We start from the raw sequence: 57,671 nt of genomic DNA, 5'->3' as shown, positions 1-57,671 counted from the left end.
CCGAGAGACCCAGCAGAGCGAGTCGGCCGACGCCGCCCTCGGCCGTCTCCGGCGCCTGAGCCGCAACTTCCAGTACGTGCACACCGAGTGCGGACTCACCCGCACCGCGCTCAACGGCCTGGCAGGCGACCTGGCCGAGCCCCAGCGCCTGTTGCGGCTGGCCCTCGAGGAGGCCGCCGCCCTGAGGTTCACCGTCCACGAGGACGGCTCCGTCGCCTACCCCGCCGCGCCCGTCCGGACTGCGCTCGGCGACCAGGAGGCCCCTGGCGGCAGGGTCCGCGGCCGCCTCCTCCGGGAACGCTCGCCCTTCGACGACTCCCCACCGTTCGGCCTGCTCAACCCGCACGCCGAGAAAGCCCAGGACCTCGCGGACCGCATCGGCCGGGCGGTCCTCGCGGCCGCCTCCATCGACGCCCGGTACGCCCGGACCCTGGAGGCCCTGCGCGCGGCCAAGGGCCTGGACGTCACGGAGGCCACCCTTCAGGACATCGCCCGGGACACCGCCGCCGTCCGCGACGCCGCCGGTCACCACCTCGCGGCCGCCGTCCCCGCGGACGGCAGCCCCGCCGAACGCAAGGCATGGTGGGACGGCCTCAGCGAGGAACAGCGCCGCGAGTACCTGGACGTCGCGCCGGACCTGATCGGCAACCTGGACGGCATCCCCGCAGTCGTGCGGGACGAGGCCAACCGGCGCTACCTGCCCGTGCTCATCGACGAGTTGGAGCGGCGGGGCGGTGCCGGCGCGGAGACGAAGCTGGAGGCGCTCCGTATGATCCAGGACAGGCTGGACCAAGCGAGCGACCCACCCATGTTCCTCCTCGGCATCGGCGCGGAGGGCAACGGCCGCGCGATCGTGGCGTACGGAAACCCCGACACGTCGAAGCACGTGTCCGCGTACGTGCCCGGCCTCGGCACGAACCTGGACGCCGTGTTCGTCGAAGAGACGATGGTGCGGGCCCAGGACACGGCGAAGGGGGCGCGGTCCGTGGACCCGTCCAGCGCCGCGATCGTCTGGCTCGGCTACGACGCGCCCCAGCACGGTGACGTGATGCTCAGGGGGGACGCGGAGCGAGGAGCCCCCGCGTACAACCGGTTCATGGCCGGACTGTCCGCGACCAACGACCACGCGGACCCGCACCTGACCGCCATCGGCCACTCCTACGGATCGCTCACCGTGGGCACGGCCGCCCGGCAGTCCGGCGGCATCCCCGGCGTGGACGACGTGATCCTGCTGGGCAGCCCGGGGGTCGGTGTGGACCGCGCCCAGGACCTGGGCGTCGGAAAAGAGCACGTGTACGTCGGTGCCGCGGACAACGACCCGGTCACCCACCTCCCGACCAGGACGGAGTCCGCGGTCGGCCTGCAGTTCGGCGGTTCCACGGGCGTGCTGCTGGCACGGGACCTCCTCGACCGGGGGAACGACGACCTGTACTTCGGCAAGGACCCCGCGAGCGAGGCGTTCGGGGCACGGCGCTTCGAGGTGGACGACGGGCCGCGGATGGTTCGCGACGGGGGCCTGTTCGATGCCCATGGGCAGTACTTCACACCGAGCGTGGACCAGGCGTCCGCGGACAACATCGCGTTCATCGTCGGCGGGACGCCGGAAAAGATCACCACGGAGGCATATCGATGAGTCCTGTCTCGCGGACGGCGCGCATGTCGTCGTGCCTTGTCCTGGCCGGGGCTCTCCTGGCCGGGTGTGCTGGGCCGGAAGGTAGGAACGACGCACGAGGTGTAGCACGAAGCATGAACATGCAGCAGGCGGCAGAACGAGCGGACGCCATGCTGGACGCCACGTTCGAGGCGATCGTCCCCCGGGTCCACTGGGCCCACGACACCACAACCACGCACACCTGCGACGTAATTCGGCGCCGCACCGTCACCACCGTCGTCTCCGAGCAGCGGCGAGGCAGCTTCCTCGGTGTGGTGCAGCGCCATTGGGAGAAGAGCGGATACAAGATCAAGTCCGTCAGGCAGGACCAAGAGATGCCCGCCATCTACGCGGTCTCGCCGGAAGGCTTCCAGATCCGCATCCTCTTTGGTTACAAGGGACAGGCCTTCTTCCAGGTCGCCACCCCCTGCGTCACCAAATCCCCCGTCACCGACCCCACCACCCCAGCCAACGGCCCCGCCTACCCCCTCGGCCGGATCCCCGCCCCCAACATCCGCTCCGCGTTCTGGTCCGCGCCCGCGCCCCTTCCCTGAGACCATGAGTGCCATGGCTACACATGTGATCACCGGAGCCGGTTCCGGCATCGGCGCCGCCGTCGCGCGGCGTCTGCACGCGCGTGGGGACGAGCTCGTGCTGCACGCGCGGGACGCGGGGCGGGCCAAGGAGCTGGCCGCGGAGTTTCCCGGGGCCCGGACGCTCGTCGGGGACCTGGCGGATCCGGACCGGCTGTCGTGGGCGTTCTCGCACCAGAGCCTGCCCGAGCGGGTGGACACCCTGCTGCACATCGCGGGCGTCGTCGACCTCGGGCCGGTCGGCGAGCTCACCCCCAAGACCTGGCACCACCAGCTCAACGTCAACCTCGTCGCCCCCGCCGAGCTGACCCGGCACCTCCTGCCCCAACTCCGCGTCTCCAAGGGGCACGTGGTCTTCGTGAACTCGGGCGCCGGGCTCAACGCGCACGCCGAGTGGAGCGCCTACGCCGCCTCCAAGCACGGACTGAAGGCACTCGCCGACTCGCTGCGCCACGAGGAGCACGGCAACGGGGTGCGGGTCACCTCCGTCTACCCGGGCCGGACCGCGAGCCCCATGCAGGCGAAGGTGCACCAGCAGGAGGGCAAGGAGTACGACCCCGAGCGCTGGATCGACCCGGAGTCCGTGGCCACCACCATCGTCATGGCGATCGACCTGCCGCGCGACGCCGAGGTGAACGACCTGACCGTGCGCCCCGGGCGCTGAGCCGATGGCGGGGGCCGGGGGAAACGTCGTATCGGGCGGTACGCAGGGGACCGTCGTCCAGGCCGGGCACATCGAGCACCTCGTCGTCCATCAGGCCCCGCCGCCGGCCGACGAGGTCACCGTCGCCCCGCCGTTCGGGCGCAGGGGCGCGGCCCTGCGCGGGCGCGAGGAGCTGACCACGCGGCTGCTCGCCGCGTCCGGCACCCATGTGCTGTACGGGCTCGGGGGCGTCGGCAAGACCAGCCTCGCCCTGGAGGTCGCCGACGTCCTCGCCCGGGACGGCGCCCCCGTGTGGTGGGTCGCCGCCCAGGACGCCGGCCGTCTCGCGGGCGGCCTGCGCGCGGTCGCCCGCCGGGTCGGGCTCGACGCGGAGGAGCTGGCCGGCGGCCAGACAGCCGACCTGCTGTGGGAACGGCTCGCCGCCCTCCCCGGCCCCTGGCTCCTCCTCCTCGACAACGCCGACGACCTCGCCCTCCTCGACGGACCCGGTTCCCTCGCGGCCGGTACGGGCTGGGTGCGCGCCCCGGCGGGCGCCGCCGGGCTCGTCCTCGTCACCACCCGCGACGGCGACCCGGCCGCCTGGGGATCCGGGCCTGTCCTGCACCGGCTCGGCGCCCTGCCCGGCCCCGAGGGCGCCCGGGTCCTCGTCGACCGGGCCGGCCCCGACGCGGGGCCCGCGACCGACGCCGCCGCCCTCTCCGTACGCCTCGGGGGCCTGCCGCTCGCCCTCGACAGCGCCGGGCGCTACCTGGCCTCGGTCGCCGAACGCCCCGCCTTCCTGCGCACGCCGGGCGAACCCGCCACGTACTCCGCGTATCTCGACGCCCTCGGTACGGGGGACGTCACCGTCGACGGTGACGGCACCCTCGCCCGTATCTGGGCGATGTCGCTGCGGCTGCTGCGCGACCGCGGCCACGCGCACGCCGAGGAACTGCTCCGTCTCCTCGCCGGCTTCGCCGACGCCCCGGTGCCGCTGCGGGTCTTCGCCCCCGAACGGGTCGACATCCCGCCCGGCGAGCTGTGGACCTGCCTCCAGGCCCTGGACCGGCTCGGCCTCGCGGCCCTGCGGACGGACGAGGAGCCGGTGGTGTCGCTGCATCCGCTGGTGCGTGACGCGTTCCGGGGAGAGCGGGAGCGGTTGTCGGCGGCCCTGGCGGTGACGCTGGACCCGCCTCAGGCGGGCGGGCGGCTCTGGGAGCTCCTCGTTCCCCATCTCCTTCACGACCTGGACGCGGGGAGGACGGAGGACGGGTGGCGGGCCGCACTGCTCGCGGTGGACTCCCTCGAAGTCCGCGGCATGGTGCGGGCCGTGCCGTCGGCGGCGCGGTCCGTCGCCGAGGCCACGGTGCGCGCACTCGGCCCCGTGCACCCGCTGTCCTTGGCCGCACGCCTCGCGCACGGGCAGGCGCTCCTGGACGGTGGTCAGGCGGGGCAGGCTCGGGTCCTGCTGGGGGAGCTCGCCGCGGACATGGCCGAGACCCTCGGGCCGGACGCCCCGGACACCCTGGAGTGCCGGCACACCCTCGCCATGGCCCACCACCTCTGCGGTGACCTGGACGGCGCCCGCGAGGTGAACGCGCGGGTCCTGACCGCCCGGGACAGGGTCCTCGGCCCTGCCCACCCCGCGACGCTCACCACGCGGCACAACCAGGCCATGGTGCTGGTCCAGCTCGGTGACCCGGCGGGCGCCCTCGCCGAGTTCGACGCGATCCTCGCCGCCGAGACGGCCGAGATGGCCGAGATGGCCGAGACGGCAGGGACCGCCGGGATCGCCGGGACGGCCGGGACGGCCGGGAGCGCGGCTGCCCGGGGCGACGCCTTGGCGCGGACACTCGTCACGCGGGAGAACCGGGTGCATGTCCTGCGCATGCTCGGGGACACCGAGGGCGCCAGGGAGGAGCTCCAGGCGGTGCACGACGCCCGCGTCCGCCTGTTCGGCGCCGACCACCCCACGACCCTGTCCGCCCGGTACAACCTCGCCACCGTCCTGCCACCCGACCGCGCGCGTGAGGAACTCACCGCCGTCCTCGACGCCCGCACCCGCGTCCTCGGCCCCGACCACCCCGTCACCCTCGCCACCCGCGAGGCGCTGGAGCGCACGGCACGTACCCTGCCGGAGTGACCGACAACAGCGCCATCAGCCACGACAGCGAGAAGAGCACCTTCCCCTGGGGCCCCGCCACCGGCGTCGGGTCCCTGCCCGGCGGGGACGCCCGCGAGGCCGCCAAGACCGTCACCGGGTCCTTCGAGGACTTCCCCTTCCTGGCGGAGCTGCCCGCCCGGGGGCCCGGGGCGGACATGATCGGGCGGACGATCGGGATGCTCGTCGAGCTGTACGCGCACGTGGAGCCCAGCGGCTGGCGGATCAGCGACCGGCCGGGCAGGGACACCCGGCGGGCGCGGTCGTGGATGGGGGAGGACCTGGACGCCCTGGAGGAGTTCACCCAGGGGTACGAGGGGCCGCTCAAGGTGCAGGCGGTGGGGCCGTGGACGCTGGCCGCGTCCCTGGAGCTGCGCGGCGGCGAGGCGGCCCTCGGGGACGCGGGCGCCTGCCGGGACCTGGCGGCCTCCCTCGCGGAGGGGCTGCGGGCCCACCTCGCCGAGCTCCGCAGGCGCGTCCCGGGCGCCCGGCTGGTGCTCCAGCTCGACGAGCCCTCGCTGACCGCGGTGCTGCGCGGGCAGGTCCGCACCGCCAGCGGCTACCGCACCCACCGGGCGGTGGACCGGCAGGTGGTGGAGGGCGCGCTGCGCGACGTGACGGCGGTCCACGACGGGCCGGTGGTGGTGCACTCGTGCGCCCCCGACGTGCCGTTCGCGCTGCTGCGCCGGGCCGGGGTCGCGGGCGTGTCGTTCGACTTCGGGCTGCTCACCGAGCGTGACGAGGAGCCGATCGGGGAGGCGGTGGAGGCGGGGACCGTCCTCTTCGCCGGTGTGGTGCCGTCCACGGACCCGGCCTCGGGGGCATTGTCGGACCCGGGCGGTAGCGTCATGGGTGTCAGGACGCTGTGGCGCAGGCTGGGGCTGAATCCGGGGACTCTCGCCGAGTCCGTGGTGATCACCCCGACCTGTGGTCTCGCGGGTGCCTCGCCGGCGTACGCCCGCAAGGCGCTCGCCCACTGCGCCCGGGCGGCACGATCGCTCGCGGACAACCCAGAGTGACGGCAAGGTGACCGGGTTTCAGGCTACGGGAGGACGAGGAACGGTGGCAGTCGAACAGGGGGCCCCCGCCGAGGCGCGGGAGAAGCACGCCGAGCTGGCGGAGCAGGTCGAGGAGCACCGCTTCCGGTACTACGTGAAGGACCAGCCGGTCATCAGCGACGCGGAGTTCGACAGGCTCCTGAGGTCCCTGGAGGCCCTGGAGGAGGAGTATCCGGACCTGCGGACGCCGGACTCGCCGACCCAGAAGGTCGCGGGGACGTACGAGACGGACTTCGCGTCGGTCGAGCACCGGGAGCGGATGCTCTCGCTGGACAACGCCTTCGACGACGCGGAGCTGGCGGCCTGGGCCGAGCGCGTCGCCAAGGACGTCGGCACGAGCGACCACCACTTCCTGTGCGAGCTCAAGGTCGACGGCCTCGCGGTGAACCTCACGTACGAGCACGGGCGGCTCACCCGGGCGGCGACCCGCGGCGACGGCCGTACGGGCGAGGACATCACGCCGAACGTGCGGACGATCGCCGACGTCCCCGAGCGGCTGCGCGGCGAGCGCGTCCCGGCCCTGGTGGAGATCCGCGGCGAGGTCTACTTCCCGATGGAGGCCTTCGAGGGGCTCAACGCGCGGCTGGTGGAGGCGGGCGACAAGCCCTTCGCCAACCCGAGGAACGCGGCCGCCGGTTCGCTGCGCCAGAAGGACCCCAAGGTGACGGCGACCCGCCCGCTGCACATGGTGGTCCACGGCATCGGCGCCCGCGAGGGCCTCGACATCTCCCGCCTGTCGGAGGCGTACGAGCTGCTGCGCGAGTGGGGCCTGCCGACCGCCCGGCACAACAAGGTCGTCTCCGGCCTCGACGGCGTACGGGAGTTCATCGCCTACTTCGGCGAGAACCGCCACTCGGTGGAGCACGAGATCGACGGGGTCGTCGTCAAGCTGGACGAGATCCCGCTCCAGGGCCGGCTCGGCTCGACGGCGCGCGCCCCGCGCTGGGCGATCGCGTGGAAGTACGCGCCGGAGGAGGTCAACACCAAGCTGGTCGACATCAAGGTCGGTGTCGGCCGTACGGGCCGCGTCACGCCGTACGCGCAGGTGGAGCCGGTGACGGTGGCCGGTTCGGAGGTCGAGTTCGCCACCCTGCACAACCAGGAGGTGGTCAAGGCCAAGGGCGTGCTCATCGGGGACACGGTCGTGCTGCGCAAGGCCGGTGACGTGATCCCGGAGATCCTGGGGCCGGTGGCGGACCTGAGGGACGGCAGCGAGCGGGAGTTCGTGATGCCGGCCGAGTGCCCGGAGTGCGGGACGCCGCTGAAGCCGATGAAGGAGGGGGACATCGATCTGCGCTGCCCCAACGCGCAGTCGTGTCCGGCGCAGCTGCGCGAGCGGCTGTTCTTCCTGGCGGGCCGGCAGTGCCTGGACATCGAGAACTTCGGCATGGTCGCGGCGGCGGCCCTCACCCGCCCGCTGGAGCCCGCGGAGCCGCCGCTGAAGGACGAGGGCGGTCTGTTCGACCTGACGATCGAGCAGCTGCTGCCGATCAGGGCGTACGTCCTCGACCCGGACAGCGGGCTGCCCAAGCGGGACCCGAAGACGGGCGAGGAGAAGATCGTCCCGGTCTTCGCCAACCAGAAGGGCGAGCCGAAGAAGAACGCCCTGGCGATGCTGGCCAACATCGAGGCCGCCAAGACGCGTCCGCTGGCCCGGTTCATCAACGGGCTGTCGATCCGCCATGTGGGTCCGGTCGCGGCCGAGGCACTGGCCCGCGAGTTCCGGTCCCTGGAGCGGATCGAGCAGGCGACCGAGGAGGAGCTGGCGGCGGTCGACGGCGTCGGCGGGATCATCGCGGCGGCGGTGAAGCAGTGGTTCTCCGAGGAGTGGCACCGGGAGATCGTGCGCAAGTGGCGTGCGGCGGGAGTGAGCTTCGAGGACGAGGGTGCCGGTGAGGAGCGCGGGCCGCGTCCGCTGGACGGGCTGACCGTGGTCGTGACGGGAACGCTCCAGAACTACACCAGGGATGGCGCAAAAGAGTCGCTGCAAGCCCAGGGTGCGAAGGTGACCGGTTCCGTTTCAAAGAAGACCGCCTTCGTCGTTGTGGGTGACAACCCGGGCTCCAAGTACGACAAGGCCGTGCAGCTGAAGGTTCCGGTTCTGAACGAGGAAGGGTTCGCGGTGCTGCTCGAACAGGGTCCCGAAGCCGCCGCGGAGGTGGCCCTCCCGGTCGCCGAGTAACCACGGCCGGCCGTCCCGCGGGCCGCGGAAGCTCACCCGTTCGGCGCATACCAGATCGTTACGGGTGGCCGGGTCGCATTCGGGCAAGACATGGAGAGCGGTGCCCGTAGCAGCCCTCCGCGGCCTAGTGTGGTGACCGTGCGTCCGCCGCGCACGGCCGTGCGAAGGCCCTGCCGGCGCGCAGGAGCAGGACACGCGGTACGGCACGCGACCGGACGACGGCCCAGTGGCATGACGACGGCCCCGCGTTGCGACCGCACCGCCGGCTGTGAGAGGGACGGGAATGAAACCGACCGAGAGTGCCGCCCCGGTCGCACGGCCCCAGGGCCGCGCGGCGTACGTGGGCATCACCTCCGGGCTGCCCGGAGCTTTGGTGGGCATCGCCGCCGTCGTGCTCACCGCCGGACTGTACCGGGCGCTGAGCACCGGCGAGGGGCTCTTCCCGGGCGGCGCCGCCGGCTGGTCCCTCGCCGTCCTCACCGGCCTCATCGTCGGCCACCTGGTCGCGCTCGGCCGCGACCGCTGGTGGGGCGGCACCGGCTCCGGCGCCGCCCTCACCCTGGCCGTCCTGCTCCTCTACGGCTGGGTCGCCGCCTCCCTGGTGTCCCTCACCGTGGTCGTCCTCGTCGCCGCCGCCCGCCGCCACCGCTGGCGCCAGGGCCTGCTGCACGGCGCCGTGGACGTCATCGGCACCGGCGCCGCCGCCCTCGTCCTCGCCACCTTCGGGGACGTGCCGACCGTCGCCGCGCCCTGGCGACCCCTCGACTGGGGGATCGCCGACGTACCGGAAGTGGCGCTCGCCGCCGTCGCCTACCTCGTGGCGACCCGGCTGCTGTTGTGGTACGCACTCGCACCCCAGGGCGGCGCCCTGCCCACCGCGGCCCGCACCGCCCTGCTCCGGCAGGGCCTGGTCGCCGTCGCCCTGCTCGGCATCGCCCCCCTCATCTGCGTCGTCGCCGCCTCCCGGCCCCCGCTGCTGCCGCTCTTCGCCGTCCCGCTGATCGCCCTCGACTCCACCCTGTGGATCGCCCGCGCCCGCGCCGAGGAACAGCTGCGCGACCCGCTCACCGGACTGCCCAACCGCCAGTGGCTCCTGGAGCGCACCTGGACCGCCCTGGAGGAGGCCGAGGGCGAGGGCGTCCGCTCGGCCCTGGTCCTGATCGACCTCGACCGCTTCCGCTCGGTCAACGACACCCTCGGACACCTCGCCGGTGACCGGCTCCTCCTCCAGATCGCCGAACGGCTCCGCCTCGCCCTGCCGCGCGGCGCCGAGGCCGCCCGGCTCGGCGGCGACGAGTTCGCCGTCCTGCTGCCCACCGCCGACTCCACCACCAGCGCCCAGCGCGTCGCCCGCCACCTCGTCGCCGAGCTCTCCTCCCCGCTCGACCTCGACGGCCTCACCCTGGTCCTGGAGGCCAGCGCCGGCGTCGCCGTCTTCCCCGAGCACGCCCTCGACGCCGAGGGCCTGCTGCGCCGCGCCGACGTCGCCATGTACCAGGCCAAGCGCGACCGCACCGGCGTCGAGGTCTACGAGTCCAAGCGCGACTCCAACACCCCCGACCGCCTCGGCCTCCTCGGCGACCTGCGGCGCGCCCTCGACGCCGGCGAGGTCGAGCTGCACTACCAGCCCAAGGTCCGCTTCGACGGCCAGGTCGCCGGCCTGGAGGCGCTGGTCCGCTGGGTCCACCCCGAGCGCGGCAAGGTCCCGCCGGACGAGTTCATCGCCATCGCCGAGTCCTCCGGCCTGATGCCCCACCTCACCGAGTACGTCCTGGAGACCGCCCTCGCCCAGGTGGCCCGCTGGCGCGCCCAGGGCCTCGACGTGCCCGTCGCCGTCAACGTCTCCCCGCGCGACGTCCACACCCCCGGCTTCGCCGGCGCCGTCGCCGCCCGCCTCGCCCGCCACGGCGTCCCGGCCGGCGCGCTCCAGCTGGAGATAACGGAGCACGTGCTCCTGGAGGACCCGCAGCGGGCCGCCGACACCATGGCCGGGCTCACCGGACACGGCGTCAAGATGTCCCTCGACGACTTCGGCACCGGCTACTCCTCCCTGGTGCACCTGCGCCGCCTGCCGGTGAGCGAACTGAAGATCGACCGCTCCTTCGTCGCCCGCCTCGCCGTGGACAACGAGGACGCCGAGATCGTCCGCTGCACCGTCGACCTCGCCCACTCCCTCGGCCTGCTCGTCGTCGCCGAGGGCGTCGAGGACGACGAGACCTGGGAGCGGCTGCGCGACCTGGGCTGCGACGCCGTCCAGGGCTGGCTGGTCGCCGCCGCCATGCCGCCCGGCGAGGCCACCGCCTGGCTGCTGGCACGCGGCGAGCACGGCTGGCGCCGCCCGTCGGAGATCTCGGCCGCCGCGGCCGCGGCCGTCGCGGAGCCGGTGATCGTGGAGGTCGAGCGGCCTTCCGGCCAGGTCGTCCAGTAGTCCTCGCGGATCCCGGGGCGGCCGCCCCGGGGCCGACCGTTTCACGGGGAGCGGCACCGGCCCCATAGGATTGGGCCAACACCGTCAAACTCACCCCGATGAGGATCCGCATGCCTGGCATCACGCGCGAGGAGGTCGCCCACCTCGCCCGGCTGGCGCGTCTGGAGCTGAAGGACGAAGAGCTCGATCACTTCGCCGGTCAGCTCGACGACATCATCGGCGCGGTCGCCCGCGTCTCCGAGGTCGCCGACCAAGACGTACCGCCGACCTCCCACCCCCTGCCGCTGACCAATGTCATGCGCGCGGACGAGGTCCGTCCGTCGCTCACCCCCGAGCAGGCGCTCTCCGGCGCCCCGGCCCAGGAGCAGCAGCGTTTCAAGGTGCCGCAGATCCTGGGGGAGGACTAAGAACGTCATGACGGACAACAGCACCATCATCAAGCTCACCGCCGCGGAGATCGCGGCGAAGATCGCCTCCGGCGAGCTCACCGCCGTCGAGGTGACCGAGGCCCACCTCGCCCGCATCGAGGCCGTCGACGAGAAGGTCCACGCCTTCCTGCACGTCGACCGCGAGGGCGCCCTCGCCCAGGCCCGTGCCGTGGACGAGAAGCGGGCCCGCGGCGAGAAGCTGGGCCCGCTCGCCGGTGTGCCGCTCGCGCTCAAGGACATCTTCACCACCCGGGGCGTGCCCACGACGGTCGGTTCGAAGATGCTCGAGGGCTGGATCCCGCCGTACGACGCCACCCTGGTCACGAAGCTCAGGGCCGCCGACGTGGTCATCCTGGGCAAGACCAACATGGACGAGTTCGCGATGGGCTCCTCCACGGAGAACAGCGCCTACGGTCCCACCGGCAACCCCTGGGACCTGACCCGCATCCCCGGCGGCTCCGGCGGCGGCTCCTCGGCCGCCCTCGCCGCGTACGAGGCCCCGCTCGCCATCGGCACGGACACCGGCGGCTCCATCCGCCAGCCCGCCGCCGTCACCGGCACCGTCGGCGTCAAGCCGACCTACGGCGCGGTCTCCCGCTACGGCATGGTGGCCTTCTCCTCCTCCCTCGACCAGGGCGGCCCGTGTGCCCGTACGGTCCTCGACGCGGCCCTGCTGCACGAGGCCATCGCCGGCCACGACCCGCTCGACTCGACCTCCATCGACCTGCCGGTCCCGCCGGTGGTCGAGGCGGCCCGCAACGGCTCGGTCGCCGGCATGCGCGTCGGCGTGGTCAAGCAGTTCCGCGGCGAGGGCTACCAGGCCGGCGTGATGCAGCGCTTCGACGAGTCCGTCGAGCTGCTGAAGTCGCTGGGCGCCGAGATCGTCGAGGTGGACTGCCCGTCCTTCGACCTCGCCCTGTCCGCGTACTACCTGATCGCGCCGTCGGAGTGCTCCTCCAACCTGGCCCGCTTCGACGGCCTGCGCTACGGCCTGCGGGCCGGCGACGACGGCACCCGGTCCGCCGAGGACGTCACCGCGCTCACCCGCGAGGCCGGCTTCGGCCCCGAGGTCAAGCGCCGCATCATCCTCGGTACGTACGCGCTGAGCTCCGGCTACTACGACGCGTGGTTCGGCTCGGCCCAGAAGGTCCGCACCCTGATCACCCGCGAGTTCGAGAGGGCCTTCGAGCAGGTCGACGTGATCGTCTCCCCGACGACCCCGACCACCGCCTTCCCGATCGGCGAGCGCGCCGACGACCCGATGGCGATGTACCTCGCGGACCTGTGCACCATCCCGACCAACCTGGCCGGCAACGCCGCCATGTCGCTGCCCTGTGGCCTCGCGCCGGAGGACGGCCTCCCGGTCGGCCTGCAGATCATCGCCCCCGCCCTGAAGGACGACCGCCTGTACAAGGTCGGTGCCGCCGTCGAGGCCGCCTTCGTGGAAAGGTGGGGTCACCCGCTGCTCGAGGAGGCTCCGTCGCTGTGAACGCCATGGCAAAGAAGGCCAAGAACTTCAAGAAGTCGAAGACCGGCGTCTACGTCTCGCTGGCCAGCACCGCCTTCGGCGCGGTCAGCGTCGCCAAGCAGGCGAAGCTGGCCCGCAGCGACGGTGACATGCTGCGTCTGGTCGACGCCGCCGTGTCCGCCGCCGCCATCGTCACCGGCCTCGCGATCCTGTACCGCGAGCTGAAGCGCCTCGGCGACGACGACGTCCTGCTGGGCTGAGAGGGAAAGTTCCACCGTGACTGTCACTGAACTGCTGTCGTACGAGGCGGCACTCGCCGAGTACGACCCCGTCATGGGCCTGGAGGTCCATGTCGAGCTCGGCACCAAGACGAAGATGTTCTGCGGCTGCTCCACCGAGCTCGGCCAGGACGCCAACACGCAGACCTGCCCGACCTGCCTCGGCCTGCCAGGGTCGCTCCCGGTCGTCAACGCGGTCGGCGTGGAGTCCGCCATCAAGATCGGTCTCGCGCTGAACTGCGAGATCGCCGAGTGGTGCCGCTTCGCCCGGAAGAACTACTTCTATCCGGACATGCCGAAGAACTTCCAGACCTCCCAGTACGACGAGCCGATCGCCTTCGACGGCTATCTGGACGTCCAGCTGGAGGACGGCGAGGTCTTCCGCGTGGAGATCGAGCGCGCCCACATGGAGGAGGACACCGGCAAGTCCACCCACATCGGTGGCGCGACCGGCCGCATCCACGGCGCCTCGCACTCGCTGCTCGACTACAACCGGGCCGGCATCCCGCTCATCGAGATCGTCACCAAGCCGATCGTCGGCGCGGGCGAGCGCGCGCCCGAGGTCGCCAAGGCGTACGTGGCCGAGCTGCGCGAGCTGATCCGTGCCCTGGGCGTCTCCGAGGCGCGCATGGACAAGGGCCAGATGCGCTGCGACGTCAACCTGTCGCTGATGCCGAAGGGGTCCACCACCTTCGGTACGCGCTCGGAGACGAAGAACGTCAACTCGCTCCGTTCCGTGGAGCGTGCGGCGCGCTTCGAGATCCAGCGCCACGCGGCGGTCCTGGAGGCCGGCGGCACGATCGTGCAGGAGACCCGTCACTTCCACGAGGACGACGGCACGACCACCTCCGGCCGCATCAAGGACAACGCCGAGGACTACCGCTACTTCCCGGAGCCGGACCTGGTGCCGGTGGCCCCCTCCCGCGAGTGGGTCGAGGAGCTGCGGAAGGGCCTTCCGGAGCTGCCGCGGGTGCGCCGCAACCGGCTGCGCGAGGAGTGGGGCGTGTCCGAGGTGGACATGCAGGCCATCCTCAACGCGGGTGCGGTCGACCCGATCGTCGCCACGATCGAGGCGGGCGCGGACGCCGCGTCGGCCCGCAAGTGGTGGATGGGCGAGCTGGCCCGTAACGCCAACGAGCAGGGCGTCTCCCTGGAGGAGCTCTCGATCACCCCGGCGGACGTCGCCCGCGTGTCGGCCCTGGTCGCCTCCGGCGACCTGAACGACAAGCTGGCCCGTCAGGTCATCGAGGGCGTTCTCGCCGGCGAGGGCACCCCGGACGAGGTCGTCGAGAAGCGCGGTCTGAAGGTCGTCTCCGACGACGGCGCGCTCGGCGCGGCGGTCGACGAGGCCATCGCGGGCAACGCGGCCATCGCCGACAAGATCCGCGGCGGCAAGGTCGCCGCGGTCGGCGCCCTGGTCGGCGCGGTCATGAAGGCCACCCGAGGCCAGGCCGACGCGGCGAAGGTCAAGGACCTGATCCTGGAGAAGCTGGGCGTCAGCGAGGGCTGAGCCCAGGCGGTACGGCTACGAGAGCGGCCCCGCACCGGATTTCCGGTGCGGGGCCGCTCTCGTACGCTCAGGGGGCGGCTCAGTGGGCCCACTCGGGGTTCTCCCTGGGCCTCAGGCCCTGGGTGAGCCTGCGCCGCAGCCACCTGCTCATGGGCTTCTCGACCCAGCGGTGGATGCCGTAGGAGAGCAGCAGCATGGCGCCGGTCGTCACCGCGATGGTTCCCCAGGGCCCGAGTGCGGGGACGTGCCGGGTCAGACCCTTGGCCAGCGGGATGCCGAGGCTCATGTGGACGAGGTAGAAGGGGTACGTCAGGGCGCCCGCGGTGACCAGCCAGCTCCCCCTGATCCTCCGGAGCGGGCCGAGGGAGGCCAGCATCAGGACCGCGAGGAACGCGGTGACGAGCAGGGCGCACAGGGTCCAGGAGACCGTCCTGTCGGTGCCGGACGTGGCGGGGTGCCAGTTCACGCGGATCTGGAGCACGCTGAGCTGGTAGGCCCAGGCCATGCCGAGCAGGAACCACAGCATCAGGTTCTGGCCGAAGCGGCACATCAGGTAGACGACGATGCCGGTGATGAAGTAGCCGGCGTAGGTGCTGAGGACGAACTGGTCGAGCAGCTTGAACCCGGTGGAGTGGGTGACGAAGGCGGCTACCAGCCACACGGTGCAGAAGCCCACCATGCGCGCGTAGGTGGTGCCGAACTTCAGGACGACGACCATCAGCAGGTAGAAGCGGGCCTCCACGTCCAGTGTCCAGGCGACACCGTCGAGCAGTCCGACCTTGAGCGGCCCCGGGAACATCGTGAGGTTCGACAGGACCACCCGCGGGTGGACGACCGAGTGGATGTCACCGGTCTGCAGGGGGATGACCGCCATGCGGGCGACGATCAGCAGGATGACGAACCAGTAGGCCGGGAACAGCCGGGAGATCCGGGAGACCGCGAACTGGCCCGGGGTGCGGCCCCAGGCGCTCATGCAGATGACGAAGCCGCTGATGAGGAAGAACATCTCCACGCCGAGCCAGCCGTACATCGAGGCGCGGTGCACGAGGTACGAGAAGACCTTGGGGGACTCACCCCAGATGGCCGGATTCGTCGTGCCCAGGAAATGGAACGCGGCGACGAAGAGACACGCCCCGAGCCGCAGTCCGTCCACGAGCGCCAGCCGCGGCGGGCGCTTCTTGGTGGTGGCGGTGTGAGCCGGGGCGGCTGTGCCGGATCCCGTGGGTGCGGGTGCGGGTGCGGGTGCGGGTGCGGGTGCGGGTGCGGGCGCGGGCGCCGGTGCCGGTACGGCTGTGGCCGGGCCTGCGGCTTCTGGAACGGGCGGAGCCGCCGGTGCCGGCTCGGCGCCGATCGACGTCCGTGAATCGAGCGTCACCCGGACCTGCCCTTCGCTCTCGACGGGGCATCACCCGAGCCACACTATGTCTGGAATGCCATGAAATGGCGGTTTGGACTTCCGAGTCCGGGTTCTTGGACGTTCATCGCCGTGCCCCCGCCGGGTCTTCTCTCGGTCACTCCGGCTCATTACCGTCCCCGCCGTACCCCCAATGGCTCGGAAGCGAACCATTGGCCGTCGACGAGGAGGTCGGGGCGTGTCACCGGAGATTTCGCGCAGAAGGCTGCTCGCGCTCGGCGGAGGCGCCCTGGGTGCCGCCGCCACCGGATCGCTGCTGCCGCCGTCGCTTCAGGCGGCGATGGCCGCCGAGCCGCCGGCCGGCGGGATGGCCGCGGTGCGCCACGTGGTCGTCCTGATGCAGGAGAACCGTTCCTTCGATCACTACTTCGGCGCCCTGCGCGGCGTCCGCGGGTTCGGCGACCGCAACGCGATCGAACTGCCCTCCGGTGCCTCGGTGTTCGAGCAGCCCGGCCCGCTCGGCCGGACCGTGCTGCCGTTCCCCGTGCGCGGCGCCGCCGAAGCCCAGCGCAAGGACCTCCAGTACATCGGCGACCTCGACCACTCCTGGAGCGGCGGCGGCAAGGCGTGGCGCGGCGGCTGGATGGACGGCTGGGTCTCGGCCAAGACCGCCGCGACCATGGCGTACTACGACCGCCGTGACCTCCCGCTGCACTACGAACTCGCCGACACCTTCACCATCTGCGACGCCTACCACTCCTCGATCCACACCTCCACCAGCCCCAACCGCAACCACCTCTGGTCCGGCTGGACCGGCTACGAGGCGGACGGCAGCCGCGCCGTCACCAACGCCGCCTACGCGGAGGGCACCCATCCCGGCTACGGCTGGTCCACCTACGCCGAGCGGCTCGAAGCCGCAGGACGCAGCTGGAAGACGTACACCGAGTGGGAGAACTTCACCGACAACAACATCGAGTTCTTCACCAGCTTCAAGAAGATCGCCCGCAAGGCGCTCGCGAAGACCGGCGGCCACACCTTCATGGAGTCCTTCTACGCCGCCGTCCGCGAGACCGCCGACTCCGCCGAGCGGGCCAGGCTCCTCGGTCTCCTGGAGGAGGGCGTGGCCACCCTCACCGCCGCCGAGCGCTCCCTTTTCGAGCGGGGGCTGCGCCGGGTCGAGACCGGCACTCTCGCCGACGCCTTCCGCGCCGACGTCGCCGCCGGCACCCTCCCCGAGGTCTCCTACCTCGTCCCCTCCGCGGTCGACTCCGAGCACCCCGGCTCCTCCTCGCCGATCGCCTCCGCCACGCTCGTCTACGAGGTGCTCGACGCCCTCGGCTCGCACCCGGACGTCTGGCGCCACACCGTCGTCCTGATCAACTACGACGAGAACGACGGCTTCTTCGACCACGTGCCGCCGCCGGTGCCGCCCGCCGACGACACCGACGAGCGCTGGAAGGGCCTGCCCACCGGACTCGGCATCCGCGTCCCGCTGCTCGTGATCTCCCCCTGGTCCGTCGGCGGCTACGTCTGCTCCGAGACCTTCGACCACACCTCGGTGATCCGCTTCCTGGAGCGGCTGACCGGCGTCGAGGAGCCCAACATCACCCCCTGGCGCCGGACCGTCACCGGCGACCTCACCTCCGCCTTCGACTTCCACCGGACCCGCCGGCAGCCGCCCGTCGAGCAGCCCGGCCCGATCCCGCCGTTCACCGGCCGCTGGCGGCCGCAGCCCCCCGCCGTCCAGGCGATGCCCGTCCAGGAGCCCGGCACCCGTCCCGCGCGCCCCCTGCCGTACCAGCCGGACGCCTGCGCGACGGTCGAGGACGGCCAGGTCTCCGTCACACTGCGCAACACCGGACGGGCGAGCGCGCACTTCGCCCTGTATCCGTACGCCGGCGAGTTCGCCGTCCCGCAGCACCGTGACGTCAGGGGCACGGCCTCATGGAGCGTCCCCGTCGCGCGCGATCACTATCGCTTCACGATCACGGGTCCGAACGGCTTCCGGCGCGAGTTCGAGGGCCCCGCGGCCGGCGGCACCGCCCTCCTCTCGCGCATCGACCACCACGACCGCGACCTGCACCTCACCGTCCGCAACGACACGGACGCCCCGGTCGCCTTCACGGTCCGGCCGCTCGGTTACGTCGACCCCGAGGACCTCGGCGAGCGCGGCCGCTGGACCCGCACTGTGACCGTGAAGCCCGGCAGGACCCGTACCGTCGTGCACTCCGCCGCCGACGCCCACGGCTGGTACGACATCGAGGTGACCGGCCCCGCGGGCTTCCGCCGCCGCCTCATGGGCCACATCGAGAACGGGCGCCCCAGCGTGTCCGGCTGAGGCCCCGCGGCCGCGGACGGCGGGCGGCGCAGGCCATGAGCCGGTGACGCGCCGCAGGTCAGGGACAGGTTGCGCCGGGACACGGGACCGCCGGCCCGTGGCCCGACGCACCCTGTGAGGATCGCCACGAAAGGGGCAAACGATCACGTTTGGCTGCGAGAGTGGGCGGAGCACCGAACCACCCAGGGAGCACGTCCTTTGGCAGCCATCGCACGGTGGTGCATCAAGCACCGCCTCGTCGCCGTTCTGCTCTGGCTCCTCGCCCTCGGCGGAACCGCCACCGGAGCGGCGATCGCCGGAAGCGCGTACTCCAACGACTACGAGGTTCCCGGCACCGAGTCCGGCCGCGCCACCGCACTGCTCGAACGGGGCTTCCCCGGCGCCGGCGGCGACAGCGACACCATCGTCTGGCACACCGACCGGGGCAGCGTGCGCGCCGCCGCCGTCGAGGAGCGGATGACGGACATGCTCGACGAGGTCGCCGAGCTGCCCGGCATCACCTCCGTGATCTCCCCCTACGACTCCGCTCCCGGCCAGATCAGCGAGGACGGCCGCACCGCCTACGCCACCGTCACCTTCGACGCCCAGGCCGACGACATCCCCGTCGCCCGGGCCGAGGCCCTCGTCGACACCGCCAAGGCCGCCGCGGCCGACCACGTCCGGGTCGAACTCGGCGGCTCCGCCGTCGCCCTCACCGAGGCGCCCGGCGGGCACGTCGCCGAGGCCGTCGGCGTCGTCGTCGCGGCCGTCGTGCTCTTCCTCGCCTTCGGCTCCCTCGCCGCCTCCGCGCTCCCCATCGCCACCGCCCTGGTCAGCGTGGGCACCGCCTACGCCGGGATCGTGCTCCTCGGCCACGTCATGACGGTCGCCGACTTCGCCCCGATGCTCGGCCTGCTCATCGGCCTCGGCGTCGGCATCGACTACGCGCTGTTCATCGTGACCCGGCACCGCAAGGGCCTCAAACGCGGCCTGCCCGTGCCCGAGGCCGCCCGGATCGCCGTCGCCACCACCGGCCGCGCCGTCGTCTTCGCCGGCGCCACCGTCTGCATCGCCCTGCTCGGCATGCTCATCCTGCGGCTCGGTTTCCTCAACGGCGTCGCCATCGCCGCCTCCCTCACCGTCGTTCTCACCGTCGCCGCCTCCGTCACCCTGCTGCCCGCGCTGCTCTCCTTCATCGGCATGCGCGCCCTCAGCCGCCGCGAACGGCGGCAGCTCGCCGAACACGGCCCCCAGCCGGAGCTGCCGACCGGCTTCGCCGCCCGCTGGTCCGCCTTCGTCGAGCGCCACCCCAAGCTGCTCGGCGTCGTCGCCGCCGTCGTCATGGCGGTCCTCGCCCTGCCGACGTTCTCCCTGCACCTCGGCACCTCCGACCAGGGCAACGGCCCCGCCTCCGCGACCACCCGCCAGGCCTACGACCTGGTCGCCGAGGGCTTCGGCCCCGGCGTCAACGGACCGCTCACCCTCGTCGCCTCCCTCGACGGCGCCGACGACCGGCTCGCCCTCGACGAGCTGCCGGACCGGCTCGCGCACACCAAGGGCGTCGAGGCCGTCTCCCCGATCACGTACAACAGCTCCGGCGACACCGCCGTCCTCACCGTGGTCCCCGACTCCGCCCCCCAGTCCAAGGCCACCAGCGAGCTCGTCGACCGGCTCCGCGACGACGTCCTGCCGGCCGCCGCCGACGGCTCCTCCCTCCAGGTCCACGTCGGCGGCGTCACCGCCTCCTACGACGACTTCGCCGAGATCATCGTGGGCAAGCTGCCGCTCTTCGTCGGCGTCGTGATCGCACTCGGCTGCCTCCTGCTGCTGCTCGCCTTCCGCTCCCTCGGCATCCCGCTCAAGGCCGCCCTCATGAACGTCGCCGCCGTGGCCTCCGCCTTCGGCGTGGTCGTCGCGATCTTCCAGTGGGGCTGGGGGAGCGAACTGCTCGGCCTCGGCAGCGGGGGGCCGATCGAACCCTTCCTGCCCGTGATCATGGTCTCGGTGCTCTTCGGCCTCTCCATGGACTACCAGGTCTTCCTGGTCAGCCGGATGTACGAGGAGTGGCTGGAGACCGGCGACAACCGGCGGGCCGTCCGGGTCGGCCTCGCCGAGACCAGCCGGGTGATCAACTCGGCCGCGGTCATCATGATCTCCGTCTTCCTCGCCTTCGTCCTCTCCGGCGACCGCGTCATCGCGATGTTCGGCATCGCGCTGGCCGCCGCCGTCGCCCTCGACGCCTTCGTCCTGCGCACCCTCCTCGTCCCCGCCCTGATGCACATGCTGGGCGGGGCGAACTGGTGGCTGCCGCGCGCGCTCGACCGCGTACTGCCGCGGATCAGCATCGAGCCGCCCGAGTGCCGGGTCGCCGCCGACACCCGTGCGAAGATCCCCACGCGGGTGATCATCCCGCGGACCGAACAGGCGGCGAAGACAGAGGAGAACGAGGATGTTCGCGATACCGCTGGGTGACGACGGAGCCGAGCTGACCCCGCTGCTGCCCTGGCAGGCGGAGGAGTTCCTGGCCCACATCGACCGCGGCCGGGACTTCATCGGCGCCCACGTGGGCCTGCCCGACATCGTCACCGACCTGGACTCCGCCCGCCGCCACCTGGTCCGCTACGCCGAGAAGACCGCCCAGGACGCCGGCTACCTCTACGGCATCCGCGTGGACGGCCTGCTCGTCGGCGGCGTCATGTTCCGGATCTTCGACACCGAGAACGAGGTGGCCGAGGCCGGCTGCTGGATCGAGCCCGGCTACGCCGGACGGGGCCTGGTCACCCGCGCCTGCCGGGTCATCATCGACTGGGCCGTCCGGCAGCGCGGCATCCACCGCGTCGAATGGCACGTCTCCTCCGCCAACGCCCCCAGCATCGCCGTCGCCCGCCGCCTCGGCATGCGCCGGGACGGCGTCCTCAGGCAGAGCTACCTCTACCGCGGCAAGCGGGCCGACATGGAGGTCTGGTCCGTCCTGGCCCCCGACTGGCGGGCCGCCGAAACCCCCGCCTAAGGCACCCTCGTACGTCCCTAAGGCCCCCCGTACCCCGAACATGCGGCACACGCCCGATGTGGCCGTACCCCCTGGGCGACGACAGTAGAGGCATCGCAAGGAGCGATACCGACACCGGAACCGACACCGGATCCGACATCCCGGGGAGCACACGATGTTCGAGTACGAGCTGCACCGCGCCCACCACGCCGAACTGGTCCGCGAGGCCGCCGCGCAGCGGCTGGCGCGTGAGGCCGTCCGCGCCGCCAAGGCCCGCCGCGCGATCCGCCGCACGAACCGCCGCCAGGATCCCGAAGGGCGGGTGAGCGCCGACCCGGACCGCTTCGCGCGGGCCGCGTGACCCCCGTATGACCGGGGCGACGGACGCCTGTGCGATGCTCGGCGCCGTGGAGACCAGGTCAGTCAGCCCCGTGTTCGTCGGCCGAGCCGGTGAACTCGGCACCCTCACCGAGGCGCTCTCCCGCGGCGGCGCGGGAGAGCCCCAGGCCCTGCTCGTCGGCGGCGAGGCGGGCGTCGGGAAGACCCGCCTGGTCGAGGAGTTCACCCACCTCGCCCGCGCCCAGGGCGCCGTCGTCGCCGTCGGCGGCTGCGTCGAGGTCGGCGCCGACGGACTGCCCTTCGCCCCCTTCTCCACCGCGCTGCGCGCCCTCCACCGGCGCCTGCCCGCGGAACTCGCCGCCGCCGCCGACGGCCAGGAGGGCGAACTCGCCCGGCTGCTGCCCGAGTTCGGCGACGTCGGCAGCCACGATCCCGCCGCCGAGGACGGCACCGCCCGCCTCTTCGAGCTGACCGTACGGCTCCTGGAACGCCTCGCCGCCGACCGCACCGTCGTCCTCGTCCTCGAGGACCTGCACTGGGCCGACGCCTCCACCCGGCACCTGCTCGCCTACCTCTTCCGCACCCTGCACCGCGGCCGGATCGTGGTCGTCGCCACCTACCGCTCCGACGACATCCACCGCCGCCACCCGCTGCGCCCCCTCCTCGCCGAACTCGACCGGCTGCGCTCGGTCCGCCGCATCGAACTCTCCCGCTTCACCCGCGCCGAGGTGCACCGCCAGCTCACCGGCATCCTCGCCGCCGAACCTGCCCCGGCCCTGCTCGCCGAGGTCTTCGAACGCTCCGACGGCAACGCCTTCTTCGTCGAGGAACTCGTCGCCTCCCACGCGTGCGGCGCCGCCGCCGGCTCCCTCAGCGAATCCCTCCGCGACCTCCTCCTGGTCCGCGTCGAAGCACTCCCCGAGGACGCCCAGCGCGTCGTCCGGACGGTCGCCGAGGGCGGCTCCACCGTCGAGTTCGACCTGCTCGCCGCCGTCGCCCGGCTCTCGGAGGACGACCTCATCGAGGCCCTGAGGGCAGCCGTCGGCGCCAACATCCTGATCGCCGCCCCCGACGGCGACGGCTACCGCTTCCGCCACTCCCTGGTCCGCGAGGCCGTCAGCGACGACCTGCTGCCCGGCGAACGCTCCCGCCTCAACCGCCGTTACGCCGAAGCCCTGGAGCAGGCCCCCGGCCTCGTCCGCGCCGACGAACGCGCCAACCGCCTCGCCACCTACTGGTACCACTCCCGCGACGCCGCCCGCGCCCTTCCCGCCGTCCTGCGCGCCTCCGTCGAGACCCGCAAGCGCTACGCCTACGCCGAACAGCTCCGCCTCCTCGAACGCGCCCTGGAACTCTGGGACGAGGTGCCCGACGAGGTCCGCGGCGCACTGCGCCCCATGGACTACGCCGAGGCGTATCCGCCGTGCGGCTGCGACCGCGAGACCACCCCGCTGCGCTACCTCGACCTGCTCGCCGAGGCGGCCGTCGCCGCCCGGCTCTGCGGCGAACGCGAACGCGCCCTGAAGATCGGCAAGACGGCGCTGCGGCTGCTCGACACCGACGAGGAGCACGACCCGCTGCGCGCCGCCTGGTTCTGGACCGAACGCGCCCGGCTCCAGTCGAACCTGGCCCGCGGAGACGGCTGGGCCGAGATCGCCCGCGCCCAGGAACTCGTCCGCGGACTGCCGCCCTCCGCCGTCCACGCCCTGGTCCTCGCCGTCGCCGCCGGCTGGGCCATGCTCCGCAACCCCGGCCCCGACGCCCTCGCCGACGCCGAACGCGCCGTCGAATACGCCCGCCTCGTCAAGGCCGAGGCCATCGAACTCACCGCCCGGGGCACCCTCGGCTGCATCATGGTGGCCGCCGGCGACACCGAGCGCGGACTGGCCGAGCTCCACGCCGTACGCGAACGGACCACGGCCCTCGGACAGTTCCACGAGGCGGCCCGCACCCATGTGAACCTCTCCTCCTGTCTGGAAGGGCTCGGCCGTTCTCAGGAGTCCGTGGAGGTCGCCACCACCGGCATCGACATGGCCCGCTCCCACGGCCTGGTCGACAGCGCGGGCTGGATCCGCGCCAACCTCGCCGAGTCACTGATCGCCCTCGGCGCATGGGACCGCGGCCAGGAGGAAGCCGAACTGCTGCTCCGCACCGCGGCCGCCGGCACCAAGCCGGGCGGCACCGCCCTGATGCTGCTCGGCCTCCTCGCCGTCCTGCGCGGCGAACCCGCCCCGGCCGCCGCCCGCCTCGCCGAGGCCGCCGCCCGCTACGGGACCCGCGACCCGATGCCGCAGTACAGCCTGCCGATGGCGCACGTCGAGACCCTCGTCGCCAGCGCCGAGGGACGCCTCGCCGACGTACGGGCCGTCCTCGCCGCCGCGACCGCGACCGGCTTCCCGCCCGGCACCCACCGCTACGGCTGGCCGCTCGTCCTGGCCGCCGTCACCGCGGAGGCCGACGCCCGGGGCCTGCCCGCCGCCGCCGACGGCCGCCCGGCCGCCCTGGACCTGATCCGCCGCTGCGTACGGAACCTGGCCGCCCCGGCACCCGTCTGGCAGGCCCACTCCCTGCACGTCTCCGCCGAACTCGCCCGCGCCGAGGGCCGGGCCACCACCGAGCGCTGGACCGAGGTCGTCACCGCCTTCGAGGCGCTCGACCGCCCCCACGAGCTGGCCCGGGCCCGGCACCGGCTCGCCGACGCCCTCCTCGCCGAAGGCGGGCGGCGCGAGGAGGCCGCGGCGCTGCTCCGCGAGGCCCACGTCACCGCCGTCCGGCTCGGCGCCCACCCGCTGCGCGAGGACGTCGAACTCCTCGCCGCCCGCGCCCGGCTGACACCGCTCACCGCCGACCGGCCCGCGCCGCAGCCGCTCGAAGCCGAGGACGACGCCTTCGGCCTCACCCCGCGCGAACAGGACGTGCTGCGCCTGGTCGCCGAGGGCCGCACCAACCGTCAGATCGCCGAGGAGCTGTTCATCTCACCGAAGACGGCGAGCGTCCACGTCTCCAACATCCTCGCCAAGCTGGGCGTCGCCGGCCGCGGCGAGGCCGCCGCCCTGGCCCACCGCCTCCGGCTCCTCGACGCCCCCGTCTGACCCGGCAGGCGCCCCCGCGGGCACGGGTATCCGCACGGTCACCTTCCCGGAGGCCAGGTCTATCGGACCCTTGTGCGGAGCACCGTCGCCCAGGTCCTCCCGGGTCAGGGCGAGCCGCTGCCGCTCGTCGTCGGTGTGCTTGCGGCTCGGGGCGAAGAGCTCTTCCATCAGGTTGAACACGTGCGGCCTCCCTCTGGCCCTAACCGACCTCCAGCCGGAGGATCCGGTCGTCGTCCGGCCCCGGGGTGCCCCGGGTGTCGGTCTCGCTGGTCACCAGCCAGAGCCGGGAGCCACCCGCGGTCGCCAGGACCGTGCGCAGCCGTCCGTACTCACCCGAGAGGAACGCCCGGGGCTCTCCGGAACGTTCCGCTCCGGAGAGGGGGACGCGCCACAGCCGCTCGCCCCTCAGCCCGGCCATCCAGATCGCGCCGCGCGCGTAGGCGATCCCGCTGGGCGACGCCTCCGAGGTCGGCCACTGCGCCACCGGGTCGGTGAACCCGGAACGGCCCGCCCGCCCCTCGGCCTCGGGCCAGCCGTAGTTCCGCCCCGGCCGGATCAGATTCAGCTCGTCCCAGGTGTTCTGCCCGAACTCCGCCGCCCACAGGCGCCCTTCCCCGTCCCAGGCGAGCCCCTGCACATTGCGGTGCCCGTACGAGTACACGACCGAGCCCGGGAACGGGTTGCCGGGCGCCGGGCGGCCCTCCGGGGTCATCCGCAGGATCTTCCCGCCCAGCGACTCCCGGTCCTGGGCGAGCCCGGTCTCTCCCGTCTCTCCCGTCCCCGCGTACAGCATCCCGTCCGGGCCGAACGCGATCCGCCCGCCGTCGTGCACGACCCCCTTCGGGATGCCCGTCAGCACCGGCTGCGGCGCCCCGAGCCGGTCACCGGCCCCACCCCCGTACCGCATCCGCACGATCCGGTTGTCCGAGGCGGAGGTGAGGTACGCGTACACCCAGCCGTCCCGCACCGCGAGGCCCATCAGGCCCCCCTCGCCGCCCGGCACCACCCCGGGGACCTCGCCGAGCGGCGTCTTGCGCCCGTCCCGGGCCGAGACGCGCGTGATCGTCCGCTCGTCGCGCGACGAGACCAGCAGATCGCCCCCGGGCAGCTCGGTCAGGCCCCACGGCGACCTCAGGCCCTCGGTGAGCGTCCCCGCCACCCTCACCACCGGCGCCCGCGGAGGGCTCGTGGCGGAGGTCGCCGAGGGAGGTGGGCCGGTCGGCGTGGCGGTCGGCCCTCCGCCCCCGCCCCCGCCCGAGGACCCTCCGCACCCGGCGGCCAGCAGCAGCGCGGCGACAGCCCCCGCCACGCCCTTCACGACGACTCGGCCCCGACCCATGTCCCGATCCCTTCAGCGCGGCGGTTCCTGCTCTTGATACACCGCCCGGCCCGTTCGGGTTCCCATCCGCCGCGGCGGGTTTTCCGGGGAGCTCCCTTCCCCTCGGTCCCAGGGCCGCTCGCAGTCCCAGGGCCGCTCTCAGTCCCAGGAGCCCCTCGGCGCCGGCAGCGCCGCGATCTCCGCCAGGTCGGCCCCGTCGAGGGCCAGGCCGGCCGCCCGGGCGTTCTCGACGGCCCACCGCTCCCGCTTGGCGCCCGGGATCGGGATCACGTGCGGTCCGCGGGAGAGCACCCACGCCAGCGCCACCTGCGCCGGTGTGACGTCCTCGCCGTGCCGGGCGGCGACCCGGCGCAGGCCCGCCACCAGCGGCTGGTTGGCCGCCATCATCTCGGCGGTGAAACGCGGGTGCCGGGCCCGCGGGTCGTCCGCCTCGAAGCCGCCGCCCGGGGTCAGGGTCCCGGTCAGATAACCGCTGCCCAGCGGCATCGCCGCCAGGAAGCCCACGCCCCGCGCCTCGCACCAGGGCAGCAGCCGCACCAGCGCCTCCTGGGACCACACCGACAGCTCGGCCTCGACCGCGCTGACCGGGAACACCTGCTGGATCCGCTCCAGTTGGCGGATCGTTCCCTCGTAGCCCCCGTCCGGCGCGCCCCGCCGGGTCGAGCGGGCGCCCACCGCGCACAGGCCGAGCGCCCGCACCTTGCCCGCCCGCACCAGGTCGGCCATCGCGCCCCAGGTCTCCTCCACCGGCACCTCGGGGTCCGCCCGGTGCAGCTGGTAGAGGTCGATCACATCGGTCTGGAGGCGGCGCAGCGAGGCGTCGCACGCCCTGCGCACGTAACCCGGGCGGCCGTTGGCCACGACGTGCCCGTCGCCCACGAGCAGTCCGCACTTGGTCGACACGAAGGCGTCCGCCCGGCGCTCCTTGAGTACCCGCCCGAGCAGCAGCTCGTTGGTGAACGGACCGTACATGTCGGCGGTGTCGAGCAGGTTCGCCCCGGCGTCCAGGGCCGCGTGCACCGTCCGCAACGAGCGGTCGCCCCGCCGCTGGGAGCCGCTGTACGCCCAGCTCATCGGCATGCATCCGAGGCCCACCGCACCCACCCCGAGCGCCGCCGCCCCGATCGTCCTGCGCTCCACCTGCCGGTACCCCTCCCTGTGCCGTCCCCCAAAGTAACCAATGGCGCCCCGGATCCATCGCATAGCCTCCCGGTCATGACGTTCGACGACACCGCCACTGACGTGTGGCTTCCGATTCCGGCCGACGAGATCGAAGGGCTCCCCGCGCCGGGCGCGTCGGGGCTGAACTACCGCTTCTGGGACGGCGGTCCCGACTTCCCCGCCGATCCGGAGCGCTGCGCCTTCTACGTCGTGCCGTACATGAAGGGCGAGGAGGTCGCCTGCCGGCCGCTGCCCGCCATGGGCTCCGTCCGGGTCGTGCAGACGCTCTCCGCGGGCATCGACCACGTGACCCCGGGGCTCGGCGCCCTGCGCCCCGGCGTCCGGCTGTGCAACGCCCGGGGCGTGCACGAGGCCAGCACCGCCGAGCTGACCCTCGCCCTGATACTCGCCTCGCTGCGCGGCATCCCCGGCTTCGTGCGCGGCCAGGACGCGGAGGAGTGGCGGGCCGGGTTCTATCCGGCACTCGCCGACAAGTCCGTGCTGATCGTCGGGTACGGGTCGATCGGCGCCGCCATCGAGGACCGGCTCGTTCCCTTCGAGTGCGCGCGGGTCGTGCGCGTCGCGCGCTCCGCGCGTGCCACCGAGCGCGGTCCGGTGCACGCCCTGTCGGAGCTGCCCGCGCTGCTGCCCGAGGCCGACGTGGTCGTGCTCTCCGTCCCGCTGACGCCCGGGACTCGCCATCTCGCCGACGCCGGGTTCCTCGCCCGGATGAAGGACGGCGCCCTCCTGGTCAACGTGGCGCGCGGCCCCGTGGTGGACACGGCCGCGCTCCTCAAGGAGGCGGAGAGGGGCCGGATCACCGCCGCGCTCGACGTCACCGACCCCGAACCGCTGCCGGCCGGGCATCCCCTCTGGCACGCGCCCGGTGTCCTGGTGAGCCCCCACGTCGGCGGCTCCACCTCCGCCTTCATGCCGCGCGCCAAGCGTCTCCTGGCGGCGCAGCTGACCCGGTTCGCGGCGGGGGAGGAGCCCGGCAACGTCGTGCTCACCACCTGATCCGCCGGCCAGGGCGCGCGCCCCCTGAGTGCGCTGCTCACAAGCCCCCTGGTAGTCACGGAGAGTACTGCACCCCTGTCCCTGAGTGACGATCCTGGTGTATGGTCCGGGATCGGGGGACTGCGTCGGGAACGGGCGGACGCTGGGGAGCGAAGTGACGGGTCATCAGATTCCGAGGGGGGCGACGGGTGAAGCACGGCCGAGTGACCGACGATCCGACGCGGCGGTGCCGCCGCCGGCCACCCCTCCGCGCCTCGCAGCCGCCGTCCCGGACCAGCCGGTCCAGGACCCGCCCGCCCGCGCCGCCGGGCCGCCGCGGGACGACCGGGGCACCGGCCCGGCCGGACCGGGCGCACGCGTCGCCCCCGCCGGCCCGGGTGCCCGCGCCCTTCCCGCCCCCCGCGCCGGTGCCGCTGCGCACCGACCGGACGACGCCGGCCGCGGGCACACCCCGCCCGACACCCCGGACGGCGGGCAGTGCGCCCCCGGCGACCGCGGCGGCCACGCCGCACCCCGCACCGACCACCCGGGCGACGGCCCGGGGACGCACCGCGCGCACGAACACCCCCGCGAGGCCCCGGAGGCCCCGGTGAGCACGGGGGCACTCCTGCGGCGGTCGTCCGTCGCCGAGGCCGGCCCGCGCCCCGGCCCCCCGGGCGGGCCCGGCTCCGGACCCCAGGGACCCGAAGCCGGCGGAGTCCTCGCCCAGATCGGCCTCGGCCTCGTCTGCGGCGGATACGCCACCGGCGCCGCCCTCGGCTGGGGCTCCGAGCGGATCGCCCGCGTCATGGGCGACTTCGGCCTGAGCGCCGCCGCGCTCGCCGCCGCCGTCTCCTGCTTCCTCTACGCCCGCGGCCGCCACCGCAGCTTCCGGCCCGCCTGGCTCCTGTTCGCCTTCTCCTCCTTCATGGCCGCCGCGGGCAACGCCGTCTGGGGCTGGTACGAGGTCGTGCTCGACCGGGAGGTGCCCAGCCCCTCCGTCGCCGACCTCTGCTTCCTGCTCTTCGCCCCGCCCGCCATCGTCGGCCTGCTCGTCCTCGCCAAGAAGCCGGTGACCCGGGCGGGCTGGGTCTGCCTCGCCCTCGACGCCTGGCTGATCGGCGGTTCCCTGCTCACCCTGTCGTGGAGCCTGGCCCTCGCGCACACCGCCTACGTGCCGGGCGAGAGCGTCGCCAGAGCCGCGCTCTCCCTCGCGTACCCCCTGCTCGACATCGTCCTCGTCAGCATGGTGCTCGCGCTGCACTTCCGCCGCTCCCACGTCAACCGCTCGGCGATCAACACCGCCATCGCCGCACTCGCGCTCACCGTCCTGTGCGACGCGCTGTTCACCTCGCCGCTGCTGCGCGAGCACTACAGCTCCGGACAGCTCCTGGACGCGGGCTGGTTCGCCGGCTCCCTGCTGCTCGCCTACGCGCCCTGGGGCGCGCGCCGCCCCGCCGAGGCGCCGCCCGCCGCCCGGGCCGTCAGGCAGCCGCACAGCCGCCCCCTCGCCGGGTCGCTCGCCGCCCTCACTCCGTACCTCGCGGCGGCGGTCTGCACGCTCGGCATCCTGTACAACGTCGTCGAGGGACGCAGAGTGGACCGCGTCGTCGTCCTCACCGGCTGCACGGTCGTGCTCGCCCTGGTCGTCCGGCAGGGCATCATGCTGCTCGACAACATCGCCCTGACCCACGAACTGGCCCAGAAGGAGAACCACTTCCGGTCCCTCGTGCAGGGCTCCAGCGACGTCATCATGATCGCCGCGCCCTCCGGGATACTCCGCTACGTCAGCCCCGCCGCCTCCGGCGTGTACGGCCGCGAGGCGGAGGAGCTGATCGGCTCCGAGCTGGCCTCCCTGATCCACCCCGAGGACCTGGGATCCGTCGTCCACGAGGTGCGCCGCTTCCTGGCCGCCTCGCCCGCCGAGGAGCCCACCACCCGCATCGAGTGCCGCTTCCGCTCCGGCCGCGGCGACTGGCTGAACGTCGAGTCCACCGTCAACCGCCACCAGGGCGGCCTGATCTTCAACAGCCGCGACGTGACCGAACGCGTCCGCCTCCAGGCCCAGCTGCGGCACAACGCCGAGCACGACCCGCTCACCGACCTGCCCAACCGGGCCCTGTTCACCGAACGGGTCCGCACCGCGCTCAGCGGCCGCCGCTCCTCGGACCCCGGCACCGCCGTGCTCTTCATCGACCTGGACGGCTTCAAGGCCGTCAACGACCGGCTCGGGCACCAGGCCGGCGACGAGCTGCTGATCCAGGCCGCGCGACGGCTCCAGGACTCCGTGCGGGCCGGGGACACCGCGGCCCGGCTCGGCGGCGACGAGTTCGCCGCCCTCATCCTCGGGGACGGCGGCCGCGACCAGACCGACCGCGAGTGCCGCGTCCACGAGATCGCCGACCGGCTGCGGATCAGGCTCTCCCAGCCGTACCGCCTGGAGAGCGGCAGCGAGGTGCGGGTCGCCGCGTCCATCGGCGTCGCCTTCGCCGAGCCCGGCCTCAGCGCCGGAGAGCTGCTGCGCAACGCCGACCTCGCCATGTACCGGGCCAAGGCCGGCGGCAAGGACCGCGTCGAGCTCTACGCCCCGCAGATGCAGGCCGAGGTGGTCCGCCGCACCGAACTGGCCGCACGGCTGCGCAGCGCCCTGCACGACGGCGAGTTCGCCCTGCTCCACCAGCCCGTCGTCGACCTGGCCACCGGACGGATCACCGCCGTCGCCGCCCAGGCCCGCTGGCGCTCCGCCCAGGGCATCCTCTTCACCCCGGCCGAATTCCTGCGCGCCGCCGACGACAGCGAGCGCACCGCCGAGCTCGGCCGCTGGCTCCTGGAGGAGGCCGTCGAGCAGGCCGCCGAGCGCGCCGGACTCGGCCACCGCACCCCGGTCGCCATCCGGCTCTCCGCCCGCCGTCTGCTCGACCGCTCGATGCCGCTCGGCTCCGTCGAGTCGCTGCTGACCCGGCACGGCCTGCCCTCCGGCTCCCTGATCATCGAGCTCGCCGACACCGACCCCCGGGACCCCCGGGTCACCTTCGACGACCTGGAACAGCGCCTGGCCGCCCTGCGCCGGCTCGGCGTCCGGATCGCCCTGGACGGATTCGGCAGCGGACATGCGGCGATCAACGCCCTTCGGCGCCTGCCGGTCGACATACTGAAGCTGGACCGCGGACTGGTCGAGGGCATCGTGGAATCGGCCCGGCTGCGCAAGATCACCAGCGGTCTGCTGCGGATCGCCGGTGATCTCGGGATGCAGTCCGTCGCCGACGGCGTGGACATGCCCGAGCAGGTCGTCGCCCTGCGCTCCATGGGCTGCACCCATGGCCAGGGCATGGCGTTCTCCGGGCCGCTCGACGAGTACCGGCTGCGCCGCGCCCTGGTGCGGGACGAGTACCCGCTGCCCGCTCCGGTCCCGGTGAGTGTCGGAAACCGTCCCCCGATCCGCTCAAATAGTGAGACGCCCGTCCCACCCACTTGACAGTGACCGCGCGTCGGGGGGAGGGTCAGTGCCATGCGCACCCGAATTCTCGTACTTGGAAAGCGCGTCGGCTGAGGCTGGCCCACGAAGGCCCGCCTGACAACGCACCCGACGCGCTCCCCTCGCTTGCCTCCCGGCACGAGGGGTTTTTTGTTGCACCGACTCCCCGCGAAGTCGCCACAAACCTCGCGAAACGCCTCGCACAACCCTCGCAAAGAACCCTCTGCTTCGAGAAGAGAATGCTGATGACCGAGCAGGCCACCGGGCACCATCCGCAGCCGCGGACCCGTAGCGGCGCACAGCCCGCCACCACCGTCGAGCACGTGACGGGTGCGCAGTCCCTCATCCGTTCTCTCGAGGAAGTGGGGGCGGACACCGTCTTCGGCATTCCGGGCGGCGCGATCCTCCCCGCCTACGACCCGATGATGGACTCGAAGCGAGTGCGGCACATCCTGGTCCGCCACGAGCAGGGCGCGGGCCATGCCGCCACCGGCTACGCGCAGGCCACCGGCAAGGTCGGCGTCTGCATGGCCACCTCGGGCCCCGGCGCCACCAACCTGGTCACGCCGATCGCCGACGCGCACATGGACTCCGTCCCGCTGGTCGCGATCACCGGCCAGGTCGCCTCCAAGGCGATCGGCACGGACGCCTTCCAGGAGGCGGACATCTGCGGCATCACCATGCCGATCACCAAGCACAACTTCCTGGTCACCAAGGCCGAGGACATCCCGCGGACGATCGCCGAGGCCTTCCACATCGCCTCCACCGGCCGCCCCGGCCCGGTCCTGGTGGACATCGCCAAGGACGCCCTCCAGGCGAAGACCACCTTCAGCTGGCCGCCGCAGACCGACCTGCCCGGCTACCGCCCGGTCACCAAGCCGCACGCCAAGCAGATCCGCGAGGCGGCCAAGCTGATCACCGCCGCCAAGCGGCCCGTCCTGTACGTCGGCGGCGGCGTCCTCAAGGCCGGCGCCACGGCGGAGCTGAAGGTCCTGGCGGAGCTGACTGGTGCTCCGGTCACCACCACTCTGATGGCCCTGGGCGCGTTCCCCGACAGCCACCCGCTGCACGTGGGGATGCCGGGCATGCACGGTGCGGTCACCGCCGTCACCGCGCTGCAGAAGGCTGACCTGATCGTCGCCCTCGGAGCCCGCTTCGACGACCGCGTCACCGGCAAGCTGGACAGCTTCGCCCCGTACGCCAAGATCGTCCACGCCGACATCGACCCGGCGGAGATCGGCAAGAACCGTGCCGCCGACGTTCCGATCGTGGGTGACGCGCGTGAGGTGATCGCCGATCTGGTGCAGGCGGTGCAGGCCGAGCACACCGAGGGCAACACGGGCGACTACACCGCCTGGTGGAGCGACCTCAACCGCTGGCGCGAGACCTACCCGCTCGGCTACGACCTGCCGGAGGACGGCAGTCTGTCGCCGCAGCAGGTCATCCAGCGCATCGGCCAGCTCGCGCCGGAGGGCACGATCTTCGCGGCCGGTGTCGGTCAGCACCAGATGTGGGCGGCGCACTTCATCGACTACGAGCAGCCCGCGACCTGGCTGAACTCCGGCGGCGCCGGAACGATGGGCTACGCGGTCCCGGCCGCCATGGGCGCGAAGGCGGGCATGCCGGAGCGCACGGTGTGGGCGATCGACGGTGACGGCTGTTTCCAGATGACCAACCAGGAGCTGGTCACCTGTGCGCTGAACAACATCCCGATCAAGGTCGCGATCATCAACAACGGCGCGCTGGGGATGGTCCGCCAGTGGCAGACCCTGTTCTACAACCAGCGCTACTCCAACACGGTGCTGCACTCGGGTCCGGACGACGTCAATCCGCAGGCGCGGGGCACCCGGATCCCGGACTTCGTGAAGCTGTCCGAGGCCATGGGGTGTGTGGCGCTGCGCTGCGAGGACCCGGCGGACCTGGACAAGGTCATCGCCGAGGCCAACGCGATCAACGACCGCCCGGTCGTGATCGACTTCATCGTCCACGAGGACGCCCAGGTCTGGCCGATGGTCGCCGCCGGCACCTCCAACGACGAGGTCATGGCCGCCCGGGGCGTCCGCCCCGACTTCGGCGACGGCGAAGACGACTGAAGCGCAGAGCGAAGGAAGAGACCCACATCATGTCCACCAAGCACACGCTCTCCGTCCTGGTCGAGAACACGCCCGGCATCCTCGCCCGGATCGCCGCCCTGTTCTCCCGCCGCGGCTTCAACATCGACTCACTCGCCGTCGGCGTCACCGAGCACCCCGACATCTCCCGCATCACCATCGTGGTCAGTGTCGAGGACCTGCCCCTGGAGCAGGTGACCAAGCAGCTCAACAAGCTGGTCAACGTCCTGAAGATCGTCGAACTCGAGCCCAGCGCTGCGATCCAGCGCGAGCTCGTCCTGGTGAAGGTCCGCGCCGACAACGAGACCCGCTCCCAGATCGTCGAGATCGTCCAGCTGTTCCGCGCCAAGACCGTGGACGTCTCGCCGGAGGCGGTCACCATCGAGGCCACCGGTTCGAGTGACAAGCTGGAGGCGATGCTCAAGATGCTGGAGCAGTTCGGCATCAAGGAGCTCGTCCAGTCCGGCACCATCGCCATAGGGCGTGGTGCCCGGTCCATCACGGACCGGTCCCTGCGTGCCCTCGACCGCAGCGCCTGACAGACCCGGTGGTCAAGGAGGCGGCCGCCGGTCCATCCGGCGGTCCGCCTGGCGAGACCCGAAAACGTACCCGACGCACCCCGCCGTACGGTGGGACGCAACACCAGCACCTCAAGGAGATTCCCAGTGGCCGAGCTGTTCTACGACGACGACGCCGACCTTTCGATCATCCAGGGCCGTAAGGTCGCGGTGATCGGTTACGGCAGCCAGGGCCACGCCCACGCGCTGTCGCTGCGTGACTCGGGTGTCGACGTCCGCGTCGGTCTGCACGAGGGCTCCACGTCCAAGGCCAAGGCCGAGGAGCAGGGCCTGCGCGTGGTCACCCCGGCGGAGGCCGCCGCCGAGGCCGACGTCATCATGATCCTGATCCCGGACCCGATCCAGGCCGAGGTCTACGAGGAGTCCATCGCGCCGAACCTGAAGGACGGCGACGCGCTGTTCTTCGCGCACGGCTTCAACGTCCGCTTCGGCTTCATCAAGCCCCCGGCCGGCGTGGACGTCGCCCTGGTCGCCCCCAAGGGCCCGGGTCACCTGGTGCGCCGCCAGTACGAGGAGGGCCGCGGCGTCCCCGCGATCGCCGCGGTCGAGCAGGACGCCACCGGCAACGCCTTCGCGCTGGCCCTGTCCTACGCCAAGGCGATCGGCGGCACCCGTGCCGGCGTCATCAAGACCACCTTCACCGAGGAGACCGAGACCGACCTGTTCGGCGAGCAGGCCGTCCTGTGCGGTGGCGCCTCGGCGCTGGTGAAGGCGGGCTTCGAGACCCTGGTCGAGGCCGGGTACCAGCCGGAGATCGCCTACTTCGAGTGCCTGCACGAGCTGAAGCTGATCGTGGACCTCATGTACGAGGGCGGCCTGGAGAAGATGCGCTGGTCCGTCTCGGAGACGGCCGAGTGGGGCGACTACGTCACCGGCCCGCGGATCATCACCGACGCCACCAAGGCCGAGATGAAGAAGGTCCTCACCGACATCCAGGACGGCACCTTCGCCAAGAACTGGATGGACGAGTACCACGGCGGCCTGAAGAAGTACAACGAGTACAAGACCCAGGACGAGCAGCACCTCCTGGAGACCACCGGCAAGGAGCTCCGCAAGCTCATGAGCTGGGTGAACGACGAGGAGGCGTAAGCCTCTCGGCACAGGGCCGGACACGCTGTCCGGCCCTGTGCCACATCCTTGGACACCCCGTCCAACCACGGACGGGTGATCCTTCCAAGGAGGCGCAGGAAGTGCGCCGACGCAGCACTACACTGCTCAACAACATCGCGTCTGGCCCACAGCGTCGTGCGCTTTCACGCGGCAAGCCCCCTCCACCGCCTGCGGCCGTCGGGACGGCCGTCCGCACTGCCATTGTGAGGACCCACGTGAGCTCGAAACCCGTCGTACTCATCGCTGAAGAGCTGTCGCCCGCCACCGTCGACGCCCTGGGGCCGGACTTCGAGATCCGGCACTGCAACGGTGCCGACCGCGCCGAGCTGCTCCCCGCGATCGCCGATGTCGACGCCATCCTGATCCGTTCCGCCACGAAGGTCGACGCGGAGGCCATCGCCGCCGCCAAGAAGCTGCGGGTCGTCGCCCGCGCCGGTGTGGGACTCGACAACGTGGACGTCTCCGCCGCCACCAAGGCCGGCGTGATGGTCGTGAACGCCCCGACCTCCAACATCGTCACCGCCGCCGAGCTCGCGTGCGGTCTGCTCGTCGCCACCGCGCGCAACATCCCGCAGGCCAACACCGCGCTGAAGAACGGCGAGTGGAAGCGCTCGAAGTACACGGGCGTCGAGCTCAGCGAGAAGACCCTCGGCGTCGTCGGCCTCGGCCGCATCGGTGTCCTGGTCGCCCAGCGGATGTCCGCCTTCGGCATGAAGATCGTCGCGTATGACCCCTATGTGCAGCCGGCCCGCGCCGCCCAGATGGGGGTGAAGCTGCTGGCCCTGGACGAGCTCCTGGAGGTCGCCGACTTCATCACCGTCCACCTGCCCAAGACCCCGGAGACCCTCGGTCTCATCGGCGACGAGGCGCTGCGCAAGGTCAAGCCGTCCGTCCGGATCGTCAACGCCGCGCGCGGCGGGATCGTGGACGAGGCCGCGCTGTACTCGGCGATCAAGGAGGGCCGGGTCGCCGGCGCCGGCCTCGACGTGTACGCGAAGGAGCCCTGCACGGACTCCCCGCTCTTCGAGCTCGACCAGGTCGTCTGCACGCCGCACCTCGGCGCCTCCACGGACGAGGCCCAGGAGAAGGCCGGCATCGCGGTCGCCCGCTCGGTGCGCCTGGCGCTCGCCGGCGAGCTGGTCCCGGACGCGGTCAACGTCCAGGGCGGCGTCATCGCCGAGGACGTGAAGCCGGGTCTGCCGCTGGCCGAGAAGCTCGGCCGGATCTTCACCGCCCTCGCGGGCGAGGTCGCGGCGCGGCTCGACGTCGAGGTGTACGGCGAGATCACCCAGCACGACGTGAAGGTGCTCGAACTCTCCGCGCTCAAGGGCGTGTTCGAGGACGTGGTCGACGAGACCGTGTCGTACGTGAACGCGCCGCTGTTCGCGCAGGAGCGCGGTGTCGAGGTCCGGCTGACCACGAGCTCCGAGTCGCCCGACCACCGCAACATGGTGACCGTGCGCGGCACGCTCGGCAGCGGCCAGGAGGTCTCGGTCTCCGGCACGCTGGCGGGCCCGAAGCACCTGCAGAAGATCGTCGCGGTCGGCGACTACGACGTGGACCTGGCGCTCGCCGACCACATGGTGGTGCTGCGCTACGAGGACCGTCCGGGCGTCGTCGGCACGGTCGGCCGGATCCTCGGCGAGGCCGGTCTGAACATCGCGGGCATGCAGGTCTCCCGTACGGAGGAGGGCGGCGAGGCGCTCGTCGTGCTCACCGTCGACGACACCGTCCCGGCCAACGTGCTGTCGGAGATCGCGGAGGAGATCGGCGCGACCTCGGCCCGCTCGGTCAACCTGATCTGACGCCGCACCGGCGCCGTTCCGTACCCGGCCCGCTAGACGATCGTCTTACACGAGCGTCTAGCGGCCGGGTACAGTGCTGTCCATGGGACACAAGGAAGACCTCCTGGAAGGCGCCAAGCGCTGCCTCCTGGAGAAGGGGTACGCCCGCACGACCGCCCGCGACGTCGTGGCCGCCTCCGGTACCAACCTCGCCTCCATCGGCTACCACTACGGCTCTAAGGACGCCCTGCTCCAGCAGGCCTTCCTCGCGCTGACCGAGGAGTGGGGCGACCAGGCGGGGGCGGCGGGCACGGACGGCACCGCGCCCCTGCCGGCCGACCCCTACGAGCGCTTCCGCACCGTCTGGGAGCAGGTCATCGCCGCGGCCGGGCCGAGCCGCCCGGTCTGGAAGCTGCAGACCGAGGTCGTCACCCGCATCGACGACGACGAGAAGCTGCGCGAGGCCATCAAGGAACCCCAGCGCGAGGGCCGCCTCGGCATGGCCAGGAGCTTCCTCGGCATCGACCCGGAGCAGGACCCCGAGAAGGCCCGGACGGCCGGGCTGCTCTGCCAGGCCCTCGCCATCGGTGTGATGATCCAGTGGCTGGTGGACCCGGAGACGGCGCCCAGCGCGGACGACCTCACCGAGGGCCTCAAGGTGCTGACGGGGGAGCGGGACTGACTCAGCGCCAGGGGATGTTCCGCCACGGGCTGCCCGCGTGCTCCGTCAGGACGCGGTGGGCGGCCACGTTCTGCTCGTGGAAGCGGCCGTACTCCTCGCCGTCGAAACGCAGCACCCGCCCCAGCGCGTACCCCGCCGAGTACTCCTCCCAGGAGCCGTACGCCGCCCTGGCCAGCGCCCCCGCGTGCACCACGGCCTGCTCGGCCTCCGCGGGTGCGCAGAAGCGGGCCGACAGGCCCCAGCGGGCCAGGTTCACCGCCCGGCCGTAGTCGTACGCGACCGTCCGGCGCACCCGTCCGTCCGGCGGCAGCAGCTCGTCGGCCCGGAACCGGGCCTCGTAGCGCAGCACCCGGCGCACCAGCTCCTCGATGTGCCGCACCGCCGCCGGCGGGGCGCCGAGGTCCTGGGCGTGCCCGGCGGCCGTCTCGCGCCACTCGTCCGGTGACGGCGGCGCACCGCGCCGGGCCCGCAGCTCCTCGCGGACGCGGAGCACGAAGTCCGGCTCGGGCGGGCTGTTGCGTCCGTCGAGCAGCGCGTCCAGCTCCCCGCGCCAGCCCGCCGGGTCGGTGACGCCCCAGGAGTCCCGCAGCGTCTCCAGCTCGTCGGTGTAGCCGAGATAGGCCGTGCCGACCTCGTTCCACGGGACGCCGTTCACGAACGCCAGATGGGCGCCGCAGGCGAGGCCGAAGGCGAGCGGGCCGTGCAGCGGCCCGTGCCGCAGGGCCTGGAAACGATTGTCCGGGCCCTGCTCCTTCTCGGCGTACACGCGCAGCCACCACGCGCGGTGCTCCGGTGTCGCCGGCAGCAGCAGTTCGCCGGGCGTACCGCCGTTGACGGCGAGCAGCACCCGCGGGTCGCGCCACGGGAACTCGGCCGCCCACCGGAGGGTGACGGCGTGGAACACCCAGTCCGGATGCCACGGCGGCAGCATCCCCCGGGTCAGCAGCGGCCGGACGACGAGGCCGTTCGCCACCTGCTGCGGGCGCCAGTAGACCGTGTCGGGCTCGGCGTCGACCTCGGCCCTGGGCGCGCCGACGAAGAGCTGGGCCCCGGCGAGGGCGCGGAGCTGGGCGTCGACGTCGCCGCGCAGCGCCGCCTCGTGCAGCAGCTGTTCGGTCTCGGACGGCGGGACCCACGCGGCGGGGTGCGGAGGAGGGGGAGTCATGACCACGGGAGGTTCCGGTAGGGGCTGGACGGGTCCTGGAGGAGGGTGCGGTGGATCGCCAGGGACTCCTGGTACACCGGTTCGGGGTCGCCCTCGTCGACGTGGATCAGCCGGGCGAGGAGATAGCCCAGGGAGAACGCGGGCCAGGAGTCGTAGGCCCGCCGGGCCGGTTCGAGGACACGGAGCACGGACTGCTCCGCCTCCCGCGGGTCGCAGTAGCGGGCGCCGAGCGCGAGCCGTACGACGTTCACGGCGCGGCCGTGGTCGAAGGCGGCGAGGGTGTCGACCCGGCCGTCCGGTGCGAGCAGGCCGTCGGCGCGGAAGCGGCCCTCGTAGTGCGTGATCCGGCGCAGGAACTCCAGGGCCTCGTCCCGGCCGCGGCCGTAGGGGTCGTCCCGCTCCAGGACGGCGCTGACCTCGGCCGCCCACTCCCGCTCCGTCACCGCCGCCGCCGCCCGCCGGGCGAGACGGCGCCGGACCGCGAGCACGGTCTCGGGGACCCGGCCGACGAGGCGGGCGGCGAGCAGCGTGTCCAGCTTGTCGCGGAAGCCCGCCCGGTGGTGGACGTGCCAGGGCCGGCGCAGCCGGGCCACGTCGGTCGGGTAGTCCTCGTACTGGGCGCCCAGTTGGTTCCACGCGAGCCCGTTGAGGACGGCGAGGTGCGCGCCGAGCGCGAGGGCCTGTGCGACCGGGCCGTGCAGGTGCCCGCCGGCGTGGGTGAGCAGGCGCATCCGCAGCCGGCCCTCGCCGCCGGCCCGGACGCCGGCCTCCTGCCAGGCGCGCCGGTCGGCGGAGCGGGCGGGCAGGGTGAGCGCGTACGGGGTGCCCGGGTTGACCGCGAGCAGCCACCGGTCGTGCGGCCAGGCGGCGGCGAGCCCTTCGAGGGTGGTCTGCCGGAACACCCAGTCCGGGTGCCAGGGCGGCAGCATGCCCTCCGTCCGCACCGGGACGACCGTGCGCCGGGAGCCCTCGTCGCGCTGGGAGGGGAGGGGAGCGGTGTGGCCGGGTGCGTCGGCGTGCAGTCGTGCGACGAGCACGTAGAGGCGGGTCCGGCCCAGCGCGTCCAGCACGGCCGCCCGGTCCCCGCGCTCCTCCGCTTCGTACAGGGCCCGCTCGACGTGCGTCGGCGGCGCCCAACTCCCCGTTGTCATGGGGCGATCCTACAAACCGGCGCTCTGACGGCCGCTCAGAGCTTCGCCGCCTTCAGGGCCATGTGCAGCAGCAGCCGGTCCTCGCCGGCGTCCAGGTCGAGGCCGGTGAGCTGTTCGACGCGGGACAGCCGGTAGTAGAGGGTCTGGCGGTGGATGCCGAGGGCGGTCGCCGTGCGGCCCGCCTGGCCCGCGTGGTCGAGGAACACCTCGGCGGTCCGGGCCAGTTCGGCGTGGGCCGGGGCGAGCAGGGCGCGGACCGCCGGGTCGGGCTCGGAGGCGGGCAGGGCGGTGAGCATCCGGTACGGGCCGAGGGCGGCCCACTCGGCGAGCGGGCCCAGGTGCGGCTGGGCGGTCGCGGCGCGGGCGGCCGACGCGGCCTCGCGCCAGGACGCGTCGAGCCCGGCGAGCCCGCGCCGGGCCGGGGCGATCCCGGCGACGGCCGCCGGGCCCGCGGTCCCGCGCAGCCGCCCGGCCGCGGTGGTGGCGGGCGCCGGGTTGTCGGCCGACCGCAGCCGCACGAGCACGGCGAGCGCACGGGCCGCGCCGCCCCTGCCCGCCGCGGCGTCCCGGGCCGGGCCGGCCGGGGGAGTCCAGGGCAGCGTGCACAGGGCCGCCGCGCCCGGGACCGTACGGGGGGAGGGGGAGTCCTCGCCGGGCCAGGGGGCGAGGCAGACCAGGGCGTGCAGACCGTCGGCGTCGGGGCCGAGGGCGGTGCGGAGCGCGGCGACGGCCGCGTCGTACTGCGGGCCGTGCTCCGCCGTCAGGGCCGTCCGCAGTTCCCGGGAGAGGTCCGCACCGGCGCGCTCCTCGTCGGCGAGCAGTTCGCCGATCCGCGTGGCGACCTCCATCGCGGCGGTCAGCTGCGCGTGCGAGGGGCCCGGTTCGGCGTCGAGCAGCCAGACGTATCCGAGGACCACGCCCCGGTGGCGTACCGGCAGACAGATCCGGTCCCGGAAGACGCCCGCGTCGGGGGCGGCGGGGATGCGGACCGGGCCGGTCGCCCGGGTGATGCCGAAGCCCTCGAACCAGGCCCGGACGGCCGGGGTGGACTTCCTGGTCAGGATCGACCGGGTCCGCACCGGGTCCATGGCGCTGTCGTCCTCGCTGTCGTGCGCGCCGAAGGCGATCAGCCCGAAATCCCGGTTCTCCAGGGTCGCGGGGGCGCCGAGCAGCGCCGAGATCTCGTCCACCAGCTCCTGGTAATCGCCCTTCACGGCGCCCATTCTCGCACCGCCGGCGCCGTTCTTCAGACAGATGTCTGAGAGCGGGGCCACGGATGCGTGACAGCTGTAGATGGCGGACGATCGGAGCGCTCCATAGGTTTCACGGTGGTTCTCCGTGCTGTTCCCGTTTCGTTCCCTTGATCCGGGTATCGGCCCCGTTCTATCTTTGCCCCTCTGGAGGTGCCCCGTGCTGGGTCCCGTGATCCTCGCCGCGTCGCGCAGCGACAAGATGCGCCGTTTCGTGTCGGCCGCGCCCGGGACCAAGCAGGTCGTGGCACGCTTCATCGCCGGCGAGACGGTGGACGACGTCGTCCCGATCGTGCAGGACCTGGCCGCCCGCGGCCTGGAGGTCACCCTCGACGTGGTCGGTGAGGACATCACCACCGTCGAGCAGTCCTACGCCGCCCGCGACGCCTATCTGGAGCTGATCGGCCGCCTCGAGGAGCTGGGCCTGGGCGCCCGCGCCGAGATGTCGGTCAAGCTGTCGATGTTCGGCCAGTCGCTGGAGAACGGCCACGAGCTCGCGCTCGCGAACGTCCGCCCGGTCGTCGCCGCCGCCGCCGCGATCGGCACCACCGTCACCCTGGACGCCGAGGACCACACCACCCTCGACTCGATGTTCGCCATCCACGAGGAGCTGCGGAAGGACTTCCCGCAGACCGGCTGCGTCATCCAGGCGTACCTCTTCCGCACCGAGGAGGACGCCCGCCGCCTCGCCGCCGACGGCTCGCGCGTGCGGATCGTGAAGGGCGCCTACAAGGAGCCCGCGTCCGTCGCGATCCAGGACAAGGCCGAGATCGACAGGGCGTACGTCCGGATCATGAAGATCCTCATGGACGGCGAGGGCTACCCGATGATCGGCTCCCACGATCCGCGGCTGATCTCCATCGGCCAGGAGCTCGCCCGCCGCGCCGGGCGCAAGCTCGACGAGTACGAGTTCCAGATGCTGTACGGCATCCGCAGCGAGGAGCAGAACCGTCTCGCCGCCGAAGGCCACCGGATGCGGGTCTACACCGCGTACGGCACCGACTGGTACGGCTACTTCATGCGCCGCCTGGCGGAGAAGCCGGCGAACCTCCTCTTCTTCGTCCGCTCCATCCTCACCAAGGGCTGAGCCCACCACCCCTCCGAAGGAGTCACGAGACCCATGGACGCTGTGACCCAGGTCCCCGCTCCGGTCAACGAGCCGGTGCACAGCTACGCCCCCGGCTCGCCCGAGCGCGCCCGTCTGGAGGCCAAGCTCAAGGAGCTGGCCGACAACCCGCGCGAGCTGCCGATGACCATCGGCGGCGTGAAGCGCATGGGCGGCGGCGACGAGTTCAAGGTCGTCCAGCCGCACAACCACAAGTCCGTCATCGGCACCTTCCGGGGCGCCACCGAGCAGGACGCCCAGGACGCCATCGACGCCGCCCTGGCCGCCGCCCCGGCCTGGCGCGCGATGTCCTTCGACGACCGCGCCGCGATCATCCTGCGGGCCGCCGAGCTGCTCGCCGGCCCGTGGCGCGAGACGCTGGCCGCGTCCACCATGCTCGGCCAGTCCAAGACCGCCCAGCAGGCCGAGATCGACACCCCGTGCGAGCTCGTCGACTTCTGGCGCTTCAACGTGGCCTACGCCCGCCAGATCCTGGCCGAGCAGCCGCCGGCGAACTCCCCGGGCGTGTGGAACCGCCTGGACCACCGCCCGCTGGAGGGCTTCGTCTACGCGATCACGCCGTTCAACTTCACGGCCATCGCGGGCAACCTGCCCACCGCCCCCGCCCTCATGGGCAACGTGGTGGTCTGGAAGCCGTCCCCGACCCAGACCCACTCCGCCGTGCTCCTCATGGAGCTCCTGGAGGAGGCCGGCCTGCCGAAGGGCGTCATCAACCTGGTGACCGGCGACGGCATCGCCGTCTCCGAGGTGGCCCTGAACCACCCCGACCTGGCCGGCATCCACTTCACCGGCTCGACCAAGACCTTCCAGCACCTGTGGAAGACGGTCGGCAACAACATCGAGAAGTACCGCTCCTACCCGCGGATCGTGGGCGAGACCGGCGGCAAGGACTTCGTCGTCGCCCACCCGAGCGCCGACCGCGCCGTCCTGAAGACCGCGCTGACCCGCGGCTCCTTCGAGTTCCAGGGCCAGAAGTGCTCCGCCTCCTCGCGCGCGTACATCCCGGCCTCCATCTGGAACGACGGTTTCAAGGAGGAGTTCGCGACCGAGGTCGACGGCATCCGCATGGGTGACGTCACCGACCTGTCGAACTTCATCGGCGCCGTCATCGACGAGCGTGCCTTCGCCAAGAACAAGGCCGCCATCGACCGCGCCAAGGCCGACCCGAGCTGCACCATCGTCGCCGGCGGCACCTACGACGACTCCGAGGGCTGGTTCGTCCGCCCGACCGTCATCGAGTGCACCGACCCGGAGAACGAGGTCTTCACGACCGAGTACTTCGGCCCGATCCTCGCGGTGTACGTGTACGAGGACGAGAAGTACGACGAGATGCTGACCCAGATGGAGTCGGTCTCGGACTACGCCCTCACCGGCTCGGTGATCTCCAATGACCGCGCGGCCGCCGCGTACACCATGGAGAAGCTGCGCTTCGCGGCCGGCAACTTCTACATCAACGACAAGTCGACCGGCGCCGTCGTCGGCCAGCAGCCCTTCGGCGGCGGCCGTGCCTCCGGCACCAACGACAAGGCCGGCGCCCCGCAGAACCTGATGCGCTGGACGCTGACCCGCGCCATCAAGGAGACGCTGGTCCCGCCGACGGAGTACGGCTACCCGCACATGGGCTGACGCCCGCCCGCCGCGCGAGCGGCCCCTGATCACCGCCCCCCTCCCCGGTCCCCCAACCGAGGACGGGGGCGGTTCTCATGCGACGGGCTTAGGCTGCTGTGGAGGGGGCCGGCTCGGCGAGGAGATGTGACATGCCCGGTTCGACGACTCTCGGCCCCGGACACGGGGTCGACGCGATCGACCACCCCGACGCGCAGCGGCTGACCTCGGTGATGAGGGAGCTGCACCGGCTGCTCACCGAAGCGGGACCGGACCGGATGACGGACGCGCAGGTCGCGGCCCTGTGCGGCGGCGAGGCCCCCGGCCGTGCTGAGTTCACGGGCTGGGTGGAGCGTGTGGTGCGCCGGCTGGAGGACGCTACGGCCTGACCACCCGGCGCTCCAGGAAGCCGGCGATCAGCTCCGCGATCGCCGGCGCGTGGGTCTCCAGGGCGAAGTGGCCGGTGGGCAGGAGGTGGATCTCGGCGTCCGGGAGGTCGCGGCGGAAGGCTTCGGCGCCGGCCGGGACGAAGATCTCGTCGCCCTCGCCCCAGACGGCGAGGAGCGGGACCCGGGAGGTGCGGAAGTACTCCTGGAAGGCCGGGTAGAGGGCGATGTTGGAGCCGTAGTCGGCGATGAGGTCCAGCTGGATCGCGTCCTGGCCCTCGCGGGCCATGAGGGCCGCGTCGTGGTGCCAGGCGTCGGGGCTGAGCAGGTCGCGGTAGGCGGCGGGGACGCCCGTCTCGTACTGCCACCGGATGCCCTCGAGGGAGCGGATCGCGCGGACCGGGGCCTCGGTCGCGGGGGTGCGCTCGGCGATCAGGGCGAGGACGGGGGCCCAGGCGTCGGCGCCGAGCCCCTCCTCGTAGGCGTTGCCGTTCTGGGTGACGATCGCGGTGACGCGCTCGGGGTGGGCGAGGGCGAGGCGCAGGCCGATGGGGGCGCCGTAGTCCTGGACGTAGAGCGCGAACCGGTCGAGGCCGAGGGCCTCGGTGAAGTCGTCGGTGAGCGCGGCCAGTTCGGCCAAGGTGTAGTCGGCGTCGGCGGCGGAGGGCGCGGCGCTGCGGCCGAAGCCGAGGTGGTCGGGGGCGATCAGCCGGTAGGCGCCGGCCAGCCTGGGGATCAGGTCGCGGAACATGTGCGAGCTGGTCGGGAAGCCGTGCAGCAGGAGCAGTACGGGCGCGTCGGCCGGGCCCGCCTCCCGGTAGAAGATCTCGTGGCCGCGGACGGTGACGGTGCGGTGGTGGACCGGGAGCACGGACATCTTCTCTAACCCCTCAAAGGCAAGTGACTGGTGGGGCGAGTCAAGCGCATCACTCCCTAACCAGTCAATAACTTGTTGATGGTTAGGTGGAGGGGAGGGAGACTGAGGGGGTGACGGAGACGGTGATCCTCAGGAGCGCGCCGACCCACGCACTCGGCCCCGACCGGCTGCGCGCCCTGCGCGACCTGCTCGACGGTGCCTTCGGCGGGGACTTCTCCGACGAGGACTGGGACCACGGCCTCGGCGGCCTGCACGTCTGGATCGAGGACGAGCGCCGGCTGCCCGTCGCCCACGGCGCCCTCGTCATGCGGCGGGTGCTCCACCGGGGGCGCTCGCACCGGATCGGGTACGTCGAAGGGGTGGCCGTCCGCGCCGGGCTGCGGCGGCGGGGACTCGGCGGACGGGTCATGGCCGAACTGGAGCGGGCGATCGACGGGGCCTACGCCTTCGGCGCGCTCAGCGCCTCCGACGAGGGGGCCGCCCTCTACGCGGCCCGCGGCTGGCGGCTCTGGCCCGGGCGGATCGCGACCCTCGGCCCGCGGGGGATCGTCCGCCTCCCCGACGAGGAGGACTCGACCTACCTCCGGCCGGCCGCGGGCCGTCCGCTGCCCGATCCCGACGAGCCGCTGGTCTTCGACTGGCGCGACGGCGACGTGCTGTGACGCGGGCCGCGCGGCGGCCGTGGGCGACGGCGGTCAGGAGCGGGGGCCGGCCGGACCCCTGGCCGCCTCCAGGCGGGAGGTGTACAGCGCCGAGACCATCGAGCCCAGGCCCAGCGTCAGCGCGAACCCCGCCGTGCCGAGCACGCCGATGAACAACGCCGCCGTCGAGCCGGTCACCAGCACCAGCCACGCGGCGAGCGCCAGCCTGCCCCGGCGGCTGAGGAACAGCCACCGCCGGGGTGTCGCCGGCAGCGTGTCCAGCGCCCCGGCGGGACCGGCCGTCGCCGCCTTGGGGCGCTTGAAGTAGCCGTACACCAGCCACTCGCCGCACAGCTCCCAGCCCTCCGGCGAGAGTTCGTCGAGGACCCGGGCGCGGCGGCGGCCGCCGATGACCTCCCGGCGGTACTCCCAGCGCAGGGCCGCCCCCGGCGCCCGCCGGCAGACGAACCGGCCGAGCGCGTCCAGCGACTCGACCTCCCAGCCCTGGTCGCCGTGGACCGCGAGCATCCGGCGGTCGTGGAAGAGGTCCGCGGTCCAGGTCCACCGCTCCGCCGCCGCGTCCGGCTCCCCGGGCTCGGGGGCGAGGCCGCCGAGGCCGGCCGCGAAGCGCTCGACGGGACCGAACTCCTCCTCCGGCGTGGTGCCGGATTCGGCGACGTGGCCGCGCAGGTCGGAGACGGTGGCCCCGATCTCGTCCTCCGGCACGCCCGCCGCGCGCAGGGCCGCGGCCAGGTCGTCGAAGTAGCGCGCCCCGCGCTCACCGGTCCCGGCGTCCCCGGTTCCGAAGTCGCCGGTCGAGAAGTCACCGGTCATGCGTTGCCCCCTGGGTGCAGCGTGGTCGTCACGGCCCGGTGGAACTCCCGCCAGGCCTCGCCCTCGGCCGCGAGGTGCGAACGCCCCTCGTCGGTGAGCCGGTAGTAGCGCCGCCCCGGACCGCGCTCGGCGGCCCGGAACTCGGCCTGAAGCAGACCCGCCTCCTCCAGGCGGTTCAGTACGGGATACAGCGTCCCGCCCTTGATCTCGCCGACGCCCGCGGCGGCGAGCGACTTGGCGATCTCGTACCCGTAACTCTCGCCGTCGGTCAGGCGGGAGAGGACGAGCAGGTCGAGGACTCCCTTGAGCCAGCTGGATCTGCGGTCTGCGGCCATGGCCGCATTCCATCACTACCTAGGTAGGAAGACAACCTAGGTAGGTATGCGGCCCGTCGTCGTCTCAGATAGTAGGAAGTCCGAGTAATTGTGGAGACAGATCGGGTCGGCTGTCCTAGCTTTGTAGGAGCCGAACGTCCCGCTCCATCGAGCGCAGGGCGGTCGAGAGCGCGCCTCCCCGAGCAGGCAACCCCTGCGGCGGCGCTCCCCGCCCCTTCCGGCGCCTTCGATCACGCTGATCTCAAGGAGTCGATCCCTCATGGCCGCTCAGACCGCCCGTCGCATCCGCCACGCCGCCGCCCGTCCCAACGACGACGCCCGCAAGAACGCCGCCGCCGCCCTCCAGCGCGCCCTCGACCGCCGCGACAACGGCGGCACGACGGGCCACTGAGCCGAGCCCCCGCCCGAGGCGCCGCCCGGCGCCCCGCCCCGCGGTGACCCCCGCACCGGTCACCGCGCGGCGGACGCCGGCTTCCTCGCCTCGATCAGGGTCCGGGCCGAGTGCGCCACGAACGGCCCCCGCTCGCGGATGAGCGCGTCCAGATCGCGCAGCCGCGGCAGGTGCCCCTCCACCGTGAAGCCCGGCACGATCCAGATCACCTTGCGCAGGAACCACACCACGGCCCCGATGTCGTGGAACTCCATCCGCAGCCGCTCCGCCCGCAGGTCGACCACCTCCAGGCCGGCCGCCCGCGCCCCCGCGGCCTCGTCGTCCGGGTGGCGCAGCCGGGCCGCGTCCGGCTGCGGGCCCAGAAAGTACTCGACCAGCTCCCACACGCTGGCCGGCCCCACGTGCTGGGCGAGGTACACGCCCGCGGGGCGCAGCACCCGCGCGATCTCCTCCCACCACACGGTGGCCGGATGCCGGCTGGTGACCAGGTCGAAGGCCCCGTCGCCGAACGGCAGCGGCGGCTCGTCCGAGTCGGCCACCACCACGACCCCCCGCGGGTGCAGCAGCGAGGTGGCCCGGGCCACGTTCGGCGGCCAGGACTCGGTCGCCGCCGCCGTCGGCGGCAGCACCGGCACGCCCGCCAGCACCTCGCCGCCACCCGTCTGGACGTCGAGCGACGACCGGACACCGGCCAGACGCTCGCCGATGAGGCGCTGATAGCCCCAGGACGGCCGCTGCTCGGTCGCCCGCCCGTCCAGCCAGGAGAAGTCCCAGCCGTCCACCGGTGCCTGTGACGCCTCCGCCACGAGTTCCTCGAAAGTGCGCGTCATGGCTTCATCATCGGCCGTCCGCACCCCGGGGGCCCGGTCCGGCGCGCCTACCCCCGTTCAGGAGGATCGTCCGCATCCTGGACATGACGTGTCAGACGATGGGACGAAGAGTAGGGTGCCGGCATGTCTCACAGCATCGATCTCGCAGTCATCCCCGGCGACGGCATCGGCCAGGAGGTCGTGGCCCAGGGCCTCAAGGTCCTCTCGGCCGTCCTTCCGGAGGACGTGAAGCTGGAGACCAAGGAGTACGACTTCGGCGCCAAGCGCTACCACGCGACCGGTGAGACCCTCACCGACGCCGACCTCGACGCCCTCAAGCAGCACGACGCGATCCTGCTCGGCGCGATCGGCGACCCGTCGGTCCCGTCCGGCGTCCTGGAGCGGGGCTTCCTCCTGAAGCTGCGCTTCGCCTTCGACCACCACGTCAACCTGCGCCCCTCGAAGCTGCTCCCCGGCGTCGCCACCCCGCTCGCCGGCCAGCCCGAGATCGACTTCGTCGTCGTCCGCGAGGGCACCGAGGGCCCGTACACCGGCAACGGCGGCACCATCCGCAAGGGCACCGAGCACGAGGTCGCCACCGAGGTCTCCGTGAACACGGCCTACGGTGTCGAGCGCGTCGTCCGCGACGCCTTCGCCCGCGCCCAGGCCCGGCCCCGCAAGAAGCTGACGCTGGTCCACAAGAACAACGTCCTGACCTTCGCGGGTCACCTCTGGACGAACGTCTTCGCCAAGGTCGCGGCCGAGTTCCCCGAGGTCACCACCGACTACCTGCACGTCGACGCGGCGACGATCTTCCTCGTCACCGACCCGGCCCGCTTCGACGTCATCGTCACCGACAACCTCTTCGGCGACATCATCACCGACCTCGCCGCGGCCGTCTCCGGCGGCATCGGCGTCGCCGCCTCGGGCAACATCAACCCCAGCGGCGAGTTCCCGTCCATGTTCGAGCCGGTCCACGGCTCCGCGCCGGACATCGCGGGCCAGGGCAAGGCCGACCCGACGGCCACCGTCCTGTCCGTCGCCCTGCTCCTGCGCCACCTCGGCTACGAGGCCGGGGCCGCGCGGATCGAGGCGGCGGTCGCAGCGGACCTCTCCGAGCGCGGAGACGCCGAGAAGGCAGCCCGCACGACGGACGAGATCGGCGACGCGCTCGCGGTACGCGTAGCGAGCTGACCCGCCGGACTGAACCTCCACACAGCCGCCGGGTCGCACCAGCACCCGGCGGCTGTACCTATGCGGTCGCAGGGTGCCACCATCGAACCCTGGACCGCGTACACACCGTTTCGTGCACCGGTCCCCACGAGCGATAATCGAACGTGGGGCCGCGGCATGCGGGAAAGCTCGGACGTCCTAGCAGTACGGCGTGACTGCGGAGCGGCGTGGGCGCGGTCCGACCCAACAACCGGTGAAGGACAAGCACTCATGACGACGCCCACCATCGAGCTCAAGCCCTCCTCCAGCCCGCTGTCCGACGCGGAGCGCGAGGCGATCCTGGCCAACCCGGGATTCGGCCGGCACTTCACCGACCACATGGTCATCATCCGCTGGACGGAGGGCCGCGGCTGGCACGACGGCGAGCTCGTGCCGTACGGCCCGCTCTCGCTCGACCCGGCGACCAACGTCCTGCACTACGCGCAGGAGATCTTCGAGGGCCTGAAGGCATACCGCCGCCCCGACGGTTCCGTCGCCAGCTTCCGCCCGGACGCCAACGCCCGCCGCTTCCAGCGCTCGGCGCACCGGCTCGGCATGCCCGAGCTGCCGGTCGAGACCTTCATCGAGGCCTGTGACGTCCTCGTCCGCCAGGACGAGGCGTGGGTGCCGGCGCACGGCGGCGAGGCGTCGCTCTACCTGCGTCCGTTCATGATCGCCACCGAGGTCGGCCTCGGTGTCCGTCCGGCCAACGAGTACCTCTTCGTCGTCATCGCCTCCCCGGCCGGACCGTACTTCCCCGGCGGCGTGAAGCCCGTCTCCATCTGGGCCTCCGAGGACCGCGTCCGCGCCGTCCCGGGCGGCATGGGCGACGCCAAGACCGGGGGCAACTACGCGGCCTCGCTGCTCGCCCAGGCGGAGGCGGCGGCCAAGGGCTGCGACCAGGTCTGCTACCTCGACGCGGTCGAGCACAAGTGGGTCGAGGAGCTCGGCGGCATGAACCTGTACTTCGTGTACGGGAACAAGATCGTCACGCCGACGCTCAGCGGCTCCATCCTGGAGGGCATCACCCGCGACTCCCTGCTCCAGGTCGCCCGGGACCTCGGCTACGAGGCCGAGGAGGCCCGCGTCTCCATCGACCAGTGGCAGCAGGACACCGAGAACGGCAGCCTCACCGAGGTCTTCGCCTGCGGCACCGCCGCCGTCATCACCCCGGTCGGCACGGTCAAGTCCGCCCGGGGCGAGTGGCAGCAGTCGGGCGGGCAGCCCGGCGAGGTCACGATGAAGCTGCGCGAGGCGCTGCTCGCCATCCAGACGGGCAAGGCCGAGGACGTCCACGGCTGGATGCACGAGCTGGGCGGCGGGCGGAAGTAACCGGTCAGTCCACCAGGGCGCCCGGGGCGGTCACCGTCCCGGGCGCCTTCGCGTCCGCGGCCGTCGTCTCCCGCGCTGCGGACCCGGCCGGGGTGAGCACCGCGTACAGCACCCCGCCCACCACGCCGGACAGCACGAAGCTGGCGTCGATCCCGCCGGTCAGGGCCAGCAGCGGGCCCTCGTAGAGCGGGGTCGACACCCCGGCGAGACCGACGGCCGCGCCGATCGCCCAGGAGGCCGTGGCGCGCGGGTGCCAGCCGGCCGAGAACCAGTAGACGCCGCCGCGCGAGCGCCGGTTGTAGACCTGGAGGGCCTCGGCGTCGTACGCGCCGCGGCAACGCCGGTGCCCGATCAGGGTGATGACCGCCCACGGCGTGCCGATCGCGGTGAGCAGCAGCACGAACGAGGTCATCGCGGTCTGGGCGTCCGAGGCGAAGTGGCCGAGGAAGACGAAGCCGGTCGCGACCGCCGCCACGACGAGGGTGGCGCGGGCACGGGTCGCCCTCGGCAGGATCGCGTCCAGGTCGAGGCCCATCGAGTACAGCATCAGTCCGGCGTTGCCGACGGAGCCGGCGGTCGCGGCGAGCAGCAGCGGGACGAGGTACCAGGCGGGCGAGGCGGCGACCAGCGGCCCGGCGTAGTCGAGACCGCCGCGGGCCGCCAAGGCCGTCACGGTGCCGAAGAGCTGAGGGACCAACAACCCGACCACGAGCCCCAGACAGGTGGCGCCCCAGACCGTCTTCTGGCTGTGCCGCTCGGGCGAGACGTAGCGGGTGTAGTCGCCGAGCAGCGTGATGAAGGCGACCGGCCCGCTGAGCCCGGCGGCGACGGCGGACAGCAGCCAGGTCGGCCAGAACGAGCCCAGCAGATACGGGGTGTCCGGCACCGCCGCCGTGGTGAAGTCCCCGGCGTACGCGAACAGTCCGAGCGCGAGCAGCAGGGTCATGCCGACGGCCAGGCCCTGGCTCAGCCGCAGCAGCAGCCGGTAGCCGTAGACGGCGGCGGCCACGGTGAGGACGGCGAGCAGGGCGTAGACGGCGGCGTGCGTGGCGTCGCCGGTGGGCAGGCCGATCAGCCGCTCCAGGGTGCCGACCATCACGTCGCCGCCGATCCACACGGTCAGCGCGGTGTAGCCGAGGGACAGCAGCAGCCCGACCACCGAGCCGACCAGCCGGCCCCGGACGCCGAAGAAGGCGCCGGAGGAGGTGGAGAGGTTGGTGGCGGTGCGCAGCGAGACGAGGGCGAGCGGGGCCGTGAGGGCCACGCCGACGAGGGTGCCGGTCACGACGGAGGTCACCGAGGCCCACAGGCCGAGCCCGAACGACACCGGGAGCCAGCCGAAGACGATCACGCCGAGGCAGAGGTTGGAGCCGAGCAGGATCGAGACGAGGTCGCGGGGACCGCTGGTGCGTTCCGCTTCGGGGATGGTGTCGACTCCGCGCTGTTCTATCGCCATGGGGACTCCCGGGGGGATGGGGGACGGGGGAGGGGTGGCGTGGGGGGATTTAGAGTGACGCTCAATGTGACTGACGCTGCTCGCTCGCGTCAATGCTTGGAAGCTGCGGTTTTTACATTTAGAGTGTCGTTCAAACGTGTCGCTCACGCAGGAGGTGTTTGGGGCGTGCGACTGACCCCCACGGAACGCGACCGGCTGCTCGTCTTCGGAGCCGCCGAGCTCGCCCGCGCCCGCCGGGCCCGTGGCCTGAGGCTGAACGTGCCCGAGGCCACCGCCCTCATCGCCGACACCGTCTGCGAGGCCGCCCGCGACGGCAAGCGACTCGCCGAGGCGATCGAGGCGGCCCGAGCCGTCCTCGGCCCCGACGACGTCCTGCCCGGCGTCGCCGACGTCGTCACCGAGGTCCACGTCGAGGCCGTCTTCGACGACGGATCACGGCTGGCCGTCGTCTCCGACCCCATCGGCGGCGGCTTCCTGGGAGCGGACGCGCCCGGCGCGCTGCGTCCCGGGCCCGCCTACGAGGAGGCCGAACCGGCCGTCACGCTCACCGTCCGCAACACCGCCGAGGTCCCGGTCAGCGTGACCTCCCACTTCCACTTCTTCGAGGCCAACCCGCGGCTCGCCTTCGACCGCGCCGCCGCCTACGGCATGCGCCTGGCCATCCCGGCCGGCGCGTCCTTCCGCTTCGACCCCGGCGGCCAGGCCGAGGTCGGCCTCGTCCCCATCGGCGGCGCCCGCGTCGCCATCGGCTTCGCGGGCCTGGTCGACGGCCCGCTGGACGCCCCCGGCGCCCGGGAGGAGGCCCTGCGCAGGGCCGCCGCCTGCGGATACCTGGGTGCCGAGAACCCCGCGCCCGGCGAGCCCGAGAAGGAGGGCAACTGATGGACCCCTACGAGTACGCCTCCGTACACGGCCCGCGGGCCGGCGACCGGGTCGTCCTGGGCGACTCCGGCCTCGTCGTACGGGTCGAGTCCGACTCGCAGCGGCCCGGCGACGAGTTCCTGGCCGGCTTCGGCAAGACCGCCCGCGACGGACTGCACCTCAAGGCCGCCGCCGTCCGCGAGACCTGCGACGTCGTGATCAGCAACGTCCTCGTCATCGACGCCGTGCTGGGCATCCGCAAGGTGTCCATCGGCATCCGCGAGGGCCGCATCCACGCCATCGGCCGGGCCGGCAACCCCGACACCCTCGACGGCGTCGACGTCGTCGTCGGCACCGGCACCTCGATCGTCTCCGGCGAGGGCCTCATCGCCACCGCCGGCGCCGTCGACACCCATGTCCACCTGCTGTCGCCGCGGATCATGGAAGCCTCGCTCGCCAGCGGCGTCACCACGGTCATCGGCCAGGAGTTCGGCCCCGTGTGGGGCGTCGGCGTCAACTCGCCCTGGGCCCTCAAGCACGCCTTCAACGCCTTCGACGCCTGGCCGGTCAACGTCGGCTTCCTCGGCCGCGGCTCCTCCTCGGACCCGGCGCCCCTCGTCGAGGCCCTCGCCGAGGGCGGCGCCTCCGGCTTCAAGGTCCACGAGGACATGGGCGCCCACACCCGGGCCCTCGACACCGCCCTCCGGGTCGCCGAGGAGCACGACGTGCAGGTCGCCCTGCACTCCGACGGCCTCAACGAGTGCCTGTCGGTCGAGGACACCCTCGCCGTCCTGGAGGGCCGCACGATCCACGCCTTCCACATCGAGGGCTGCGGCGGCGGACACGTACCGAACGTGCTCAAGATGGCGGGCGTGCCGAACGTCATCGGCTCCTCCACCAATCCCACCCTGCCCTTCGGCCGCGACGCGGTCGCCGAGCACTACGGGATGATCGTCTCCGTCCACGACCTGAAGACCGACCTGCCCGGCGACGCCGCCATGGCGCGCGACCGGATCCGGGCCGGGACGATGGGCGCGGAGGACGTCCTGCACGACCTGGGCGCGATCGGGATCACCTCGTCCGACGCGCAGGGAATGGGAAGGGCCGGCGAGACCGTACGCCGGACCTTCGCCATGGCCGGGAAGATGAAGGCCGAGCTGGGCCCGCTCGAGGGCGACGGCGAGCACGACGACAACGCGCGCGTGCTGCGCTACATGGCCAAGCTCACCATCAACCCGGCGATCGCCCACGGCCTCGCGCACGAGATCGGCTCGATCGAGGTCGGCAAGCTGGCCGACATCGTGCTGTGGCGGCCGGAGTTCTTCGGCGCCAAGCCCCAGCTGGTGCTGAAGTCCGGCTTCCCCGCGTGGGGGGTCGTGGGCGATCCGAACGCGGCCACCGACACCTGCGAACCGCTCGTCCTCGGTCCGCTGTTCGGCGGGCACGGTGCGACCGCCGCCGACATCTCGGTCGCGTTCGTCGCCCAGGCCGCCGTCGACCTCGGCTCCGACCGCATGCCGACCCGCCGCCGCCGCGTCCCCGTGCGCGGCACCCGCGGCATCGGCCCCGGGAACCTGCTGCTGAATTCGCGCATCGGCGACGTCCAGGTCGACGGCCGCACCGGCCTGGTGTCCCTGGACGGCTCCCCGATCCGCTCGGAGGCGGCCGAGTCCGTCTCGCTCAACCGCCTCTACTTCCTCTGACCTCTCTTAGGACCTCTCCCATGACGTACCGCATGCCCGCCGAGTGGACCCCGCACGAGCGGACCTGGATGGCCTGGCCGAGCCCCAACCCCACCTTCACCGACGAGGAGGAGCTGGCGGAGGCCCGCGCCGCCTGGGCGTCCGTGGCCCGCGCCGTACGCCGCTTCGAGCCGGTGACGATGGTGGTGGCCCCCGGTGACGCCGAGTCCGCCCGCGCCCTCCTCGGCGACGACGTCGACCTGGTCGAGCGCGAACTGGACGACGCCTGGATGCGGGACATCGGCCCCACCTTCGTGAAGGACGAGGAGGGCCGGCTCGCCGCCGTGGACTGGGTGTTCAACGGCTGGGGCGCCCAGGACTGGGCCCGCTGGGAGCACGACTCCAAGATCGCCCGCCATGTCGCCGACGTGGCCGGCGTGCCGGTGGTGAGCACCGCTCTTGTGAACGAGGGCGGCGCCATCCACGTCGACGGCGAGGGCACCGTCCTGCTCACCGACACCGTGCAGCTGGGCGCGGGCCGCAACCCCGAGTGGACCCGCCAGGAGGTCGAGGCCGAGATCCACGCCAAGCTCGGCACCACCAAGGCGATCTGGCTGCCGCACGGCCTGGCCGGCGACTACGGCCTGTACGGCACCCAGGGCCACGTCGACATCGTCGCCGCCTTCGCCCGCCCCGGCACCGTCCTGGTCCACAGCCAGCAGGACCCGGGCCACCCCGACCACGAGCGCTCCCGGCTCTACGTCAACCTCCTGCGCGGCCAGACCGACGCCCAGGGCCGCCCCCTGGAGGTCATCGAGGTCCCGGCCCCGACCGTCCTGAAGGACGAGGAGGGCGACTGGGTCGACTACTCGTACATCAACCACTACCTGTGCAACGGCGGTGTGGTGCTGTGCGGCTTCGACGACCCGAACGACGAGGTCGCGGCCGGCATCTTCCGCCGGCTCTTCCCGGAGCGGGAGGTCGTGCTGGTCGACGCGCGCGCCATCTTCGCGGGTGGGGGCGGCATCCACTGCATCACGCAGCAGCAGCCGGCGGTCTGACCCCCGGCGCACCGGCCGAACCCGGAGAAGCGGGGAGAGGCCCGGAAAACCGGTGTCCATCGGGGCGTCGTCTCGAGGACGATCGCCCCGATGGACATCCTGATCTGCGCCGCCTGCGCCCGTCCCCTCACCGACGCCGTACGGCTCATGGACGCCGTGCCCGACCTGCCGCCGTGGGACGGGTCACCCGGCCCCGACGGGCTACGGCGCTCGCCGGCGACGATGCCCCGCGGCCGCTACGCGGTCCAGCCGGACCACCGGGGCGCGCCGTTCGTCCCCTGCCCGGAGGAGGACGAGGACGCCTACGACGGGATCCACCCGGGCGGGCCCTGGGCGTCGGACGAGCGCGGCTGGCTCGTCTCGGCCGGGCCGCGCAACCAGTACGTGCTGCACCTCGACGACGTCCTGCCGCTCGACCTCCATCCGGAGCCGCTGCGCAGCTCCGGCTGCTGCGGCGCGGCGGGCGCCGACGGCCCCAACCGGGTCTGTGCCTGCGGCGCGGAGGTCGCGACCCTGTACGCCGACTGCTCCACGCCGTACGAGATCCTGTTCGCGCCCGGCGCCGTCCGCGTCGTCCCGGCCCCCCGGCCGGGCGGCCCGATCCCGGACCACCCCCGATCCTGTAGAACGTACGAGTGAGTCAGAGCAGCAGCCCGCCCCACCACCCCCGGCGCCGCAACCAGGCGGCCCCGCCGCGCGAGGACGTCCTCGCCGCCGCCATGGACACCATCGCCGAGCGCGGTCTCGACGGGCTCACCATGGCCGGCCTCGGGCGGCAGGTCGGGATGAGCAGCGGGCACCTCCTCTACTACTTCCGCACCAAGGACGAGTTGCTGCTGCGCACCCTGGAGTGGAGCGAGGGCCGGCTCGGCGCCGAGCGCAGCGCGCTGCTCTCCGGTCCCGGCACCGCGCGGGAGCGACTGGACGGCTACGTCGACGTGTACGTGCCCGACGGGCCGCGCGACCCGCACTGGACGCTGTGGCTGGAGGTCTGGAACCGCTCGCAGAACGCCGACGACGACGCCCGCGCCCGGCAGGCCGCCATCGAGGGCGCCTGGCACCGCGACCTCGTCGCGATCATCGCCGAAGGGGTGTCGCGCGGGGAGTTCCGGTCCGTCGACCCGGACCGGTACGCACACCGGATGCGCGCCCTGCTCGACGGCTTCAGCGTGCACGTCGCCGTCGGCATCCCCGGCACCGGACGGACCCAAGTCCTCGGCCACGTACAGGAGTTCATCGCCGAAACCCTGATCCCGTGATCTTTAGGCACGCAAGTACTCCTGATCGTTGTGCGTGGCACCCTTGTTGCCGCCCGGCCCTCTCCGGCACGGTTCGGGGCCATGGGACGAGAGCACTGGAAGAAGATCTGGGTCGGTTCGGCCGGCAACATGGTCGAGTGGTTCGACTGGTTCGTGTACGCGAGCTTCGCGACCTACTTCGCGGGGGCGTTCTTCCCCGAGGGCAACGACACCGCCAAGCTCATGAACACGGCCGGCATCTTCGCCGTCGGCTTCTTCATGCGGCCGGTCGGCGGCTGGCTGCTCGGCCGGGTCGGTGACCGCAAGGGCCGCAAGGCGGCCCTCACCCTCACCGTGACGCTGATGTCCGCCTCGGCGGTCCTCATCGCCGTCGCCCCCACCTACTCCGTCGCCGGATACGGCGGCGCCGCCGTCCTCCTCGTGGCCCGGCTCCTCCAGGGCCTGTCCGTCGGCGGCGAGTACGCAGCCAGCGCCACCTACCTCACCGAGGCGTCCGCCCCGCAGCACCGCG

The 57,671-nt window shown here is 72.7% G+C and carries 48 protein-coding genes (2 of these 48 running past the window's edge); 36 read left to right on the top strand and 12 right to left on the bottom strand.

What is annotated here, in order from left to right:
• The 11 genes from ABD954_RS09685 to gatB form a co-directional block, all read left to right on the top strand.
• A protein-coding gene (locus ABD954_RS09685; RefSeq protein ID WP_345485471.1) for an alpha/beta hydrolase crosses the window boundary here: on the top strand, positions 1-1,633 show its 3' portion. It extends 143 nt beyond the left edge of the window; 1,633 of the gene's 1,776 nt are visible here — the last part of the coding sequence; its start codon lies off the left edge, out of view; its stop codon occupies positions 1,631-1,633.
• A gap of 113 nt (positions 1,634-1,746) precedes the next feature.
• Positions 1,747-2,205, top strand: a complete 459-nt coding sequence (locus ABD954_RS09680) for a hypothetical protein (RefSeq protein WP_345485470.1) — start codon at positions 1,747-1,749, stop codon at positions 2,203-2,205.
• Between the two features lie 4 nt (positions 2,206-2,209).
• Complete coding sequence (locus ABD954_RS09675) at positions 2,210-2,908, top strand: SDR family oxidoreductase (protein ID WP_345485469.1); 699 nt, start codon at positions 2,210-2,212, stop codon at positions 2,906-2,908.
• A gap of 4 nt (positions 2,909-2,912) precedes the next feature.
• On the top strand, positions 2,913-5,030 hold the full coding sequence (locus ABD954_RS09670) for a tetratricopeptide repeat protein (RefSeq protein WP_345485468.1): 2,118 nt from the start codon (positions 2,913-2,915) through the stop codon (positions 5,028-5,030).
• Positions 5,027-6,067 (top strand): methionine synthase, encoded by a 1,041-nt coding sequence (locus ABD954_RS09665; protein ID WP_345485467.1) that lies wholly within the window; start codon positions 5,027-5,029, stop codon positions 6,065-6,067. The genes ABD954_RS09670 and ABD954_RS09665 overlap by 4 nt, the downstream gene beginning before the upstream one ends.
• Positions 6,068-6,110: 43 nt before the next feature.
• Positions 6,111-8,288: an NAD-dependent DNA ligase LigA gene (gene ligA / locus ABD954_RS09660; protein WP_345485466.1), complete on the top strand. Its 2,178-nt coding sequence runs from the start codon at positions 6,111-6,113 to the stop codon at positions 8,286-8,288.
• Between the two features lie 283 nt (positions 8,289-8,571).
• Positions 8,572-10,716: a putative bifunctional diguanylate cyclase/phosphodiesterase gene (locus tag ABD954_RS09655; RefSeq protein ID WP_345485465.1), complete on the top strand. Its 2,145-nt coding sequence runs from the start codon at positions 8,572-8,574 to the stop codon at positions 10,714-10,716.
• Positions 10,717-10,826: 110 nt separating this feature from the next.
• Positions 10,827-11,123 (top strand): Asp-tRNA(Asn)/Glu-tRNA(Gln) amidotransferase subunit GatC, encoded by a 297-nt coding sequence (gene gatC / locus ABD954_RS09650; protein WP_016642027.1) that lies wholly within the window; start codon positions 10,827-10,829, stop codon positions 11,121-11,123.
• Between the two features lie 7 nt (positions 11,124-11,130).
• Positions 11,131-12,633 carry an Asp-tRNA(Asn)/Glu-tRNA(Gln) amidotransferase subunit GatA gene (gene gatA, locus ABD954_RS09645; protein ID WP_345485464.1) on the top strand — a complete coding sequence of 501 codons (1,503 nt, stop codon included), beginning with the start codon at positions 11,131-11,133 and terminating at the stop codon, positions 12,631-12,633.
• Between the two features lie 5 nt (positions 12,634-12,638).
• Positions 12,639-12,872, top strand: coding sequence for a hypothetical protein (locus tag ABD954_RS09640; RefSeq protein WP_250765831.1), 234 nt, complete (start codon positions 12,639-12,641; stop codon positions 12,870-12,872).
• Between the two features lie 16 nt (positions 12,873-12,888).
• Positions 12,889-14,400 (top strand): Asp-tRNA(Asn)/Glu-tRNA(Gln) amidotransferase subunit GatB, encoded by a 1,512-nt coding sequence (gene gatB, locus ABD954_RS09635; protein ID WP_345485463.1) that lies wholly within the window; start codon positions 12,889-12,891, stop codon positions 14,398-14,400.
• Positions 14,401-14,479: 79 nt separating this feature from the next.
• On the opposite strand, the gene ABD954_RS09630 is transcribed toward gatB, so the two are convergent.
• On the bottom strand, positions 14,480-15,553 hold the full coding sequence (locus ABD954_RS09630) for an acyltransferase family protein (RefSeq protein WP_345485462.1): 1,074 nt from the start codon (positions 15,551-15,553) through the stop codon (positions 14,480-14,482).
• 439 nt (positions 15,554-15,992) lie between these two features.
• On the opposite strand from ABD954_RS09630, the gene ABD954_RS09625 reads away from it, so the two are divergent.
• The 5 genes from ABD954_RS09625 (at position 15,993) to ABD954_RS09605 (ending at position 24,491) form a co-directional block, all read left to right on the top strand.
• Positions 15,993-18,092, top strand: coding sequence for a phosphocholine-specific phospholipase C (locus tag ABD954_RS09625; protein ID WP_345485461.1), 2,100 nt, complete (start codon positions 15,993-15,995; stop codon positions 18,090-18,092).
• Between the two features lie 198 nt (positions 18,093-18,290).
• Positions 18,291-20,543 carry an MMPL family transporter gene (locus ABD954_RS09620; RefSeq protein WP_345485460.1) on the top strand — a complete coding sequence of 751 codons (2,253 nt, stop codon included), beginning with the start codon at positions 18,291-18,293 and terminating at the stop codon, positions 20,541-20,543.
• On the top strand, positions 20,521-21,081 hold the full coding sequence (locus tag ABD954_RS09615) for a GNAT family N-acetyltransferase (RefSeq protein ID WP_345485459.1): 561 nt from the start codon (positions 20,521-20,523) through the stop codon (positions 21,079-21,081). Before ABD954_RS09620 ends, ABD954_RS09615 begins: the two co-directional genes overlap by 23 nt.
• 154 nt (positions 21,082-21,235) lie before the next feature.
• Complete coding sequence (locus ABD954_RS09610; RefSeq protein ID WP_345485458.1) at positions 21,236-21,421, top strand: hypothetical protein; 186 nt, start codon at positions 21,236-21,238, stop codon at positions 21,419-21,421.
• A 34-nt stretch (positions 21,422-21,455) separates the two neighbouring features.
• Complete coding sequence (locus ABD954_RS09605) at positions 21,456-24,491, top strand: helix-turn-helix transcriptional regulator (protein WP_345492059.1); 3,036 nt, start codon at positions 21,456-21,458, stop codon at positions 24,489-24,491.
• Here the strand turns inward: ABD954_RS09605 and ABD954_RS09600 are convergent.
• From ABD954_RS09600 to ABD954_RS09590, 3 genes are all read right to left on the bottom strand, one after another.
• On the bottom strand, positions 24,375-24,659 hold the full coding sequence (locus ABD954_RS09600) for a DUF6191 domain-containing protein (protein ID WP_382745905.1): 285 nt from the start codon (positions 24,657-24,659) through the stop codon (positions 24,375-24,377). The genes ABD954_RS09605 and ABD954_RS09600 overlap by 117 nt on opposite strands.
• Positions 24,660-24,690: 31 nt before the next feature.
• Positions 24,691-25,830 (bottom strand): PQQ-dependent sugar dehydrogenase, encoded by a 1,140-nt coding sequence (locus tag ABD954_RS09595; RefSeq protein WP_345485456.1) that lies wholly within the window; start codon positions 25,828-25,830, stop codon positions 24,691-24,693.
• Positions 25,831-25,968: 138 nt separating this feature from the next.
• Positions 25,969-26,970 (bottom strand): aldo/keto reductase, encoded by a 1,002-nt coding sequence (locus ABD954_RS09590; RefSeq protein ID WP_345485455.1) that lies wholly within the window; start codon positions 26,968-26,970, stop codon positions 25,969-25,971.
• A gap of 75 nt (positions 26,971-27,045) precedes the next feature.
• Here ABD954_RS09590 and ABD954_RS09585 point away from each other — a divergent pair, with 75 nt between their 5' ends.
• The 7 genes from ABD954_RS09585 to ABD954_RS09555 all read left to right on the top strand — a co-directional run bounded on the left by ABD954_RS09585 (position 27,046) and on the right by ABD954_RS09555 (position 37,727).
• Positions 27,046-28,008: a 2-hydroxyacid dehydrogenase gene (locus ABD954_RS09585; RefSeq protein WP_345485454.1), complete on the top strand. Its 963-nt coding sequence runs from the start codon at positions 27,046-27,048 to the stop codon at positions 28,006-28,008.
• A gap of 709 nt (positions 28,009-28,717) precedes the next feature.
• Positions 28,718-31,462 (top strand): putative bifunctional diguanylate cyclase/phosphodiesterase, encoded by a 2,745-nt coding sequence (locus ABD954_RS09580; RefSeq protein ID WP_345492057.1) that lies wholly within the window; start codon positions 28,718-28,720, stop codon positions 31,460-31,462.
• A gap of 239 nt (positions 31,463-31,701) precedes the next feature.
• Positions 31,702-33,555 (top strand): acetolactate synthase large subunit, encoded by a 1,854-nt coding sequence (locus ABD954_RS09575; RefSeq protein WP_345485453.1) that lies wholly within the window; start codon positions 31,702-31,704, stop codon positions 33,553-33,555.
• 29 nt (positions 33,556-33,584) lie between these two features.
• Positions 33,585-34,112: an acetolactate synthase small subunit gene (gene ilvN / locus ABD954_RS09570; RefSeq protein WP_128978596.1), complete on the top strand. Its 528-nt coding sequence runs from the start codon at positions 33,585-33,587 to the stop codon at positions 34,110-34,112.
• A gap of 126 nt (positions 34,113-34,238) precedes the next feature.
• Complete coding sequence (ilvC, locus tag ABD954_RS09565) at positions 34,239-35,240, top strand: ketol-acid reductoisomerase (RefSeq protein ID WP_345485452.1); 1,002 nt, start codon at positions 34,239-34,241, stop codon at positions 35,238-35,240.
• 236 nt (positions 35,241-35,476) lie between these two features.
• The gene (gene serA / locus ABD954_RS09560) at positions 35,477-37,066 is read left to right on the top strand and encodes a phosphoglycerate dehydrogenase (protein WP_345485451.1); all 1,590 of its coding nucleotides are present in this window, start codon (positions 35,477-35,479) and stop codon (positions 37,064-37,066) included.
• Positions 37,067-37,148: 82 nt separating this feature from the next.
• On the top strand, positions 37,149-37,727 hold the full coding sequence (locus ABD954_RS09555; RefSeq protein ID WP_345485450.1) for a TetR/AcrR family transcriptional regulator: 579 nt from the start codon (positions 37,149-37,151) through the stop codon (positions 37,725-37,727).
• Position 37,728: 1 nt separating this feature from the next.
• Here the strand turns inward: ABD954_RS09555 and ABD954_RS09550 are convergent, their stop codons facing one another.
• The 3 genes from ABD954_RS09550 to ABD954_RS09540 are packed head-to-tail and all read right to left on the bottom strand — an operon-like array spanning position 37,729 to position 41,257.
• Positions 37,729-38,892, bottom strand: a complete 1,164-nt coding sequence (locus tag ABD954_RS09550) for a DUF1266 domain-containing protein (RefSeq protein WP_345485449.1) — start codon at positions 38,890-38,892, stop codon at positions 37,729-37,731.
• Positions 38,889-40,043 carry a DUF1266 domain-containing protein gene (locus ABD954_RS09545; RefSeq protein ID WP_345485448.1) on the bottom strand — a complete coding sequence of 385 codons (1,155 nt, stop codon included), beginning with the start codon at positions 40,041-40,043 and terminating at the stop codon, positions 38,889-38,891. The genes ABD954_RS09550 and ABD954_RS09545 overlap by 4 nt, the downstream gene beginning before the upstream one ends.
• A gap of 35 nt (positions 40,044-40,078) precedes the next feature.
• The gene (locus ABD954_RS09540) at positions 40,079-41,257 is read right to left on the bottom strand and encodes a PucR family transcriptional regulator (protein ID WP_345485447.1); all 1,179 of its coding nucleotides are present in this window, start codon (positions 41,255-41,257) and stop codon (positions 40,079-40,081) included.
• A 196-nt stretch (positions 41,258-41,453) separates the two neighbouring features.
• On the opposite strand from ABD954_RS09540, the gene ABD954_RS09535 reads away from it, so the two are divergent.
• The 3 genes from ABD954_RS09535 to ABD954_RS09525 all read left to right on the top strand — a co-directional run bounded on the left by ABD954_RS09535 (position 41,454) and on the right by ABD954_RS09525 (position 44,413).
• On the top strand, positions 41,454-42,380 hold the full coding sequence (locus ABD954_RS09535; protein ID WP_345485446.1) for a proline dehydrogenase family protein: 927 nt from the start codon (positions 41,454-41,456) through the stop codon (positions 42,378-42,380).
• Positions 42,381-42,413: 33 nt separating this feature from the next.
• Positions 42,414-44,045, top strand: a complete 1,632-nt coding sequence (gene pruA, locus ABD954_RS09530) for an L-glutamate gamma-semialdehyde dehydrogenase (RefSeq protein WP_345485445.1) — start codon at positions 42,414-42,416, stop codon at positions 44,043-44,045.
• Between the two features lie 131 nt (positions 44,046-44,176).
• Complete coding sequence (locus ABD954_RS09525; RefSeq protein WP_345485444.1) at positions 44,177-44,413, top strand: hypothetical protein; 237 nt, start codon at positions 44,177-44,179, stop codon at positions 44,411-44,413.
• On the opposite strand, the gene ABD954_RS09520 is transcribed toward ABD954_RS09525, so the two are convergent.
• A complete protein-coding gene (locus tag ABD954_RS09520; protein WP_345485443.1) occupies positions 44,403-45,287 on the bottom strand; it encodes an alpha/beta fold hydrolase in 885 nt (294 codons plus the stop codon). The genes ABD954_RS09525 and ABD954_RS09520 overlap by 11 nt on opposite strands.
• A gap of 110 nt (positions 45,288-45,397) precedes the next feature.
• On the opposite strand from ABD954_RS09520, the gene ABD954_RS09515 reads away from it, so the two are divergent.
• The gene (locus tag ABD954_RS09515; RefSeq protein WP_345485442.1) at positions 45,398-45,949 is read left to right on the top strand and encodes a GNAT family N-acetyltransferase; all 552 of its coding nucleotides are present in this window, start codon (positions 45,398-45,400) and stop codon (positions 45,947-45,949) included.
• A 33-nt stretch (positions 45,950-45,982) separates the two neighbouring features.
• Here the strand turns inward: ABD954_RS09515 and ABD954_RS09510 are convergent, their stop codons facing one another.
• Both ABD954_RS09510 and ABD954_RS09505 read right to left on the bottom strand, forming a co-directional pair.
• On the bottom strand, positions 45,983-46,762 hold the full coding sequence (locus ABD954_RS09510) for a hypothetical protein (RefSeq protein ID WP_345485441.1): 780 nt from the start codon (positions 46,760-46,762) through the stop codon (positions 45,983-45,985).
• Positions 46,759-47,097, bottom strand: coding sequence for a PadR family transcriptional regulator (locus tag ABD954_RS09505; RefSeq protein ID WP_345485440.1), 339 nt, complete (start codon positions 47,095-47,097; stop codon positions 46,759-46,761). Before ABD954_RS09505 ends, ABD954_RS09510 begins: the two co-directional genes overlap by 4 nt.
• 259 nt (positions 47,098-47,356) lie before the next feature.
• Here ABD954_RS09505 and ABD954_RS09500 point away from each other — a divergent pair, with 259 nt between their 5' ends.
• On the top strand, positions 47,357-47,488 hold the full coding sequence (locus tag ABD954_RS09500; RefSeq protein WP_345485439.1) for a hypothetical protein: 132 nt from the start codon (positions 47,357-47,359) through the stop codon (positions 47,486-47,488).
• 59 nt (positions 47,489-47,547) lie between these two features.
• Here the strand turns inward: ABD954_RS09500 and ABD954_RS09495 are convergent, their stop codons facing one another.
• Positions 47,548-48,318 carry a methyltransferase domain-containing protein gene (locus tag ABD954_RS09495; protein ID WP_345485438.1) on the bottom strand — a complete coding sequence of 257 codons (771 nt, stop codon included), beginning with the start codon at positions 48,316-48,318 and terminating at the stop codon, positions 47,548-47,550.
• A 123-nt stretch (positions 48,319-48,441) separates the two neighbouring features.
• On the opposite strand from ABD954_RS09495, the gene ABD954_RS09490 reads away from it, so the two are divergent.
• Both ABD954_RS09490 and ABD954_RS09485 read left to right on the top strand, forming a co-directional pair.
• On the top strand, positions 48,442-49,491 hold the full coding sequence (locus ABD954_RS09490) for a 3-isopropylmalate dehydrogenase (protein WP_345485437.1): 1,050 nt from the start codon (positions 48,442-48,444) through the stop codon (positions 49,489-49,491).
• A 249-nt stretch (positions 49,492-49,740) separates the two neighbouring features.
• Entirely contained in the window at positions 49,741-50,841 is a 1,101-nt protein-coding gene (locus ABD954_RS09485) for a branched-chain amino acid aminotransferase (protein ID WP_345485436.1), read from the top strand.
• Between the two features lie 4 nt (positions 50,842-50,845).
• On the opposite strand, the gene ABD954_RS09480 is transcribed toward ABD954_RS09485, so the two are convergent.
• Positions 50,846-52,297 carry a cytosine permease gene (locus ABD954_RS09480; RefSeq protein WP_345485435.1) on the bottom strand — a complete coding sequence of 484 codons (1,452 nt, stop codon included), beginning with the start codon at positions 52,295-52,297 and terminating at the stop codon, positions 50,846-50,848.
• A gap of 165 nt (positions 52,298-52,462) precedes the next feature.
• Here ABD954_RS09480 and ureA point away from each other — a divergent pair, with 165 nt between their 5' ends.
• The 6 genes from ureA to ABD954_RS09450 all read left to right on the top strand — a co-directional run.
• Positions 52,463-53,179: an urease subunit gamma gene (gene ureA / locus ABD954_RS09475; protein ID WP_345485434.1), complete on the top strand. Its 717-nt coding sequence runs from the start codon at positions 52,463-52,465 to the stop codon at positions 53,177-53,179.
• Complete coding sequence (locus ABD954_RS09470; protein ID WP_345485433.1) at positions 53,179-54,861, top strand: urease subunit alpha; 1,683 nt, start codon at positions 53,179-53,181, stop codon at positions 54,859-54,861. Before ureA ends, ABD954_RS09470 begins: the two co-directional genes overlap by 1 nt.
• Positions 54,862-54,881: 20 nt before the next feature.
• Complete coding sequence (locus ABD954_RS09465) at positions 54,882-55,901, top strand: agmatine deiminase family protein (protein ID WP_345485432.1); 1,020 nt, start codon at positions 54,882-54,884, stop codon at positions 55,899-55,901.
• 90 nt (positions 55,902-55,991) lie between these two features.
• Entirely contained in the window at positions 55,992-56,540 is a 549-nt protein-coding gene (locus ABD954_RS09460; protein ID WP_345485431.1) for a hypothetical protein, read from the top strand.
• A gap of 80 nt (positions 56,541-56,620) precedes the next feature.
• The gene (locus ABD954_RS09455; protein WP_345492055.1) at positions 56,621-57,160 is read left to right on the top strand and encodes a TetR/AcrR family transcriptional regulator; all 540 of its coding nucleotides are present in this window, start codon (positions 56,621-56,623) and stop codon (positions 57,158-57,160) included.
• Positions 57,161-57,241: 81 nt separating this feature from the next.
• Positions 57,242-57,671 carry the 5' portion of an MFS transporter gene (locus ABD954_RS09450; RefSeq protein WP_345485430.1) on the top strand. It continues 914 nt past the right edge of the window, so the window shows 430 of its 1,344 coding nt (coding positions 1-430); the start codon lies at positions 57,242-57,244; the stop codon falls past the right edge of the window.

The sequence above is a fragment of the Streptomyces roseoviridis genome (assembly GCF_039535235.1).
Lineage (GTDB): Bacteria > Actinomycetota > Actinomycetes > Streptomycetales > Streptomycetaceae > Streptomyces > Streptomyces roseoviridis.
Note: the sequence above shows the minus strand (reverse complement) of the source record. Positions and strands in the feature narration are given on the sequence as shown.

Coding starts and splice junctions, on each gene's coding strand:
- ABD954_RS09680 (WP_345485470.1), top strand. CDS start 1,747: ATGAACATGCAGCAGGCGGCAGAACGAGCGGACGCCATGCTGGACGCC.
- ABD954_RS09675 (WP_345485469.1), top strand. CDS start 2,210: ATGAGTGCCATGGCTACACATGTGATCACCGGAGCCGGTTCCGGCATC.
- ABD954_RS09670 (WP_345485468.1), top strand. CDS start 2,913: ATGGCGGGGGCCGGGGGAAACGTCGTATCGGGCGGTACGCAGGGGACC.
- ABD954_RS09655 (WP_345485465.1), top strand. CDS start 8,572: ATGAAACCGACCGAGAGTGCCGCCCCGGTCGCACGGCCCCAGGGCCGC.
- gatC (WP_016642027.1), top strand. CDS start 10,827: ATGCCTGGCATCACGCGCGAGGAGGTCGCCCACCTCGCCCGGCTGGCG.
- gatA (WP_345485464.1), top strand. CDS start 11,131: ATGACGGACAACAGCACCATCATCAAGCTCACCGCCGCGGAGATCGCG.
- ABD954_RS09640 (WP_250765831.1), top strand. CDS start 12,639: ATGGCAAAGAAGGCCAAGAACTTCAAGAAGTCGAAGACCGGCGTCTAC.
- ABD954_RS09615 (WP_345485459.1), top strand. CDS start 20,521: ATGTTCGCGATACCGCTGGGTGACGACGGAGCCGAGCTGACCCCGCTG.
- ABD954_RS09610 (WP_345485458.1), top strand. CDS start 21,236: ATGTTCGAGTACGAGCTGCACCGCGCCCACCACGCCGAACTGGTCCGC.
- ABD954_RS09605 (WP_345492059.1), top strand. CDS start 21,456: ATGCTCGGCGCCGTGGAGACCAGGTCAGTCAGCCCCGTGTTCGTCGGC.
- ABD954_RS09600 (WP_382745905.1), bottom strand. CDS start 24,659: ATGGAAGAGCTCTTCGCCCCGAGCCGCAAGCACACCGACGACGAGCGG.
- ABD954_RS09595 (WP_345485456.1), bottom strand. CDS start 25,830: ATGGGTCGGGGCCGAGTCGTCGTGAAGGGCGTGGCGGGGGCTGTCGCC.
- ABD954_RS09585 (WP_345485454.1), top strand. CDS start 27,046: ATGACGTTCGACGACACCGCCACTGACGTGTGGCTTCCGATTCCGGCC.
- ABD954_RS09575 (WP_345485453.1), top strand. CDS start 31,702: ATGCTGATGACCGAGCAGGCCACCGGGCACCATCCGCAGCCGCGGACC.
- ilvN (WP_128978596.1), top strand. CDS start 33,585: ATGTCCACCAAGCACACGCTCTCCGTCCTGGTCGAGAACACGCCCGGC.
- ABD954_RS09555 (WP_345485450.1), top strand. CDS start 37,149: ATGGGACACAAGGAAGACCTCCTGGAAGGCGCCAAGCGCTGCCTCCTG.
- ABD954_RS09550 (WP_345485449.1), bottom strand. CDS start 38,892: ATGACTCCCCCTCCTCCGCACCCCGCCGCGTGGGTCCCGCCGTCCGAG.
- ABD954_RS09545 (WP_345485448.1), bottom strand. CDS start 40,043: ATGACAACGGGGAGTTGGGCGCCGCCGACGCACGTCGAGCGGGCCCTG.
- pruA (WP_345485445.1), top strand. CDS start 42,414: ATGGACGCTGTGACCCAGGTCCCCGCTCCGGTCAACGAGCCGGTGCAC.
- ABD954_RS09525 (WP_345485444.1), top strand. CDS start 44,177: ATGCCCGGTTCGACGACTCTCGGCCCCGGACACGGGGTCGACGCGATC.
- ABD954_RS09520 (WP_345485443.1), bottom strand. CDS start 45,287: ATGTCCGTGCTCCCGGTCCACCACCGCACCGTCACCGTCCGCGGCCAC.
- ABD954_RS09510 (WP_345485441.1), bottom strand. CDS start 46,762: ATGACCGGTGACTTCTCGACCGGCGACTTCGGAACCGGGGACGCCGGG.
- ABD954_RS09505 (WP_345485440.1), bottom strand. CDS start 47,097: ATGGCCGCAGACCGCAGATCCAGCTGGCTCAAGGGAGTCCTCGACCTG.
- ABD954_RS09500 (WP_345485439.1), top strand. CDS start 47,357: ATGGCCGCTCAGACCGCCCGTCGCATCCGCCACGCCGCCGCCCGTCCC.
- ABD954_RS09495 (WP_345485438.1), bottom strand. CDS start 48,318: ATGACGCGCACTTTCGAGGAACTCGTGGCGGAGGCGTCACAGGCACCG.
- ABD954_RS09490 (WP_345485437.1), top strand. CDS start 48,442: ATGTCTCACAGCATCGATCTCGCAGTCATCCCCGGCGACGGCATCGGC.
- ABD954_RS09485 (WP_345485436.1), top strand. CDS start 49,741: ATGACGACGCCCACCATCGAGCTCAAGCCCTCCTCCAGCCCGCTGTCC.
- ABD954_RS09480 (WP_345485435.1), bottom strand. CDS start 52,297: ATGGCGATAGAACAGCGCGGAGTCGACACCATCCCCGAAGCGGAACGC.
- ABD954_RS09470 (WP_345485433.1), top strand. CDS start 53,179: ATGGACCCCTACGAGTACGCCTCCGTACACGGCCCGCGGGCCGGCGAC.
- ABD954_RS09465 (WP_345485432.1), top strand. CDS start 54,882: ATGACGTACCGCATGCCCGCCGAGTGGACCCCGCACGAGCGGACCTGG.
- ABD954_RS09460 (WP_345485431.1), top strand. CDS start 55,992: ATGGACATCCTGATCTGCGCCGCCTGCGCCCGTCCCCTCACCGACGCC.
- ABD954_RS09455 (WP_345492055.1), top strand. CDS start 56,621: ATGGACACCATCGCCGAGCGCGGTCTCGACGGGCTCACCATGGCCGGC.